The organism is Acetobacter senegalensis (assembly GCF_001499615.1).
GTDB lineage: Bacteria > Pseudomonadota > Alphaproteobacteria > Acetobacterales > Acetobacteraceae > Acetobacter > Acetobacter senegalensis.
Genome location: NZ_LN606600.1, coordinates 3,325,264 through 3,382,934, shown reverse-complemented (window position 1 = coordinate 3,382,934; position 57,671 = coordinate 3,325,264). Strand labels below are relative to the sequence as shown.

Annotated in this window: 50 protein-coding genes, 1 tRNA gene and 1 pseudogene (2 of these 52 only partly in view); 20 read left to right on the top strand and 32 right to left on the bottom strand. The window is 53.9% G+C overall.

Features of this window, described 5'->3' with window-relative positions; all coding sequences use genetic code 11:
• From tmpT to ASN_RS15700, 4 genes are all read right to left on the bottom strand, one after another.
• A protein-coding gene (tmpT, locus tag ASN_RS15715) for a thiopurine S-methyltransferase (protein WP_330937283.1) crosses the window boundary here: on the bottom strand, positions 1 to 378 show its 5' portion. 369 nt of this gene lie to the left of the window's left edge; only the first 378 of its 747 coding nucleotides appear in the window; its start codon is at positions 376 to 378; the stop codon falls past the left edge of the window.
• Between the two features lie 26 nt (positions 379 to 404).
• On the bottom strand, positions 405 to 1,421 hold the full coding sequence (locus ASN_RS15710) for an aldo/keto reductase (protein WP_058988757.1): 1,017 nt from the start codon (positions 1,419 to 1,421) through the stop codon (positions 405 to 407).
• 465 nt (positions 1,422 to 1,886) lie between these two features.
• On the bottom strand, positions 1,887 to 2,684 hold the full coding sequence (locus tag ASN_RS15705) for an RlmE family RNA methyltransferase (protein ID WP_006558665.1): 798 nt from the start codon (positions 2,682 to 2,684) through the stop codon (positions 1,887 to 1,889).
• Positions 2,681 to 3,808 (bottom strand): Ppx/GppA phosphatase family protein, encoded by a 1,128-nt coding sequence (locus ASN_RS15700; RefSeq protein ID WP_006558664.1) that lies wholly within the window; start codon positions 3,806 to 3,808, stop codon positions 2,681 to 2,683. Before ASN_RS15700 ends, ASN_RS15705 begins: the two co-directional genes overlap by 4 nt.
• A 196-nt stretch (positions 3,809 to 4,004) precedes the next feature.
• Here ASN_RS15700 and ASN_RS15695 point away from each other — a divergent pair.
• The 3 genes from ASN_RS15695 to ASN_RS15685 all read left to right on the top strand — a co-directional run bounded on the left by ASN_RS15695 (position 4,005) and on the right by ASN_RS15685 (position 6,566).
• Positions 4,005 to 4,078 (top strand) — tRNA-Gln (locus ASN_RS15695).
• A 365-nt stretch (positions 4,079 to 4,443) separates the two neighbouring features.
• Entirely contained in the window at positions 4,444 to 5,226 is a 783-nt protein-coding gene (locus tag ASN_RS15690) for a response regulator transcription factor (protein ID WP_058988756.1), read from the top strand.
• Positions 5,223 to 6,566, top strand: a complete 1,344-nt coding sequence (locus tag ASN_RS15685) for an ATP-binding protein (protein WP_058988755.1) — start codon at positions 5,223 to 5,225, stop codon at positions 6,564 to 6,566. Before ASN_RS15690 ends, ASN_RS15685 begins: the two co-directional genes overlap by 4 nt.
• Positions 6,567 to 6,628: 62 nt before the next feature.
• Here the strand turns inward: ASN_RS15685 and ASN_RS15680 are convergent, their stop codons facing one another.
• The 3 genes from ASN_RS15680 to ASN_RS15670 form a co-directional block, all read right to left on the bottom strand.
• Entirely contained in the window at positions 6,629 to 7,705 is a 1,077-nt protein-coding gene (locus ASN_RS15680; protein WP_082666732.1) for a purine-nucleoside phosphorylase, read from the bottom strand.
• Positions 7,702 to 8,802, bottom strand: coding sequence for a purine-nucleoside phosphorylase (locus ASN_RS15675; RefSeq protein WP_058988753.1), 1,101 nt, complete (start codon positions 8,800 to 8,802; stop codon positions 7,702 to 7,704). Before ASN_RS15675 ends, ASN_RS15680 begins: the two co-directional genes overlap by 4 nt.
• Positions 8,803 to 8,976: 174 nt before the next feature.
• Complete coding sequence (locus ASN_RS15670) at positions 8,977 to 11,382, bottom strand: TonB-dependent receptor (RefSeq protein ID WP_227004954.1); 2,406 nt, start codon at positions 11,380 to 11,382, stop codon at positions 8,977 to 8,979.
• A gap of 979 nt (positions 11,383 to 12,361) precedes the next feature.
• On the opposite strand from ASN_RS15670, the gene ASN_RS15665 reads away from it, so the two are divergent.
• Entirely contained in the window at positions 12,362 to 13,753 is a 1,392-nt protein-coding gene (locus ASN_RS15665) for an NAD-dependent succinate-semialdehyde dehydrogenase (protein ID WP_006558657.1), read from the top strand.
• Positions 13,754 to 13,886: 133 nt separating this feature from the next.
• Here ASN_RS15665 and ASN_RS15660 read toward each other — a convergent pair whose 3' ends face one another.
• Positions 13,887 to 14,783, bottom strand: coding sequence for an ROK family protein (locus ASN_RS15660; protein ID WP_045541415.1), 897 nt, complete (start codon positions 14,781 to 14,783; stop codon positions 13,887 to 13,889).
• 110 nt (positions 14,784 to 14,893) lie between these two features.
• Here ASN_RS15660 and ASN_RS15655 point away from each other — a divergent pair, with 110 nt between their 5' ends.
• From ASN_RS15655 to trpS, 11 genes are all read left to right on the top strand, one after another.
• Positions 14,894 to 15,136, top strand: coding sequence for a sulfurtransferase TusA family protein (locus tag ASN_RS15655; RefSeq protein ID WP_006558655.1), 243 nt, complete (start codon positions 14,894 to 14,896; stop codon positions 15,134 to 15,136).
• 78 nt (positions 15,137 to 15,214) lie between these two features.
• Complete coding sequence (locus tag ASN_RS15650) at positions 15,215 to 15,469, top strand: exodeoxyribonuclease VII small subunit (RefSeq protein WP_006558654.1); 255 nt, start codon at positions 15,215 to 15,217, stop codon at positions 15,467 to 15,469.
• A gap of 1 nt (position 15,470) precedes the next feature.
• A complete protein-coding gene (locus tag ASN_RS15645) occupies positions 15,471 to 16,415 on the top strand; it encodes a polyprenyl synthetase family protein (protein ID WP_039904381.1) in 945 nt (314 codons plus the stop codon).
• 4 nt (positions 16,416 to 16,419) lie between these two features.
• Entirely contained in the window at positions 16,420 to 18,426 is a 2,007-nt protein-coding gene (gene dxs, locus ASN_RS15640; protein ID WP_058988752.1) for a 1-deoxy-D-xylulose-5-phosphate synthase, read from the top strand.
• 4 nt (positions 18,427 to 18,430) lie between these two features.
• Positions 18,431 to 19,168 carry a TlyA family RNA methyltransferase gene (locus tag ASN_RS15635; RefSeq protein WP_058988751.1) on the top strand — a complete coding sequence of 246 codons (738 nt, stop codon included), beginning with the start codon at positions 18,431 to 18,433 and terminating at the stop codon, positions 19,166 to 19,168.
• A gap of 125 nt (positions 19,169 to 19,293) precedes the next feature.
• Positions 19,294 to 19,893 carry a hypothetical protein gene (locus tag ASN_RS15630; RefSeq protein WP_058988750.1) on the top strand — a complete coding sequence of 200 codons (600 nt, stop codon included), beginning with the start codon at positions 19,294 to 19,296 and terminating at the stop codon, positions 19,891 to 19,893.
• A gap of 137 nt (positions 19,894 to 20,030) precedes the next feature.
• Positions 20,031 to 21,245: a 23S rRNA (adenine(2503)-C(2))-methyltransferase RlmN gene (rlmN, locus tag ASN_RS15625; RefSeq protein WP_058988749.1), complete on the top strand. Its 1,215-nt coding sequence runs from the start codon at positions 20,031 to 20,033 to the stop codon at positions 21,243 to 21,245.
• Positions 21,246 to 21,358: 113 nt separating this feature from the next.
• Positions 21,359 to 22,600 carry an argininosuccinate synthase gene (locus ASN_RS15620; protein WP_006560073.1) on the top strand — a complete coding sequence of 414 codons (1,242 nt, stop codon included), beginning with the start codon at positions 21,359 to 21,361 and terminating at the stop codon, positions 22,598 to 22,600.
• 44 nt (positions 22,601 to 22,644) lie between these two features.
• On the top strand, positions 22,645 to 23,136 hold the full coding sequence (locus ASN_RS15615) for an FKBP-type peptidyl-prolyl cis-trans isomerase (RefSeq protein ID WP_035378641.1): 492 nt from the start codon (positions 22,645 to 22,647) through the stop codon (positions 23,134 to 23,136).
• 60 nt (positions 23,137 to 23,196) lie between these two features.
• Positions 23,197 to 23,667, top strand: coding sequence for a c-type cytochrome (locus ASN_RS15610; RefSeq protein WP_035378639.1), 471 nt, complete (start codon positions 23,197 to 23,199; stop codon positions 23,665 to 23,667).
• 34 nt (positions 23,668 to 23,701) lie between these two features.
• On the top strand, positions 23,702 to 24,697 hold the full coding sequence (gene trpS / locus ASN_RS15605) for a tryptophan--tRNA ligase (protein ID WP_058988748.1): 996 nt from the start codon (positions 23,702 to 23,704) through the stop codon (positions 24,695 to 24,697).
• Positions 24,698 to 25,144: 447 nt separating this feature from the next.
• Here the strand turns inward: trpS and ASN_RS15600 are convergent, their stop codons facing one another.
• Positions 25,145 to 25,897 carry a YoaK family protein gene (locus ASN_RS15600; RefSeq protein ID WP_058988747.1) on the bottom strand — a complete coding sequence of 251 codons (753 nt, stop codon included), beginning with the start codon at positions 25,895 to 25,897 and terminating at the stop codon, positions 25,145 to 25,147.
• 38 nt (positions 25,898 to 25,935) lie between these two features.
• Entirely contained in the window at positions 25,936 to 26,172 is a 237-nt protein-coding gene (locus ASN_RS20325) for an MliC family protein (RefSeq protein ID WP_231948268.1), read from the bottom strand.
• Between the two features lie 371 nt (positions 26,173 to 26,543).
• On the opposite strand from ASN_RS20325, the gene ASN_RS15590 reads away from it, so the two are divergent.
• Positions 26,544 to 27,197 carry a DUF1826 domain-containing protein gene (locus tag ASN_RS15590; RefSeq protein WP_082666731.1) on the top strand — a complete coding sequence of 218 codons (654 nt, stop codon included), beginning with the start codon at positions 26,544 to 26,546 and terminating at the stop codon, positions 27,195 to 27,197.
• Between the two features lie 23 nt (positions 27,198 to 27,220).
• Here ASN_RS15590 and ASN_RS15585 read toward each other — a convergent pair whose 3' ends face one another.
• From ASN_RS15585 to ASN_RS15565, 5 genes are all read right to left on the bottom strand, one after another.
• Positions 27,221 to 29,164 carry an FUSC family protein gene (locus ASN_RS15585; RefSeq protein WP_082666730.1) on the bottom strand — a complete coding sequence of 648 codons (1,944 nt, stop codon included), beginning with the start codon at positions 29,162 to 29,164 and terminating at the stop codon, positions 27,221 to 27,223.
• Between the two features lie 108 nt (positions 29,165 to 29,272).
• Positions 29,273 to 30,175, bottom strand: a complete 903-nt coding sequence (locus ASN_RS15580) for a LysR family transcriptional regulator (protein WP_058988744.1) — start codon at positions 30,173 to 30,175, stop codon at positions 29,273 to 29,275.
• 34 nt (positions 30,176 to 30,209) lie between these two features.
• Positions 30,210 to 31,028: a DUF4232 domain-containing protein gene (locus ASN_RS19750; RefSeq protein WP_167541322.1), complete on the bottom strand. Its 819-nt coding sequence runs from the start codon at positions 31,026 to 31,028 to the stop codon at positions 30,210 to 30,212.
• 293 nt (positions 31,029 to 31,321) lie between these two features.
• Positions 31,322 to 31,654, bottom strand: a complete 333-nt coding sequence (locus tag ASN_RS15570) for an acyl-CoA thioesterase (protein ID WP_045543692.1) — start codon at positions 31,652 to 31,654, stop codon at positions 31,322 to 31,324.
• 391 nt (positions 31,655 to 32,045) lie between these two features.
• Positions 32,046 to 32,348, bottom strand: coding sequence for a hypothetical protein (locus ASN_RS15565; protein WP_058988742.1), 303 nt, complete (start codon positions 32,346 to 32,348; stop codon positions 32,046 to 32,048).
• Positions 32,349 to 32,414: 66 nt separating this feature from the next.
• On the opposite strand from ASN_RS15565, the gene ASN_RS15560 reads away from it, so the two are divergent.
• Genes ASN_RS15560 through ASN_RS15545 form a run of 4 tightly spaced genes read left to right on the top strand, consistent with a single transcriptional unit; the run spans position 32,415 to position 38,772 of the window.
• Entirely contained in the window at positions 32,415 to 33,464 is a 1,050-nt protein-coding gene (locus tag ASN_RS15560) for an HlyD family secretion protein (protein WP_058988741.1), read from the top strand.
• The gene (rbbA, locus tag ASN_RS15555; protein WP_058988740.1) at positions 33,464 to 36,229 is read left to right on the top strand and encodes a ribosome-associated ATPase/putative transporter RbbA; all 2,766 of its coding nucleotides are present in this window, start codon (positions 33,464 to 33,466) and stop codon (positions 36,227 to 36,229) included. The genes ASN_RS15560 and rbbA overlap by 1 nt, the downstream gene beginning before the upstream one ends.
• 3 nt (positions 36,230 to 36,232) lie before the next feature.
• Entirely contained in the window at positions 36,233 to 37,360 is a 1,128-nt protein-coding gene (locus ASN_RS15550; RefSeq protein WP_058988738.1) for an ABC transporter permease, read from the top strand.
• The gene (locus tag ASN_RS15545; protein ID WP_082666729.1) at positions 37,360 to 38,772 is read left to right on the top strand and encodes a TolC family protein; all 1,413 of its coding nucleotides are present in this window, start codon (positions 37,360 to 37,362) and stop codon (positions 38,770 to 38,772) included. Before ASN_RS15550 ends, ASN_RS15545 begins: the two co-directional genes overlap by 1 nt.
• A gap of 119 nt (positions 38,773 to 38,891) precedes the next feature.
• Here the strand turns inward: ASN_RS15545 and ASN_RS15540 are convergent, their stop codons facing one another.
• The 17 genes and pseudogenes from ASN_RS15540 to ASN_RS15455 form a co-directional block, all read right to left on the bottom strand.
• A complete protein-coding gene (locus ASN_RS15540; protein WP_058988736.1) occupies positions 38,892 to 40,094 on the bottom strand; it encodes an MFS transporter in 1,203 nt (400 codons plus the stop codon).
• Positions 40,095 to 40,230: 136 nt separating this feature from the next.
• Positions 40,231 to 41,538 (bottom strand): c-type cytochrome, encoded by a 1,308-nt coding sequence (locus ASN_RS15535; RefSeq protein WP_058988734.1) that lies wholly within the window; start codon positions 41,536 to 41,538, stop codon positions 40,231 to 40,233.
• On the bottom strand, positions 41,531 to 43,168 hold the full coding sequence (locus ASN_RS15530; RefSeq protein WP_058988733.1) for a GMC family oxidoreductase: 1,638 nt from the start codon (positions 43,166 to 43,168) through the stop codon (positions 41,531 to 41,533). The genes ASN_RS15535 and ASN_RS15530 overlap by 8 nt, the downstream gene beginning before the upstream one ends.
• A gap of 18 nt (positions 43,169 to 43,186) precedes the next feature.
• Positions 43,187 to 43,750, bottom strand: coding sequence for a sorbitol dehydrogenase family protein (locus ASN_RS15525; RefSeq protein ID WP_082666728.1), 564 nt, complete (start codon positions 43,748 to 43,750; stop codon positions 43,187 to 43,189).
• A 287-nt stretch (positions 43,751 to 44,037) separates the two neighbouring features.
• Positions 44,038 to 44,724: a TetR family transcriptional regulator gene (locus ASN_RS15520; RefSeq protein ID WP_231948267.1), complete on the bottom strand. Its 687-nt coding sequence runs from the start codon at positions 44,722 to 44,724 to the stop codon at positions 44,038 to 44,040.
• A gap of 243 nt (positions 44,725 to 44,967) precedes the next feature.
• Positions 44,968 to 46,557: an acyl CoA:acetate/3-ketoacid CoA transferase gene (locus ASN_RS15515; RefSeq protein ID WP_058988730.1), complete on the bottom strand. Its 1,590-nt coding sequence runs from the start codon at positions 46,555 to 46,557 to the stop codon at positions 44,968 to 44,970.
• 124 nt (positions 46,558 to 46,681) lie between these two features.
• Complete coding sequence (locus ASN_RS15510; RefSeq protein WP_058988729.1) at positions 46,682 to 47,608, bottom strand: electron transfer flavoprotein subunit alpha/FixB family protein; 927 nt, start codon at positions 47,606 to 47,608, stop codon at positions 46,682 to 46,684.
• Positions 47,608 to 48,369 (bottom strand): electron transfer flavoprotein subunit beta/FixA family protein, encoded by a 762-nt coding sequence (locus tag ASN_RS15505; RefSeq protein ID WP_058988728.1) that lies wholly within the window; start codon positions 48,367 to 48,369, stop codon positions 47,608 to 47,610. Before ASN_RS15505 ends, ASN_RS15510 begins: the two co-directional genes overlap by 1 nt.
• Positions 48,370 to 48,523: 154 nt before the next feature.
• Entirely contained in the window at positions 48,524 to 49,240 is a 717-nt protein-coding gene (locus ASN_RS15500; protein WP_231948266.1) for a sugar phosphate isomerase/epimerase family protein, read from the bottom strand.
• 1 nt (position 49,241) lies between these two features.
• Positions 49,242 to 50,396 (bottom strand): dihydrodipicolinate synthase family protein, encoded by a 1,155-nt coding sequence (locus tag ASN_RS15495; RefSeq protein WP_197603300.1) that lies wholly within the window; start codon positions 50,394 to 50,396, stop codon positions 49,242 to 49,244.
• A gap of 2 nt (positions 50,397 to 50,398) precedes the next feature.
• Positions 50,399 to 51,166 carry a 3-ketoacyl-ACP reductase gene (locus tag ASN_RS15490; protein WP_058988726.1) on the bottom strand — a complete coding sequence of 256 codons (768 nt, stop codon included), beginning with the start codon at positions 51,164 to 51,166 and terminating at the stop codon, positions 50,399 to 50,401.
• Positions 51,163 to 52,305, bottom strand: coding sequence for an acyl-CoA dehydrogenase family protein (locus tag ASN_RS15485; RefSeq protein ID WP_058988724.1), 1,143 nt, complete (start codon positions 52,303 to 52,305; stop codon positions 51,163 to 51,165). The genes ASN_RS15490 and ASN_RS15485 overlap by 4 nt, the downstream gene beginning before the upstream one ends.
• A gap of 122 nt (positions 52,306 to 52,427) precedes the next feature.
• Complete coding sequence (locus ASN_RS15480) at positions 52,428 to 53,966, bottom strand: carbohydrate porin (protein ID WP_231948265.1); 1,539 nt, start codon at positions 53,964 to 53,966, stop codon at positions 52,428 to 52,430.
• Between the two features lie 37 nt (positions 53,967 to 54,003).
• On the bottom strand, positions 54,004 to 55,281 hold the full coding sequence (gluP, locus tag ASN_RS15475; RefSeq protein ID WP_039904410.1) for a glucose/galactose MFS transporter: 1,278 nt from the start codon (positions 55,279 to 55,281) through the stop codon (positions 54,004 to 54,006).
• Between the two features lie 91 nt (positions 55,282 to 55,372).
• Positions 55,373 to 55,966 (bottom strand): annotated as a pseudogene (locus ASN_RS15470) (GMC family oxidoreductase); the annotation flags it as partial.
• A 72-nt stretch (positions 55,967 to 56,038) separates the two neighbouring features.
• A protein-coding gene (locus ASN_RS15465) for an IS3 family transposase (RefSeq protein ID WP_099048284.1) occupies positions 56,039 to 57,390 on the bottom strand; the annotation gives its coding sequence in 2 pieces (ribosomal slippage) (positions 56,039 to 57,054 and positions 57,054 to 57,390; 1,353 coding nt in all).
• A 50-nt stretch (positions 57,391 to 57,440) separates the two neighbouring features.
• Positions 57,441 to 57,671, bottom strand: partial view of an aldehyde dehydrogenase family protein gene (locus ASN_RS15455; RefSeq protein ID WP_231948263.1) — the 3' end only. 1,200 nt of this gene lie beyond the right edge of the window; 231 of the gene's 1,431 nt are visible here — the last part of the coding sequence; its start codon lies off the right edge, out of view; its stop codon occupies positions 57,441 to 57,443.

Genomic DNA, 57,671 nt, shown 5'->3' with positions numbered 1-57,671 from the left:
TACGCCACCATCCCACTCTGTCACGCACGGCGTATAACCCAGTTCCTGAAACAGACTTTCAACGGCAATACGGCTCAGTTCCACGCCCACTACCGTCATACCCTGAATGAGCAACCAATGGATATCCAGGCTTTTCCCGCACAAAGGAACAAAAACGCACGCGCCTTTCTTCAAATGCAGAAATGAGAAATATTGAACAAGAAATGAATGCGGCGTTGGCTCATGAAATCCTATCTGGTTCTGTTCCCATTTTTTCTGCCAGAAAAGTTCGTCCACCGTTTTTTCCTTAACGCGTCCTGTTTCTTCATCATGATACCAGCCACCTTCCGATATCAGCAAGCAAACAGGCTTGCCTGGCAATCCGCGATGTGACGACATTTTCTGGCCGGATACTCTTTGCGGTTCTACACCGGCACAGGCGCATCTTCCCGCAAAAGCCGTTGTTTCTTCAAATCTGCCCAGAAAGCAGCCGGAATAGGGAAGCTGAACCATTCAAGGTTTTGCTCAAGTTGCGCCAAAGTGCTGGTCCCGGCGCAGAAAGTGGGAACAGCAGGATGCGCAACAACAAACTGCAAGGCCGCTGCGGGCAGCGGCACGCTATGATCCCGACACACCGCCTCTATTCTGGCGACACGCTCCAGAATATGTTTGGGTGCTGGGGCGTAATTATATTTAGCGCCCTCTACCGCACCTTTTGCCAGAATACCGGAATTGAAACCACCTCCAACCAGCACGGCTACATCCCGTTCCTCGCACAGAGGCAAGAATTCCTCCAGAGCATCCTGTTCCAGCAAAGTGTAACGGCCACCCAGTAGAAAGCAGTCAAAATCCCGCTGTTTAAGCGCCTCGAGGCAAACCTCCCACTCATTCACCCCAACTCCGATCGCCTTGACCACACCTTCTGACCGTAATTGTTCCAGGGCCTTCCAGCTTCCTTCCATTGCGGTCCGGAAAACCTCTGGTTGAGCCTCTCCCTGAGTAAAACGATCGATATCGTGAATAAAAACGACATCAATCCGTTCCAGCGCCAGCCGCTGCAAGGAATCTTCAATGGAACGCATGGTGCCATCGTAGGTGTAATCAAACGTCATTTTGTTGGGGGCTGCATTTTTCCACGGAAAAAACTCAATCTCCGCCCGCTTGGCGGCTGAAAGCCGTCGTCCGACTTTGGAGGACAGTATAAAATCATCCCTGTTTTTCCAACGCAGGGCTTGTCCCAGCCTCAGTTCCGCCAACCCATGCCCATACATGGGGGATGTATCGTAAAATCGCACACCTGCATTCCACGCCCGCTCTATCATGGCCTGGGCGCTTTCCTCGCCTACTTCCTGGGCGAAGTTACCGAGAGGTGCTGTCCCGAAAGCAAATGCTGTTACATCCAGCCCACTACGGCCAAACGCACGTTTTTCGTGAGGATGCATACTCTTTTCTTCCTTTTGCAGAAGTTATTATTTTTGAAAATTTTCCCGACACTGTCCTTTGATCAAAGCCTCTAAATGGCGGTCTCATCAGGAAAAGTAAAAGCGTGCATACGCCTCGGCATGGAGCCTTGACTCCGTCTGGCAAGCAGCCTGAGAGCCAAGCCTCCTTCTTCATCCAAAGAAAAATGCACTATCTGGTTAGATATATTTCCTATTAAACTAGATCAATATCCACCCGTTCCCGCTCACAGGGAAATGTTCATTATCTGCCTTGGCGCTCAAGCGCGCGAATGAGTTTTTGGAACCAAAGATCGCTCTGCCTTTTTACTTCAAATAGAAAAGACAGATAAAAATACTGTTCTTAAAAAAACTCTGCCCTCTTTTTTAATCGCAGGACATTTTCAGACAGTTCATCTGGCGCGCCTTACCTAACAAAGCACAGCCAGATGCACCATTACAGACAGGTTACCCCGAGACAGCCGCTTTCAAACGTTCTGGCCGAAAACCGGTTGCAACCACGTACAGTTCACTTGAATCCTTACGGCTTGCTGGCGGCTTGGCATGACGCACCTGCGTAAAAGCCTGCTTGAGCGTATCAAGCATCTCTTTCTCTGACCCGCCCTGAAAGACCTTGGCAACAAAGCCACCGCCCTCCGCCAGAATTTCAAAGGCGAAATACAAGGCTTCCTGCGCCAGACCAATAATCCGCATATGGTCTGTCGGTCCGTGCCCCGTTGTGTTGGGGGCCATATCAGACAGCACCAGATCAGCCTTGCCATCCAGCAGGGATGTCAAGCGTTCGGCCATTGTCGGATCGGTAAAGTCACCTTCAATAATTTCCGCCCCGGCCACAGGATCAACTGGCAGAAGATCCACCCCGACCACCCGCTCCGCTCCGCGTTTGACAATTACCTGTGTCCATCCACCGGGTGCCGCCCCCAGATCAACAACCCGCATACCGGGTTTGATGAGATGAAAGCGATCATCCAGTTCAATCAGCTTGAACGCCGCGCGTGAGCGCCATCCCTGCTTATGCGCAGCCTGCACATACGGATCATTCAACTGCCGCGCCAGCCAGCGCTGCTGCGCAGTGGTACGCCCACGCGCCGTGCGGAGGGAAACAGCCTTTGTGCGCAGCGTACGCGGCGCATCTGAATCGTCCTGGCTTATGCCAACGCCGGGAGTAGCGCTGCTTTTGCGCGCACGACCAGGTACACGCAATGGCTGGTTGGTCCGGCCACCGCCGGGTTTATGCTCGCTCATGATCCTGTCGCTTGGATAGAGTGCTGAAAAGGTATGGGGCCAAGCATGGGAGAACGCTGGTACCGCCGTGGTGGCAGCCCAGCCTTCCGGATCATACGCAGAACCATGCCGTCTCTTAACCCACGATCAGCCACAATGATATCTTCAATAGGCCACGTCTCGTGAATGGCCTCAAAAATGGCACAGCCCGGCAGCACAAACAACGCCCGGTCCGGCCCGATGCACGGATGCTTTTCAATCCCGTGCACGCCCATTTTTTGCAGCATCCGCACAGCGCGCCGCGCACTGGCGGAGGGCAGTAGCGAGCCATCAACAGCCGCACGCGCATAGCGTGGCAGATTGAGCACAAGGCTGGCCAACGTCGTCACGGTGCCACTCGTGCCGATAAAACGCGTCTGCCGCCGCCTGATTTCCGGCCCGATACGATGCACGCTTTCAAAATGCTGCAAGGACTGCCGAATATAGGCGACCATCTCCTTATAACAGCCAGCATCATGGCTGCTGCCCGGACCAAACTGCTCGGAGAGCGTAATAACGCCAATCGGCAGGCTCAGATACCCGATCAGTTCCTGCGCCTGCCGGAAAGGATCAACCCTCACCCACGCAATTTCGGTCGACCCTCCACCAATATCGAACAGCAACGCACGATTACGCGGCGGGCCAAACCGTGGATTATGAATGAGGTTGGCGCAGCTCTCCACTGCCAGGCACGCCTCCTCCCGCCCGGAAATGATTCTGATGTCAAATCCGGTTTCGGCTCGCACGCGATCCAGAAAAACCGAGCCATTTTCCGCCCGGCGGCAGGCTTCCGTTGCCACCGCCCGAATATCCTTCAGTTGCCGCCGCCCTACACGGTCCGCACAGGTGCGCAGTGCATCCATCGTTCGTTCCATGGCAGTCTCGGCCAGCCGGCCTGTATGATGCAGGCCTTCGCCAAGCTTCACCATACGGCTATAGCTGTCCACTACCCGAAAACCACCAGATGTCTGGGCCGCCACCATCAGGCGGCAGTTGTTGGTTCCCAGATCAAGGGCCGCAAAAAGATCGTCCTCATTATGCCGAGGATAAGAAGAAGCGAAGACAGGTCTGCCCGGGCGGCCGGCCCAGGGGGGGATGTGATCCATCTGTCCGGTCCTATCAGTTAAAAGGTTGTTACAATGTTAAGATCTATTTTTGGGGAGTGACGCCGAAGGAGCAAGACAAATATGCATCAAAATCAGAATTCTTTTTGCATTCCCTCTTGCACGCCCCATTTCCCGGTGGTAGGAGAGCCTCACCGACGCGGAAGCCGACGCTAACGGTTTCCAGAAATCTCCTTGCTGGGAGATAGTTTAGCGGTAGAACTACCGGCTCTGACCCGGTCAGCCCTGGTTCGAATCCAGGTCTCCCAGCCAATCACTCCCATACAATATAATCGCTGCCTCATAAGACGTTTCAGATGTTAAGATCTGACACCATCTTACATGATGAGTTCCTTATCGGTCAGGCGATGCCTCTACGTCATTTTTATACCCCATTTGCTTTCCCTGTTTTTCAGCTTTGACACAAAAGCATCCCTCCCCTTCATCATAGAACTTTTTGTCTTTATGGTTGGAGGGATCAATCAGGCTCTTGTAATATATCTGGTGTTCTGAACACCTCACGCAATACAATCAGGCAACCAACCCACGGGATCCCCTTGGAATGATGTCTTCTGCGCGTTTTCATCAGACCATTCCTGAGCCCCAGTCATCAGTGGCCAGATGATAGGGAGAGCACGTTGTCCGCACATAATCCTCCATCCTCCTCCTCGTGTGAATCCGAGAAACAGACACCTGCACTTGAGGCCGAGATCCCGCACATTCTGGTTGTGGAAGATGACCCAGAAATCTGCGGCCTGCTCCAGCGCTACCTCAAGCGTTTAGGCTATCAGGTTTCGACCGCCGTCACCTTGGCCGAGGTGATGGCTGTTCAACAGAACGCCCCCGTAGACCTGACACTTCTGGATCTCATGCTACCACAGGAAGACGGACAGACCATCTGCCGCCACCTGCGCCAGTTTTCTGACACCCGCATTGTCATGCTTAGTGCCCTGAATGACCTCCGGGACCGTATCTCCGGGCTCGACCTTGGCGCGGACGATTATATTTCCAAGCCGTTTGATCTGGAAGAACTAGGGGCACGGATACGCGCTGTTCTGCGGCGCACAACCTCCCCTGTTACACTCCCGGCCGCAGACCAGACGCTCCAGTATCGCTTTGATAACTGGCTGTTTGAACCTGCCAAGCGCGCTCTATACGCTCAAACAGGCATCCGCATTGCCCTTACCGGCTCAGAAACCGATCTCTTGCTCATTTTCTGCCAGAATGTACAACGCGTCTTCCCGCGTGAGGAGCTCCTTGCCCGTATGCATGGAGAAGAAAAAAACGTGGATTCACGCGCTATCGATCTTCTGATCAGTCGGCTACGGCGCAAATTGTCTCATCAGGGCCGTCAGCTTGAACTCATTCGCACCATCCGCGGAGATGGATATATTTTTGATCCCGACACCATCAGATCATGAAGCTACGCCTGAGGTTTTACCCTCGTTCCATCTATGGCCAGATGGTCATGCTGGTTTCGCTCAGCATGTTCATTACCCTGAGCATCACTTCATTTCTGCTTTTTCTCTTTCGGCCTGATATCCCTCCCCTTCCTCATGGTCCATGGACAAATGCCCTCGCCATAGAAACGGGAATTCAAGCCTTGCAGGCGGCCCCGCCGGAAAACCGTGCCCGCATTGCAAAAAATATCTCAAACGCCGACATTACGTTCGTTATCGGGCAACCGTTCCTGTGCCGGGAATTCCCTCCAAACCCGATCACAAACTCCATGAAACGGATCCTTGTTCTACGGCTCAACCTGTACGAACGGGATATCGAGACCAAAAACTGCGCACCTGACACAAGAGGCAACCCATTCACTTACATCTCGCTCCCTCGGGATAACATCAGCGTTCGTGTTTACGACCACCCACCGCTCCATTTCCATCACATCATGCGGCTGACCATGCCGCTCACCATTTCCCTGCTCTCTCTTCTGGCCATCATCCTGCCCCTTACGTTCTGGAGTATCTGGCATATCAGCCGCCCGTTACGGAACATTGCAGCCAGCGCAGATGCTTTTGGCTATGATATTTCGCCCGCCCCCATACCCATACAAGGCCCAACAGAGGTCAGACGCCTGACACATGCCTTCAACCGCATGCAGGCGCGCATTGCCGCGTCAGTGGACGAGCGGACACGCATGCTCATGGCCATAGGGCACGATCTTCGCACCCCCCTTACGCGCCTTTTCATGCGTCTGGAGCTGGGCGGAGAAGAAGCCTCTCCCGAAGCCATGCATCATGACCTCACACTCATGAAAAAAATGCTGAATGGAGCACTCTATTTTCTGAAGGAACAGACAGAAGCCGAGCGCGCGGAAAATGCAGATCTTAGCTCTCTCCTTGAAAGCCTTTGCCTGGAATACAGCGCCGTAGGCCAGAATGTCACTTATACCGGCCCTTCCCACCTGACATGCATTTGCCAGGCCACGGCACTTGAGCGCGCCGTCAGCAATCTTATTGAAAATGGCCTGAAATACGGCACACATGTTGATGTGCATCTGCATGAAGAAAAAAATCATGCCGTGATTGATGTCAAAGACAATGGGCCGGGTATTCCAGATACGCTACAGCCCTCTGCCCTTCTTCCGTTTTACAGGCTGGACCCTGCACGCGCCTCAGATGGTGGGCTCGGTCTTGGCCTCTCCATTGCTGACGCCATTATCGCCCGCCACCACGGCCATTTATCTCTCAGCAATATCCAGCCCAGAGGCTTTCAGGCACGCATTGTCCTGCCGCTTCGGCTGGATCGCCTTTAACAGGCATTTTTCAGCCTGCAGAGCGATCATTGCTCTGCAGGCTGAAAATCTGCAACGCAGATTCACTGCACTCCATTTTCAAAACGCGGCCAATTATCCACAATTTCGTGGAGAACCTTGGCCGCCACCCGATATCCGTTCTCCAAAGCCTGCGCTTCGCCCGAGAACGTATCATTCGCAGACTGTACGGCTGTCTGCCCCGGAGCCTGCTCCGTATAATTGGACGCACTGCGAGAGATCAGAACCCGGTTGATGTCAGCACGTCCGGCATGTGTCAGGCGTTTCATAGCCTCCATGATACCGGCATCTTCCATGTTGCTTTCAACAAACTGACTCTGGTTCTGAGTAAGCATTTTGACCCAGTCCCGCGCATATTGCGTCATGATCTTGCCATGCCAGAAGGCATCCGCTGCAAAATCACCGCCAACAACAACACTCGGCATCTGTTTGGCAGCTTTGGTAACCCGGCGTTTTCGTTCTGCCTGCAAAGCGGGAGAATCTTCCAGCGCCAGATCTTTGGTGAGATCGTAAGCCCATTTCACCAAAGCGGGGTTAAGTTTGTAGCTCATGGCATGGTCAATACTGCCATCCGGGCTATCACTACCTGAGGTGATATACTGGTTCGGTTTTTCAGCCGTAATCATGTAATACCCGTAAGGCCAACTCTTGGGTGCCTCCCGCGGGTCAATATATTTGCTGATATCACTGACAACATAGTCGGCCCAGGAAACCGAACCAACAGAGGCGACCTGCTGATCAAAACCGGAAATGGCAGACACAACCCAATAAGCTTTGCTCAGATCAAACCGCGGGTCAAACCCCAAAGCCATCACCGAGGATGCAGCTGGCGAGAGCGTTGTGCCTGTTACCACATAAAGAATGTGATGCGCAGGATCCGTGTAAATGTCATGCACACCGGCCGGGAACGCTACTTTCTCGCTCAGCTTTTCCCCTTCAACCCAAGGCTGAAACTCGCCTGCTCGGTCCCCGCTATCCTGACCTATTTCATAAGTTGTCAGCACGACGGCCCGAATATCCCACGGCTTGCCTGTCGCCTGTTGGGGCGTTGACGGCGTAGCGCATCCAGCAAGTAAGGCGGCCCCAAACAAGGCCGTAGACGAACGGAATAAAGATCTCATGGGGTATTCTCCGGAACAGAAGGAATATGGGCGCGATAGCGATCCCAATGTGCGATGAGTTCAGCGATAACAGGGGCGCCTGCTCGCTCATTGTTATCAAAGGCGGCTACCTGCCCCGGTCCTTCATCACCCATGGACTGCGTGATGGACATATGGGGCGGCGGCATACTGAAATTGCTCCCCGAGCGCAACACCATGATACGGTCGGGATCAATGTAACCAAAGCGCGCCAGCAACCGCATTTCTACCTGATTGGTCTGGCTTTCCTCATTGGTCATGACAAACTGACCCTGGTTTTTAGTCCATAAACGAACCCAGTCTTCGGCCCATTGGTTGCGCTGTGCGCCATGCCAGTAACGCAACGCCCCTAATGTCTCGCCTTCCAGAATAACCGGCGGCTTCTGGGCGTTTGGGTATCCAGCCCAGTGTGTCCGCCGCTCCGCCAGCACAGGATCATCGCGCAGCGGCACATTGCGGCTGATGGTATAGGCCCAGTGCTCCAAGCCCCGGTTGAGCGCGTATGCTTTTGTCAGTTCCGCTACATCGGTAACTGAACCATAATGGTTGGGATCATTGGGAAGCGTATTGGGTTTCTCTGCCCCGATAGCATAGAGACCATATGGCCAGCCTTTTGGGATGGCACGATCATCTATTTCCCGCAGCGCATCTCCATCAACCACCCAGCGCGCCCAAGCCACACTTCCTGCAGAGGCTACATTGGGGTTAACACCGGAAATCCCCGTAAAAATCCAGTAGGTATGATGAAGGTCAAAATGTGGATCAAGCGCCAAAGCAGCCAGATCCGTCACACCATCCTTCAGGACAATTCCATAAACCCCGTCCGAATTACGCCGCAGGATCTGCGTCGGAATTCCGGCTACAGGCACACGCTCATCCAGATGTTGGCGCTCCACCCAGAACTGATATTCACCCGGAGCGTCGCCCGTATCTGCGCCATTTTCCCATCCGGCCACCACAATCACCTTTGGCTCCAGCTTGGGCGGGGCAGCACCAGCAGATTGCGTTGCCAGTATGGTCGTTGTGGCCAACACACCCCACAACGCCAGTATTTTAAAAGAACGTTCTCTTTTATGCATTCTTCAACTTCCAATAACTCATTCATTTTAGAGTCAGAACAAGATAAAAAGAAGGATTTTCCCTCAGCTTTTCCGAAAAAACCTTCTCTTTTTGTAAGGAAGAGACCTCTAAACTTGGTCTTAAAGTATGGCGGTGCCTCACCATCCCGGAAACACCGCCATTTTTTACACGTATCAGAATGCGAGTGAGACAGTGCCTGTCATATTGAAGCGCGGATAGAGATAGTATGTCGGAGACCCACTTGCAGAGATAGCACTGCCGTAAATACCCGTTGCCGCATGGGCATTGTTGGTCAGGCCGTAGGCTCCTGTGCGGACAAAACTGCCGGTGATATTGTTGAAGTTCAGACGGAACGTTGGCGCTTTAACAAAACCAAAACTTGGGAAATGGTAACCAACGGTAATGGAATCCGTGAAATATCCCGGAATTTTCTCATCATTCATGAACGTTGTATATTGCGCGGATGTATAATGCACAGCAAAGTTGCCAAAGAACTTTCCGTCATCATACGTCAGGCCAATATTCGCCAGCACATGCGGCGCCATGACTGCCCTTTTCCCTTTAGTGGGTAGATAATCAGCAACAGTGGTGCCGTTCAGCAAGCCTGTGGTGGGCAGGTTTGAGTCCATTGTGGCATTCAGATACTCAATGGACGCATATGGGCTGAAATGATGAATGGGGTGCGCGGCAATCATGGCGTCAAATCCGCGCGCTGTCTGGTTCCCTGCATTGATGGTGGTGCTGATAGCCTGATTGTTCACATACACACTGGTTGCGACCAGACGGTTGGTAATGGAATAGTTAAACAGGCTCAGGTCCGCCATCAGGTATTTATTATCAAAACGCCAGCCGAGCTCTTCCTTGATCAGATACTGCGGCTTCGCGTTGTAGGGGTTGCCCACATAGCTACCTGTCTGCGCATCGAACACGGAAGACAGAGATCCCGGATCTGGCATACGGTAATCCCCTTCCGCATTGATATAGATCTGGTTGTGATCATCAATCTTGTAGCCGATCCCCAACTGAGGAAGCGGGACAACAGTGTTTTCTGCCGTGCGCGGCGCAGAGCTGGCATAATTCCGGCTCCAGCGATTGATCATGGAAACCTTGAACCCGGCATTCACTTCCAGCCGGTTATCCAGATAACGGGCCACATCACGCACAAAGAGCGAATGGTTATACCAGCCTGAATCTCCCTGATACGGCATGTAACGGGAACCGTTCTGATAAAACCCCGTGCCAGCCGCATAAGGGAAATTCTTGTTCCCGTTTTCTGTCGCAATCGAATACAGGTTGTTTACCTGGTTATCCTGATAGTCGAACCAATATCCGAGAGAAAACGTATTGTGACGATCAATCTTGTAGCTCAGTTCCGCAACCGCCCCGGCGTGAGGACGATACACGCTATAATTTGACGTCGCAGGCACACTTCCACTCAGTGCTGCACCATCGGGCCCGAGCGTTACAGGCGTTGTCGTCGCATTGAAGAGTGAGCCGTTGTAGGAATAACCGCCGTTATAGACATAGTACGGTTTGAAATCGAACGTGAACTTCTTGGGCAAGACAAGATGCACGGGCGCAGTAATAAAAAACTGGTCCCACATATTCCCTACCAGCCCCACGTAGCGGGATGGATTGGCAGGGTTGTATTCGGATGTGTAGGAAAAAGTGCCGCGTCCGTTTTTCTTGTCAAAAAACTGCTGTGATGTCGGATACAGCGGCATGGACGTAAACTGATGGTTCCAACTGGCGAACAGATCAATAAAGGACCCGTTATCGAAATCTTTGCGCGCCCCGAAATCCAGATGACGTCTTTCGTTCGTGCCCGGCCCAATCCAGTTACGAGCATGTTCATGCGAGAAGGACAGATACCCCCGCACGCCGCTGTTCCCAATGTCACCACTGTTCACGCGCAGAAACTCGCGTGACATGTTATTGGTGCCATAGGAAAAATCCATCATGCCGCCAAATTTGTGGTCCGGCGTAATGGTTCCGGCATCCATAACGCCCGCAGCGGCAGACGTCACAGGCAGATTGATTTCGGCTGATCCCGGGGTGATGCTCACATGATCCAGATTTTCTGAATCGACGTTCTGGTTCAAATAATACGCTGTGGCCACAGGCACGCCATTCAGAAGAATACCCATATCTGAATCGGTCAGACTGCGGATATTGATGGCTCCACCCAGAATACCGGAAGAATCATTTGTTGAAACACTTACACTCGGCAGGTTTTTCACCAGATCCAGCGCCGTATTGGTTGGGCTCTGCATGGCGATAAAACGCTTGGTAACGGTCTGAACCGCACGCGGCGCTGTTTCGCGCCGCATCATGCCGCCCCCACCGGCACGATTGACAGCCACTTCCACTTCTTCACCCGCCTGACTTCTTACCGGCCCCGCCGGACGATGAGGAGACTGCGCCGCCCGCACTGTTCGCGCTTTATGAGGAGACGCAGACGCATGCCCTTTTGAGGCTGAATGAGGAAGAGGAGCCGCGTAGCCATACTCGTAGAACAAAAAAGTACTGCTAAGGATGGCAGCGACGAACCGACCGTGACGTGTTTTTAGAGTGATCATTGTGCTGCCCTTGGTGAGAAACCGTTTGCATGGCTGCTTGAGCGAAAAGCAGCAGAAAGAAAAGCGTCTCCGTAACAATTAACAACTTTTCGTGATCATTGTTGCGCACTTGCACACCTTGCAAGTGAGAGACGTGGCTTTCTGCTTGGTTTTTCAGTTCGATTTCGCAACAGAGAGATCATCTCTTGAACCCAACAAAGAGAGCAAGAATAAAAATTGCATTTTTCCGTTCTGAAATTTAGAGCGGAACACGCTCAGTTGTTCGTTTTATTGCTTTCATGCCTTTCCAGAGCTTATTTTTGATTATTTCTAAATGTCAAATATTCCAAAATACGTATTAAATTAATATTTATAATTGAACATTTCTTCTTTTTATTATGTGTGACTAAATTTTTTATTATTTAATTTCTCAACCAATACCTCTCATGCCGCGTTCATGAGGGAATGACATTCCTCTCTTCCTAAAAAGCCGCCTGTCCTTTTGTTAACCAGAAATTCATATTAGATGGCGAAATTTTATTACCCTTCTCCCCTCTCTTGACATGCTCCCGTTGCGTTGAGACAACCCTCGGGTGACTAAAAAGATCTTTCGTTCCACATCTGCCACATCCAGTTCCGATGCCTGTCAGGGGGATGCCTGTCAGGGGATCGTGTTACACGCACGCCGTCATTCTGATCTGGATATCAGACGTTCATTTTGCTGCCTGCCAACAATGGGCTACACTATTGACTTTGCTTTCTGGCAACCATCACCATGCCAGCCAGTTTAGAAATACAAAGAGGCCAATGCAGACAGAAAGAAAGTTCTGAATTATAGTGCAATTGAATAATTGGCAGGACAATAACAACGCTGTTTTTTCAGCTCTCGCCTATTTGTCTCTTTGTGGGGCGTCTCTTGCACCTGATGGGACTTGACACTGTACTCTGCCATCCCATCCTCTTTAATAGTTAAACCTCTAACCCCGGATTTACGGAAATTATGGCTTACGCGACAACTAACCCTTATACCGGTGAAACACTCAAAACGTTTCCCGACGCAACGGACCAGGAAGTCCAGACCGCTCTGAATGACGCTTATGAAGCGTTCACGTCCTGGCGGCATGTTTCCTTTGCTGATCGCGCCAAGGTCATGACAGCCGCGGCAAACATTCTGCGTCGTGATATTGATAAATATGCCAAGCTTCTTACGCTCGAAATGGGCAAGCTGTATGAAGAAGCCAAGCTGGAAACCATTCTCTCGGCTGAGATTTTTGAATATTACGCCAAGAATGCAGAAAACCTGCTGAAGCCGGAAAAACTGCCGGTTGCCGACCCCAAGGAAGGCGAAGCAGTTCTGGTGCACCAGCCTCAGGGGATTGTCTTTGCAATCGAACCCTGGAACTTCCCTTACTATCAGATCGCCCGCATTATTGCGCCGCAGCTTTCTGCCGGTAATACGGTGCTGCTGAAACATGCATCCAACGTGCCGCAGTGCGCCGCCATCTTCGATGCACTGATGATTGAAGCGGGCCTGCCCAAGGGTGCGTTCCGCAACCTGTATGCAGCCCGCCACCATACAGAAGTGATCCTGAAAGATCCGCGCGTTTGTGGCGTAGCACTCACCGGCTCTGAAGGCGCTGGCGCCATTGTTGCCAGCATTGCAGGTAAGGCTCTGAAGAAAGCCACCATGGAACTCGGCGGTGCGGACGCCTTCATTGTTCTGGAAGATGCTGACATTGAAAAAGCAGCGAAATGGGCCGCTTTTGGTCGCCATTGGAATGCTGGACAGGTCTGCGTCTCTTCAAAGCGCCTGATTGTGGCCGATGCCGTGTATGATCAGTTCCTGGAAATCTACAAAGCGGAAGTGGCAAAACTGAAGGCGGGTGATCCGATGGATCCGTCCACCACACTTGCGCCCCTGTCTTCACAAAAAGCTGCTGACGATCTGAAAGCTCAGGTTGAAGAAGCCAAGAAGCATGGTGCCGTTGTTGAAGTGATTGGCGCGCCGGTTCCGGAAAAAGGAGCCTTCTTCCAGCCGCTGCTGATGACCAACCTGCACGAGAACAATGAAGCCCGTCACTGGGAATTCTTTGGTCCCGTCACCCAGCTTTACCGCGCCAAGGATGAAGCCGATGCCATCCGCATCGCTAACGATTCTCCGTTTGGTCTTGGTGGCTCCGTCTTCACCAAGGACACAAAACGCGGCGTGAAGGTGGCAGAACAGATCTACACCGGCATGGTGTATGTGAACCACCCGACCATGGTTAAAGCGGATCTGCCGTTCGGCGGTGTTGCCCGCTCCGGTTATGGCCGCGAACTGATCGGCCTGGGCATCAAAGAATTCGTCAACCACAAATTGATTGACGTCGTCGATATTGACGCTCCGTTCTGATACAAAAAAAGCGCCCTTTACCTCAAAGGGCGCTTTTTACTATTCCGGTATCAGGCTTCAATAAGACGCCTATATTTAGGTAGTCTGCTTAAACGACCATCCCCCTGAGAATGGTCACAGCTTCAGCAAAAAACTATTCTCCCCATAGCCACGCAGCACCGCGCACGCCGGAACTGTCGCCATGCTGATTTTTCAGCAACTGGGTGTCACAGGTCGGTGTAATGGCATATTGTTTCATCACATCAGGCACGCGGTCGTAAATTGTCTGAAGGTTTGAAACGCCCCCTCCCAGCACAATCGCATCTGGATCAATCAGGTTGATCACCAGCGCACAGGCGCGCCCCAGACGGTCCACATACAGGTCCAGCGCCCGGATGGCAGCCTCATCGCCAGCAGCGGCAGCCTCTTCAATCCCCTGAGTACTGCGTTCGCCCTTACCTTTCCACGATTCAGCCAGCGCGGAACCACAGAGAAAACGTTCCAGACACCCGCTATTACCGCAGAAACAGCGCGGCATCGGAAATTCGTCTTCCTTCACCCACGGTAGCGGAATATGCCCCCATTCGCCCGCAATATGGTGCAGGCCTGTCAGCGGGTGACCGTTAACAATGATACCACCGCCTACGCCTGACCCCAGAATAACGCCGAACACCACCTTGCGCCCTGCTGCCGCCCCATCAATGGCTTCAGAGAGAGCAAAGCAGTTGGCATCATTCTCCACACGCACAGGGCAACCAAGCGCCAGTTCCAGATCATCGCCAAAAGGACGACCATTCAGCCATGTCGCATTGGCGTTCTTGACACACCGGGTTCTGGCGTCAATCGCGCCCGGAATACCAATCCCCACCGTAGCAGCCGGACTGGTCTCCGCCTTGGCGGCTTCCACCATCTGCCGAATTTTTGCCAGAAGCTGTTCATAAGAACCGGGGTTCGCCTCCCTGCGACGGAGAAGAATTTTCCCATCGGGGTCGAGGGCAGCAATCTCGATCTTGGTTCCTCCAAGATCGATTCCAAGGCGATAATCTGACATACAGAACCTAACGTCTTTATTCCGGCAGTACTCAAACACCATGCGGCATGTGATAATTCAGGAAAATATGCAATCACACATCTCTGTCTCTCTATACAAGGCTATGTGTCATGAATGAGGCTCTTCTCGATGCGCGGGGCCTGAGTTGCCCTATTCCGGTTCTAAAAGCCAACAAACGTCTGCGTTCCATGGAAAGTGGCGAAAAATTGCGCGTTTTGACCACGGATCGCGCCTCCATTGTGGATTTTCAGGTCTTTTGCCGTGAAACAGGCCACGCTTTGGTCGCCTTCACGGATGAAAATGGCACCCTTTCCTTCACAATCAGACGTCGGACAGACATACCTCAGGCGTAAGGGCGATATGTTTTCTGGGGCGATCTGCCCAAGCAAGACTTGGCAGACCCCCACTTATCGGAGTAATGCCTGCGCCTCATGACGGATAGGAAGACCTGCGCCATGGCGGATAACATCGAGGCTTTGTCCTTTGAGGAAGCGCTCTCCGAACTGGAGAAGATCGTGCGCGGCCTTGAAGGCGGACAAATGAAGCTGGAAGAGGCCATTGCGTCCTATGAGCGCGGGGCAGCTTTACGCCAGCATTGTGAAACCAAGCTGAGCGAGGCCGAGGCCCGCGTTCAGGCGATCGTCCAGAAAGCCAACGGGGCCCTGGACATGAAACCTTTGGATTGAGATGTCGATGACTGACCCGACAACCATCTCCCCTTCCCAGACGCAGCCTTCTGCCAATGCCGATCTGCTGCGCAAGGACATGTCTGCCCGCGCCAAGCTGGTGGAAAGCGCCATTGATGCGCTTCTGCCCCCCACCACCGGGGGCGATGCCCGTCTGATTGAAGCCATGCGGTATGCAACCCTTGGCGGTGGCAAGCGCCTGCGGGGCTATCTGGCTGTTGAAACCGCCAGCCTGTTTGGCGTGCCCGAAGCGCAGTCTGCCCGCGTAGGCGCATCAGTCGAAATGCTGCATGCCTATTCTCTGGTGCATGATGACCTGCCCGCTATGGACGATGATGACCTGCGCCGCGGCCAGCCCTCCACCCATCGCAAGTTTGATGAAGCCACCGCCATTCTGGCAGGAGACGCCCTTCAAACCAAAGCCTTCGAAATTCTGGCCGATGCACAGACGCATGAAAGTGCCAACGTCCGCATCGCCCTGATTGCTGCTTTCGCGGCCGCATCAGGCGCAGCTGGCATGGTCGGTGGCCAGATGATTGACATGGAAGGTGAAGGACGCGCCCTGCCGCTGGACGAAGTACGCCATCTGCACGCCCTGAAAACCGGCTGCCTTATCCGCTATTCCGCTGAATCCGGAGCCATTCTGGGTCAGGCTGATGCGGATCTTCAGCGTCGCCTGCGGTCCTACGGCACCAACATTGGTGCTGCCTTCCAGATTGCGGATGATGTTCTGGACGCTACAGCCACGGCTGAAGAACTGGGCAAGACCGCCGGGAAAGATGAAGCCTCCGGCAAATCCACATTTGTTGCCCTTCTGGGCATTGATGGTGCCCGCGCGGAAGCCGAACGGCTGACCAAGCTGGCCATTGAAGACCTTGCTCCGTTTGGAGCAAAAGCCGACCGCCTGAAGGCGCTGGCCTATTACGTGATTGAACGCAGGAACTAAGCCGATGGCAGATCAGACACCCCCCACCACTGCCACTGGCGGTGCGACCATTCCGACGCTGGGCCGTTTTCCTGCGCTGGACCGTGTGACGTATCCGTCTGACATGCGGAACTTCTCGGTTGAGCAGCTCAAGCAGGTTGCCGATGAACTGCGCGCCGAGACGATTGATGCCGTCTCCACCACCGGCGGGCATCTGGGGGCGTCTCTGGGGGTTGTGGAACTGACCGTGGCCCTGCATGCCGTGTTCGACACGCCTGAAGACAAGGTGATCTGGGATGTGGGCCATCAGGCCTACCCGCACAAGATCCTCACCGGCCGGCGTGACCGCATCCGCACCCTGCGCCAGCCCGGTGGCCTCTCCGGCTTTACCCGCCGGTCTGAAAGCACCTACGACCCGTTTGGCGCAGCCCACTCCTCCACCTCCATCTCCGCCGGGCTGGGCATGGCCGTAGCCCATCACCTGCGCGCCGAGGAAGACCCGTCCTACCGCGAACGCAGCGTGATCGCCGTGATCGGCGATGGCTCCATTTCCGCCGGCATGGCCTACGAGGCCATGAACAACGCCGCCGTGGCCGGTCCCGGTGCGGAACGGCTGATCGTCATCCTCAACGATAACGAGATGTCCATCGCCCCGCCCGTGGGCGCGATGTCCAACTACCTCTCCCGCCTGATGTCCTCGCGCAAGTTCATGGGCCTGCGCGAACTGGCCGGAAAAGTGGTGAAGAAACTGCCCGCCCCGGTGGAACGCACAGCCCGCAAGGCCGATGAATATGCCCGCGGCATGATCACCGGCGGCACCCTGTTCGAGGAACTGGGCTTCTATTACGTCGGCCCCGTGGACGGGCATGACCTGCCGCAACTGGTGGCCATCCTGCGCAACCTGCGCGATACGGATAACGGCCCTATCCTGCTGCATGTCATCACCGAAAAAGGCCACGGCTACCGCCCGGCTGAAAAGGCAGGAGACAAGTATCACGCTGTGGCCAAGTTCAACGTGGTCACCGGCGAGCAGAAGAAAGGCCCGTCCGGCCCGCCCTCCTACACCTCCGTCTTTGCCCGTGAACTGGTGCGCCGCGCCGCCACGGATGACCGGATCACCGCTGTCACCGCCGCCATGCCGTCTGGCACGGGGCTGGATGCATTCGCCAAATCCTACCCTGACCGCTTTTTTGACGTGGGCATTGCCGAACAGCATGCCGTGACCTTTGCCGCTGGCATGGCCACGGAAGGGCTGCGGCCGTTCTGCGCCATCTACTCCACCTTCCTGCAGCGCGCCTATGATCAGGTGATGCATGACGTGGTGCTGCAGAAGCTGCCTGTGCGCTTCGCCATTGATCGTGCCGGTCTGGTGGGCGCGGATGGCGCCACCCATGCGGGCGCGTTTGACCTCGCCTATCTGGGCTGCCTGCCGGGCATGACGCTGATGGCCCCCTCGGATGAGGTGGAACTGCTACACATGACGGCCACCGCCACCGAGTTTGATGAAGGCCCGATTGGTCTGCGCTACCCGCGTGGCGGCGGCCTGGGCCTTGACCTGCCCGCCGAAGGGCAGGTTCTGGAGATCGGCAAGGGCCGGATCATCCGGGAGATGGGCCGTCAGGCCGGTGGCGAGAAAGGCGGCATTGCCATTCTCTCGCTGGGCCCGCGTCTGGCTGAAGCCCTGAAGGCTGCGGACATGCTGGCCGCTCATGGCCTGCCGCCCACGGTGGCCGATGCGCGCTTTGCCAAACCGATTGATGTGGAACTGGTGGAAAACCTGGCCCGCAACCATGCCGTGCTGATCACGCTGGAAGAAGGTTCGATTGGCGGATTCGGCACGCAGGTCGGCCACCATCTGGCCCGCACCGGGTTGCTCGATAACGTCCGTTTCCGCCCCCTCACCCTGCCTGATATCTTCATCGATCATAATTCGCAGGACGCTCAATACGAGCAGGCTGGACTTACAGCACCACACATCACAAAAACTGCTCTCAGCGCATTGGGCGTCTCTCTGACGGAGCAAACGGCCTAAACAGATGGCACGCCGTCGCGTTGACCAGATGCTTGTTGACCGAGGGCTGGTTGAAAGCAGAACAAAAGCTCAGGCCCTTATTATGGCCGGGCTTGTGTTCACAGGTGAGAAGCGGGTCGCCAAAGCCGGAGACCAGCTACAGGAAGACGCTCCCCTTGAGGTCCGCGGGCAACAACACCCCTGGGTCTCACGCGGGGGCTGCAAGCTGGCGCATGCGTTGGACCATTTCGGGCTTTCTCCGCAAGATTGCGTCTGCCTTGATGTTGGCGCGTCAACCGGCGGGTTTACAGATGTTCTGCTGACCCACGGTGCAAAATCTGTTTACGCTGTGGATGTGGGACACGGGCAGATTGCGTGGAAACTCCGCTCAGATCCGCGCGTAACTGTGCTCGAAAAATGTAACGCACGGTATCTGGACAGCACCGTTATTCCCATCGCGCCATCAGTTGTTGTGTGCGATGCCAGTTTTATCGGCCTCCGCACGGTGCTTCCCGCCGCGCTATCTCTTGCTGCAGAGGGTGCATGGGCCGTTGCGTTGATCAAACCGCAGTTTGAAGCGGGGCGAGACCAGATTGGTGCAAAAGGTGTCGTGCGCGACCCTGCTGTACATGAAAGCGTCTGTGCGACCATTCAGGAGTGGTGGAGCAATCTGCCCGGCTGGACAGTAATGGGGATAGAACCCAGTCCGATTACTGGCCCGGAAGGAAATAAAGAGTTTCTGATCGCTGCACGTAAATCTTAAATTTCATTTTACATAAAACCGATTTTATATCGCCTCATGCTCTTTCTGCATGGCTATTCTTCTCCTTTTTTGCCACAATTTTATGAGAGCTTGGCTTTCTCAGCAAAAAAGGATCTGTTTTATTTATGCGTAAATTCATCATGATGCTCGGTGTCACAACCAGCCTGTTCGGCATCACTGATGTTGTTCAGGCTGCGCCCGTTCCCTATCACGCAGCAGTTGCGCACAATGACAGCATTCTGGCCACAAGCAGCCCCCTTCTGCGCGATTATGAGCAGGATGGTTTAATCCTGCAGGATGAGCCTGAGGCAGAAACCCTCGTTATTACGGCAGACCCGGCTACCCTCCACGCGCGGGCGCTCCCATCTGATGGCACCAACCGGTATCGGATCGCTATGCGGGATGTGCTTTCGGCAGCGGCCTCCTACGCTTATCTCTTCTTCGGCCAGCATCCGGACGCCGACAGACTGTCCGTAGTTGCCAACATTCAGTCAGACAGTCCTGCGCCTGCCAGTTCGGAGGGAGACGCACCGGAGCCTGCGCTGACTTTTGATATTCCGCGCCCGACTTTCCCAATTTCTCCGGATAGCAAGCCGGATGCGTACTCCGCGCAGACCATCAGCCTGATCATGGATGAAATCGATCCTGCTAAAACGCACGTAGCTTCCTGGCTGCGCGCTGATCTGCAGGACCAACCTCACGCAGCAAACAGCGCTCAGAACTGACCGGCCTTTGCCATAAGAAAGCAGCAAGCCTTTGCTGTTTCCGTTAAAAACAGTGTATAATATGGAGAAGGTCCGGTGCCCGCCGGGCCTTTTTTCTGTTATAAGTTCATCATCCCCCTCCCATTACGGCGTTATGTATGTCTCTCGTTTCTTCAGGTTCTCACCCCAAAACTCATGATGCCGAAGCCGCGGCTTCTCTGAATGCGGAGGAACGGGCACGCATTCTGGCCAAGGCTGCGTTATTCAGCCCCCCAGTAGCCAGACTGGCAGACGGACGCCGAGACCTCGTTGGCCTCTCCCGCGACGAAATTACAGAAATTCTTCTGGAAATTGGGGAAAAACCGTTCCGGACCAAGCAGCTCTGGCACTGGATCTATCATCAGGGAGTGACAGATTTTTCCCGGATGAGCAGCATCGCCAAGCCTTTACAGCAAAAGCTGGCGGAGCAGTTTATTATTGGTCGGCCAGACGCGGCCATGGTCCAGACATCCACCGATGAAACACGAAAATTCCTCTTCCGCTTTCGGGATGGGCAGGAAGCGGAAACTGTTTACATTCCTGACCGTAGGGAAGATCGTGGTGCTGTCTGCATCTCCTCACAGGTAGGGTGTACCCTCTCCTGCACGTTCTGCCATACCGGCACCCAGAAACTGGTGCGTAACCTGGGCGCTGCGGAAATTGTGGGGCAGTTCATGGCTGCGCGGGATTCCTACAGTGAATGGCCAAGCCCCAAAGGCGAGACGCCGCGCCTGCTTTCCACCATTGTTCTTATGGGCATGGGAGAGCCGCTCTATAATTACGAGAACATCGCCAAAGCCATGAAAATCATCATGGATGGAGAGGGCATTGGCCTGTCACGCCGCCGCATTACCCTTTCCACATCCGGCGTTGTGCCTCTGATGGATCGCTGCGGGGACGAACTGGGAATCAATCTGGCCGTCTCCCTGCATGCCGTCAGGAATGACCTGCGAGACCAGATTGTACCGCTCAACCGTAAATATCCGATTGAAGAAGTTCTCGCCGCCTGCCGCCGCTATCCGGCAGCCAGCAATGCGCGCCGCATCACATTTGAATACATCATGCTGCGTGGCGTGAATGACAGTGAAGCCGATGCACGTGAACTGGTACGGCTGATTTCAGGTATTCCCGCCAAAGTGAACCTGATCCCGTTCAATCCCTGGCCGGGCAGTGACTACCGCCCCTCCACGCGGGAACAGCAGAACAAGTTTGCGGATATCATCATGGATGCCGGATTTGCGTCTCCTATTCGTACACCTCGGGGGCGCGATATTCTGGCGGCCTGTGGGCAGTTGAAAACTGAAAGCGAACGCGTGCGCGCAGCGCAGGGCTGATTTTTCTGCTTCTTCTTACCCAGATACGAGCTTGGCCTCTGGTTCCCCTGCCCTGCTGGTGCTAGGAAGCAGGGCGAAACATTCTTGTCTTACTTACTCAGGAGATCACTCCCATGGGCGCACCTGCCGCCAGAAAAGATGTCAAAAAAGTTGTGCTGGCCTATTCAGGCGGGCTGGACACATCTGTCATCCTGCGCTGGCTGCAGAAGACCTATGGTTGTGAAGTTGTCACGTTCACCGCTGATCTGGGTCAGGGAGAAGAACTGGAACCGGCGCGCAAAAAGGCCGAAATGTTTGGTGTGAAGGAAATCTTTGTCGAAGATCTGCGTGAGACCTTCGTGAAGGATTTCGTCTTCCCGATGTTCCGGGCCAACACCCTGTATGAAGGCCAGTATCTGCTGGGCACCTCCATTGCCCGCCCTCTGATCGCCCAGCGCCAGATTGAAATCGCCCGTCAGGTCGGTGCAGATGCTGTCGCCCACGGTGCCACTGGCAAAGGGAACGATCAGGTTCGTTTTGAACTGGCCTATTACGCCCTGCAGCCCGACATCACGGTGATCGCTCCGTGGCGTGAATGGGATCTGACCTCCCGCACCCGGCTGCTGTCTTTTGCCGAAGAAAACCAGATCCCCATAGCTAAGGACAAGCGTGGAGAAGCGCCGTTCTCGGTGGATGCCAATCTGCTGCACTCTTCTTCTGAAGGAAAACTACTGGAAGATCCGGCAGTTGGACCGGAAGAAATTGTGTTCCAGCGCACCATCTCTCCAGAAGCAGCGCCCGACAAAGCTACGGAAATCACAATCGATTTCGTCAGCGGTGATCCGGTTGCCATCAATGGTGAAGCCATGTCTCCAGCCACGCTGCTGACAAAGCTGAACGAGCTGGGCAAAGCCAATGGCATTGGCCGCCTTGATCTGGTGGAAAACCGCTTTGTGGGCATGAAGTCCCGCGGGATTTATGAAACCCCCGGCGGCACCATCCTGCTGACGGCCCACCGCAGCATTGAATCCATCACACTGGACCGCGAGGCCATGCACCTCAAGGACAGCCTGATGCCGCGTTATGCTGCCATTCTTTACAATGGGCTGTGGTTCTCCCCGGAACGCCGCATGCTGCAGGCTCTGATTGATGCCTCCCAGCATTCCGTATCGGGCCGTGTCCGCCTGAAACTGTATAAGGGCAATGTTATCTGCGTAGGGCGTGAAAGCCCGAACAGCCTGTATGATACCCGCGTTGTCACGTTTGAAGATGACGAAGGTGCCTACAACCAGGCAGACGCACAGGGCTTCATCAAACTGAATGCACTGCGTCTGCGGTTGGGTGCTCAGATCGGACGTAAGGGCGGCGCGCTTTAAGGGCGCGACGTCACCGCCATTCTTTTCAGATTGTCGAGAGGGTCATGACCAGTCGTTTCAAACTTACTCCTTACCTGCTTGCGGCCGGCATGGCCGTCTCTCTTGCTGCGTGCGGTTCACATAAGGAAGCGGAACCTGAACTGACCCCAGCCCAGCAGATGGACAAGCTCCGCTCTCAGCCCGGCGTAACCGTGCTGAAAGACGGTCTGGCCTACAAGGTGTTGAAATCCGGCCCCAAGGACGGCGAACAGCCGCGCCCGGGAGACGTGATGATGCTGATCTATGAAGGCCGCCTGCCAGACGGGTCCATTTTTGACAGTTCCGAACAGCATGGCGATGGCGCTTACATGCAAATGCCCTTGCAGGGGCTGGTGAAAGGCTGGATGGAAGCCCTTCCCATGATGCATGTGGGTGATACGTGGATGCTCTACGTACCGCCCGAACTCGGGTATGGCCACAAGGCCATGGGGATTATCCCGGCAGACAGCCCGCTTATTTTCCGTATCCAGTTGCTGGGCGTTGATCACGCTCATTAATCCGGAAACGGCCTGAACCGGTTCTGTCGTGCGCAGAACCGGTAGGACAGGTTTCAGACCATGATGTCTTTTCATAGCACGCGGTCCGCCTTTCTGGCGATTGGTGCTCTTTCCCTTCTTCTTGGCGGCTGTTCGCCCAAAAGCCCGAAAAATCTTTACGGCAGCAACTGCGGTATTTGCCATCATAGCGGTGACGGCATGCCCGGCTCCGTTCCGCCGCTGGTCGGGCGCTTAGACCGCATTGCCAGCACGGCAGAAGGCCGTAAATATCTTGCTGATGTGCTCATGAATGGTGTTAGCGGACCAATCATGGCCAATGGCATGCCTTATGAAGCAGAAATGCCCCCCTTCCGTTACCTTAAAGATGACGAGGTCGCGCAAATTCTCTCCTGGCTTTCTGCCCGCGGCTCAACGCAACCTGCCCCTGTTATGACCAAAGAGGATATCGCGGCGGCGCGCGCGGTCCGAAAATCTGCGGGAATGGTGGCGGAAGAACGGGAAAATCTGAACAAGCTCTCTCCTATCCCCTAATTTCTCCTGGCTCACGATCACAGTGGTAAAGCATATGCAACGCATCTTTTCTGGCATTCAGCCGTCCGGCATTCCGCAGCTTGGTAACTATCTGGGCGCTATCCGGAACTGGGTTAACCTACAGGCCGACCATGAGTGCGTGTTCTGTCTGGTAGATATGCACGCTATTACTGTGTGGCAGGAACCGGAAAAACTGCGGCACCAAACCCTTACGCAGGCTGCCATTCTCCTAGCGTCCGGCATTGATGCGGAAAAACACATCCTGTTCAATCAATCCGCTGTGTCCGCTCATGCGCGGCTGGCGTGGATTTTCAACTGTGTCACCCGCCTGGGCTGGCTCAACCGCATGACACAGTTCAAGGATAAAGCAGGCAAGGACCGGGAAAACCATTCGGCCGGTCTATACGTTTATCCCAGTCTAATGGCTGCCGACATCCTGGCTTACAAGGCAACCCGCGTGCCTGTTGGAGAAGATCAGAAACAACATCTGGAACTGACCAACGATATCGCTCAGAAATTCAACCATGATTACGGAGTTTCCTTCTTCCCGGAAGTAGAAGCCCTTATTCCTCCTGCTGCGGCACGCGTCATGAGCCTGCGGGATGGAACCAAGAAAATGTCCAAATCAGATCCTTCCGCCCAGAGCCGGATTGAGATGACGGACGACGCGGATACCATCGCGCTCAAGATCCGCCGCGCAAAAACTGATGCAGACGTTCTGCCTGAAGATCCCGCACAGCTTGAAAACCGGCCGGAAGCTAAAAATCTGGTCACAATCTATGCTGCCCTTTCGGACATCAGCATTACGGACGTTCTGGCAAAACATGCAGGCGAAGGTTTTGGCCCCTTCAAGCAGGCTTTGACTGAGGTTGTGGTTAACGCCATTGCTCCCATTGCACAGGAAACAACCCGACTGATGCAGAATGAAGATCATCTGCTCGCCGTTCTCCGCTCAGGTGCTACGCGCGCTCAGGCCATTGCCGAGCCGATTGTTGCCGAAGCTGAAAAAATTGTTGGCTTTGTAAAATAAGAAAAGACAGGCCAGAACGTCTCCTCCGGCGTTTTGGCCGCGTTTGAAAAACGAGCCACCCTATACGCCAGCCCGAAGACATCTTGCTTACTGCGCCTAAAGTCCTGCATCTGGTCTTTTTTGCACTCACTCAGAACTATCCCTGAGATTCCATATGCAATTTTTAAAACATGACGCAATGTAAATATTGTTTTGAAAATCGAAAAAATAATCTCTACAGTTTGGCAGATGAAAAGTTCTAAAACCCCTATTTTGATTTTCCAATAGTAGTAATATCAACAGGTTACGATTTTTACACAGGCGGAAAAAGAGGGTTTTTAGAACCCTCCAGATGAGAAAAGCATAAAAACAACAGTTTCAAGATCCGCAAAAGCACCCAATTATCTCAGGCCCTTTTTAATATCTTTGCCATTATCCCTTTTTAAATGACACGAAGAAAACAGACTTTTACTGGTCGCTGCTTTCTCCGTCGGCCTCTCTCCGCTTTTCAGAACCCGTATTCACCAGAATACCCGGCACAGCCAAGCATCCCAATATACCCGCTATGCCGAGCAGAAAACCTTTTTGCCAGTGCAGATATCCCCATGCGCCAACAGCACTTCCTGCAATGAAACAAAGAATAATCTGGCTATGTAACCACAAACGCTGACGCATTTTGATATGCTGTTCGGCCTGGGTTCTCTTTCGCCCGGTTTCCAGCCAGTTTGCCACCTCTATCCCCAGATCGGTTAGCATACCGGTTACATGCGTTGTTCTTACAACGGCTCCAGAGACACGGGTCACGGTTGCATTCTGCATTCCCATCAGAAAGCTCAACACCAAGGGAAAGAAAACATTCTGGACGGATGGGAGCACGTAAAACATCTGGATAAGAGCCAAGGCTCCCAGAATCACGGCTTCAATCAGAATACTATAGGCATAAATGCCTGCTTCACCCCGCCTGCGCCCCACGTTCACCATAATGGCGGAAAGCATGGCTCCCGCTAAGAAACATACCACCAGCCCCGCTGAAACAAGGGCCACCTTCATGTCTTCGTTTAGAAAATTTGTCGCCAAAGCAGACACGTTGCCTGTCATGTTGGCGCAATAATATCCTACACTCAGAAAACTAAACGCGTTTATGGCCCCTGCAATGGCAGACAAAGAGCTTCCAAGCTGACGGTCCTGCAAAAATGTGCGACCGCCTTTTTCAAGCAGCATCCCTGCGCCCCCTCATTTTTCGCTCGAGAAATCCCTATTTACCGGGTCTGTTTTTCTGTTCCGGTGTGAGAAAGTTTCACTTCTTCACAAACACTTGGTGATCCTGCATCTGCTTGGTCTTCAGAAAAGAAAGCCTGCTGCCCTTTGGTCCACCATACAAATCGGTCTGCAACATATTTGGCTCCGGAAGCAGACATAACGTTAGTGAAAACCAAGGTCTGCCCTTCAACTGGTAACACAGCCAGACTGACGGCTCCCGCATTCAGATATGTCACCGGAAAATCCCCTGCCGGCAATTTTTGCAAAAGGGAGTGAGACCCAGTGCAGTGATAAACCGGCGTTTCTTTCTGTACCGCTACAGCCGGTGCCAAAGGAATAGAGAGGGATGACTGAGGCTCCCTCGTTTCTTCCTGCGCTTTGGCATTTCCTACCATGAGCGTGGAACACAGAATGCTCCCCGCTATCACCGCATGCCGCCAGGATAGGCCTTTTTGCATCAGGTTTTCCTTTCTTACCGGAACGTTCCTCTCTTTCTATCCCTTTTTCTGCCTACTCTCAAAAAAACGCCTTACACGTCCGATATGCAGCCCTCTTGTAATCGTCCGCGGGGAACGTAATATTATAACGTTACGTTTTGAGGTTTTTCATGTTGTCTTCTCCCTGCCCCACCAGATTGTCTCTTTTCCAAAACGCACAGGCCGATATCCATTCAGGCAAGGGGCCCATGACCATTCATGCGCGACCTCTTTCCGCAACACTTCAGGCGGCGATCGAAGCCATGATCAAGGAAGGGCCTCGCCTCATATTGGCCAAAGGCACGCCTGAAGATCTGCGTGCCCTGTGTTCCCCCCATATGCCGCCTACGGCCTTCCCCTTGCTGGAGGACGCCTTGCACCTCGCCCAACTGTATCGGGAAGCAAGCGGGCTTGATGCTGTCCGTTTCAGATTGGAGCAGATCACCACGGATTCCTGCCGAAAATTCCATACGGACCATGTCGCACTGCGGTTGCTCTGCACGTATTACGGGCCAGGCACCGAATGGGTCTCCACAACGCAAGGGCAGACTGCCGCTTCATCATCACCGGAAGACGACCCTGCCCTGATCCATCGTATTCCTGCCGGGCACATTGCTCTTCTTGAAGGAAACAAAGGCCCGCACGCAAATGGTCAAGGCGTGGTGCATCGCTCTCCCCCGCTCTCCCATCTCCCGATGTCAGAACGTTTACGCGTCCTTTTGACCATTGATGAACCAACGGCCTGCGGTATGGCGGATGAGCATAATCCTACCGTTCGCCCCTGAGGGCTTCCCGGAACAAAGTTTGTTCAGGTGTCAGCGCCTTCCACTGCGATTACCTTGAGCATGAGTTCGACTTTTTCCAATTCTTCCTGAACTGGGCGCTCGTCGGTGTTCCGGCGCTGCCGCGCCACCCAGCTTTGCATCTTCTGGGCCCAAATGGTGGCCTGTGATCCGCCTTCGGCCCATTTCCGCAGAAAAAGGAGCAAGGTCCGCCTGACATGCACTGGCAGGCCCTTGTCATGGGCAGCATCCCTAACCGTAATCAGGCACATGCCCATACTGGTCAGGCGCAACTGGTCCTGCATGTAAGCCAGCCGTAGCGGGGCGGGAACATTCTGAGCATTTCTGAGAATACGAACGAGACTGTCTGAACTTTCCGCCAACCATTGCTGAATGGTCGTTCGGCTTCCCTGCACCGCCAATGCCCTAAGCCGCCTTCGCCGCCACCGTGCAGTGCGCCGCATATGAGAATCAACCCGAAACGGCAGAACAACCCGATATGTCCAGCCAACAAACAGAACCGCCAGCAGAAAGCACAGCGCGCCGTTAAAAAAGGACTGCTCATCATAACGGCCATCGTTAATTGGGCCGAGCAGCACCGGGAAAAACATGTTGAAAGAAAACGCATACCCCGCGGTGGAAGCGTGCCGTGCTGCCAGCCCCCCAATGGTCATGGGCACCATAAGGGCCATCAACAGAATTTCCGGCGTCGTTATTTTTGGCAGAACCCACAAAGCATAAAGTCCCGCGGCAGCGGCACACCAACAGGCTCCCTTAAAAAAGGAACCAGATGCCACTATCGGGTTCTCACGTGTTGCCAGCAGACCATACACAAGCGCCACAAAGGACACGAACCCGGCACCAGACGGCCAAGCCGTAACTTCCCAGACCAGCCAACTGCCCAGAATGCCCGCGCAGGCCCTTACGCCGTTCTCCACTGATTCCAGCGCGTGTCTGCGGGAGGCTATGTGAAAGCGGAAATGATCCCCCCGTACCGGATGCTCAGCGGCCTGAATATGCCTCTGTGCTGCCTCGTAATCCGCCATAAGCGCCACTGGCACAGACTTGCCTGCATCATCATAACGCGCGTCCCGGTCCATCCCCCTCAATAAAGAGAGCGCCCGCGCGCGGGCAAGCATGACCATCATGCAGGACAATGCAGCGCGAGCGTGATCCGCAATATGCGTACGGCCGCCTATTTCCAGTGCATCAAACTCGATACGGCTGTTGGCGGAAACGAGCGTTGTCAGAACCTGAGCGTGGGCTCCGGCATCCGCCTTCCCGGTGATCAGATCCTTCACCAGAGCCGTTACCGCCCTTAAAGCGCCCTCAAGCCGATTATCCAGATTCTTTCGGGCCTGTTCCCTCATATAAGGCGAGAACAGCATGGCCAGCACAGCCTCGCACACCACCCCGAGAACAATATATGTTCCGCGCGCAATGGCGACGTTAAACACATCATCCGGTTGAGCAATGGCCCCTGTGGCAACAATGGCGGATGTAAAGCCTGTCAGAACCAGACCATAAGCCCGATAGCTTTCCAGAAAGGTCGCCAACCCGCAACAGAAGCCAATCCAGAGCGCCAGTGCACAAAAAAACAGAGCCGACGCCTGCGGAAAAGCAGAAATCAGGGCAATGGCCACCACACACCCCAGCACCGTGCCTGCAATACGCCACCGGGCTTTGGAAAGACTTTCTCCGCGGGAAGACTGTGCAACCACCCAGACAGTCAGTGGTGCCCATTGCGGACTATCCAGTTCCATCCACATGGCAATCAGCAAGGACAACCCTGCCGCCAATGCGGACCGAACAGCAAATGTGACATCAGCCAGAGAAGGCGCGAGTAGCCAGCGCAATTTTTGCCGCCAACGGTCTTCCAGTTCACCTGCAAACCGCAAACTTCGCGCGCCAAATGCAGAGGCAGAGAAAAATGCTCCGCCGTTGCTTTCCTGCTCTTTGGCGCTACGCATGGTATTTCCTCACGTAAAAGGTGGACCATGCAAAAGGCCCGGATAAACGTCCAAGCGTTTGTTGTAATCAGTTCATAAGCAGAAATTATGATGCGCTATCCTGAGCGCTCAGGGCATATAAATATCATCCAGCTTCAGCGCACGCACAACACTCCATACGCGCTCCAACAGCGCCGTACCGTTTGACTGATCCAACCGCACCAGCCCGACATCCGGGGAAGCAGAAGGACCAATCCGGCGCGTCTGCAAACCTTCCGGCCCAACCCGTTCCGGCAGTGCCGCAACTGGCAAGATGCTGGCCAGACGCCCGGAAAGCAACTCGGCATGGAGTAATTCCAACGCATTGGTTTCCAGAAGGATTGTCGGCTTTACACCCGCATTCCTGAAACCGGCATCCACCAACTGGCGGCTCCGCATCTCCGTGGTGAACAGACACAGCGGCACGGCGGCTATGTCCTTCCATTCAATGGTCTTGGCTGCGGGTAGAGGCATGGATTTGGCAGCCGCCAACACAGGCACCTCAGCATACAACGCGGACGTTTCAAACGGGCTATCCACCGGAACCTGATCCAGATACATCAGGCCAAGTTGCAGTGTATGTTCCCGCAGTAAATGGACCATATCTCTGCTGGAACAGATTTTCACTTCCACATGCAAGGCTGGCACCACGGCCCGAAAGCGCTCCAGCAACAACGGCACAACCTGAATAGCCGCCGGAATGACCCCAATGGCAAGCGATCCCCCAGCAACATCCTGCGCAAGGGCGGCCTCCTGCCGCAGACCATCCAGCGCGGCCAAGGTTTGCCGTGCCCAAGCCAGAACCCGCTCTCCCTCCGCCGTCAGACCGTAAAACCGGCGGTTCCGCTGGATAATGGTAATGCCCAGCTCCGCTTCCAACTGCCGGATACCTGCCGAGAGCGCGGGCTGAGAAACGCCACAAGCCTCCGCCGCGCGGGAAAAGTGGTGGAAGCGATCAAGCGCCAGCAGATAGGTCAGTTGCCGAAGAAACACGATAAAACCTCACCAGAGAACTCTGTGCCCGCTTCTACGGCATAGCGGAATGGGCGCTCAATGGTGTTTGTTCAAATTGGGCACTCTGCTGGGCTGGTGCGCACACATGCGCCTGCATAGGAACACGCGCGCTCTGCCTACCGTAGTCCCATATCAACTGAAGAGCAGCAGCGGTCACGCAATTATGGCTGTCATCATAGACATCGCCAGACACCCAGCGCAGCGCGGTATGTAACGTTCCATCTGCCGGCAGGGTCACTGAAGCCTTATCTTGTTGGGAAAGGCTGTCCGTTTGGCCCGATGCCGTAGCGCTCTCTGTCTGACGGTGCGCAGACACATCCCTGCCAGCGTTGTCCTGCAACTCAACTGCCGGATACGCCGGAACCGAACAGGCATGGGCAGTTGTATTCTTCAGGATAACCATGGTTCCTGAATGAGACATCCCATTGAAAGCCCCGTTCTGAGCATCAAGCGTCAGGTGCAGATCCTTTGCCTGACAGACCGGGGGCTTTCCCTCTGCCTTATCCGCTTCCCTTGTCTCAGCTACGTCAAACCGAATCACTTTGGCCGTTTTGGGATCAAGATGGCAGGCCCATGTGAATGGGACCCACTGCATGGCGTCCTTTTTCAGACTGAACTGCCCGCGGCCAGTCAACAATTCCGGCCCCACAAAAACCTGGCTCTCCGGCTTGTCATCCTGCAAGAAAAACCGCCGCCCTGCCCCTTTTTCTTCCAACACAGGACGCGCTGCATCCTGACACAGAAAGGTTGTCATCTTCCATACCGGGCTCTGGCTTTCAATGGCCGCACGATCCTGAGCATTCTTCACAGCACCAATACGTTCAGTGATCACCCGTTTCTCAGCGGACGAGGGAGCAGCACTCCCCTCTATCCTGGCAGATGCCGCACTTGCGCACTCCAAGCCTACAAAACTGACAAAACACGCCGTGAAGACAAGAGGGATGTTTTTTTTCATCCGCTCATGCTGCCCCTCGCCTGAGCGTATTTCAAGGCAAAACGCTTTCCGTTCTGCCCTTACTTATAGCGCATATGAGTCCATAAACCGGCTTGAACGATATGGGCGTTCCCTCTTTATGAACCGAAGGAAGCCGCGACCGTCAGGAGAAACCTAAGGCGGCAGGTTCCCTATTTATCAACCGCGCACGGCTTTCCGTCGTCATCCAACGCCACAAAAATGAATTTTCCCTGCGTCACTTTCTGCCGGATGGCGGTACGCCGTATTCTGCGTATTGCTTCCACCTCAATCGTCATAGAGGTGCGGCCAACCTTCAGGATACGGGTATAAACATTCAGTTCATCCCCAACCGCCATCGGGCGATGAAACACCAATCCATCTATGGCGACCGTAGCGCATTTGCGGCCAGCCCTGTCTTCAGCCGTTGTGCTGGCGGCCAGATCCATATGTGCGGCAACCCAGCCGCCAAAGACATCTCCCGCGGCGTTGGTATCCCGCCGCATCGCCACAACACGGACAGCAAGATTATCATCGTGCACCCAGTAACTCTGCTCGCCACCATCCACTGAAAACAATCCTTCTTTATCTGTTCGTCCTGAACACCGCCTATCCCTTTGTGCTACTGGGATAACGCAACTCTTGCGACAGCATTTTATAAAATTGTGGCGCTTTCACGCAGGAGTGACAGGCTCCGCCACATATCACGGTTCCTTCCCTGAACACCGACATGTTTTTTCTTTCAATGGGGCAGTTTACCGGACGCTAAATAACGGCTCCCCTCCTCATCCCACCTGACAACGGTCTGTTCATTCCGGCCCGTTCCGTCCTCGTCCCTCAGGCCCCAGAATAATCGTTTTAATCAATCGTTATAGGAAGGCAGTCCCGTTACATGAATTAAAACGCCACCACCAAAAAGACCATAAACGGTGGAGAAATAACCACATACCAATGATTTTTTTGCCTAATAGCTTTCTCGAAAAAGAAAATAATTTCCCACCCCAGAAAACACAATAAGTAATTGTTAATAATAATTTTTATAGAATGAATCTTGTTATAACGCATCACCCCAAAAGCCGTCAATTTTACTTTGAAGTGTGTTTTCCCCCGCTCACGGCTGTATCTTGGCTGACACATATCATTGCCAGCATCCTTTAGAAGCATTATGGCGTAAAAAGACACAAATGACCGATCGTTCATTTCGATGAAAATCAGATAAAAACACCGTTCTTGAACTCTACGCCCCAGACACAAAAGCAGCGGACCATGAGCACTCAGCCAACCACTCCCAACCAGCCCGCCCCTTCTTCCCCTGCGGCATCTGCCCCCCGGCCACCCAGGCGGCTTGGCATGGTGTTTGGCTGCGCTGCTCTTGTCGGCGGACTATGCGGTGCGGGTGCATGGTATTACTTTGCGCACAAGAACGATCTGCCCCCCAATATTGCTGTCAGCAATGGCCGTCTGGAAATGACGCGTCTGGATATTGCCGTAAAATATCCGGGCAGGATCACAGACATCACCTTTCATGAAGGAGACCATGTTCAAGCCGGCCAACCTCTTGCCTATGAGGACAATGCGGAAATAACCGCCCAGTTGGCAGGTGCACGGGCAAACTTCTTACAGGCGCAGGAAACCGTAAGCCGTGCCAAGGCGGAACAGGCCGCCGCCCAAGCCGCGGCAACGTTAGCGAGCCAGGAATTACGGCACGCACGGCAAATGGCAGCCCAACATCTTGTATCAGATATGGAAGTACAGGAACGCCAGACCGCTTATACAACACGCACCCTTTCCGCACAGGCCGCGGAACATGCCGCAGCCTCGGCCCAGGCGGCCACAACTGCGGCGGCGTCACAGATTGATCGGCTTCAAACCGTTCTGAACGATATGACAGTCAAGGCACCTGTCAGCGGTCAGATTGAATACAAAGTTGCTGAACGGGGCGCGGTATTGGCTGGCGGAGGACGTGTCGCCTCTTTGCTTGACCCCTCTGATACTTATCTCACCGTCTTTTTCCCATCGGAAACAGCAGGCAAACTCCATGTGGGGGATGAGGCCCGCATCCAGTTGGATGCCCTTGGCACGTCCCTGCTTCCTGCCCGTATCTCCTTTGTTTCTCCGGAAGCGCAGTTCACGCCTAAATACGTGGAAACCGCCACAGAACGCGAAAAGCTGGTCTATCGTATCAAATTGCAGATCATGCCTGACACGGTCGCTAAACTGGGTGGTGCCCTCAAAGCAGGCATGACCGGAGAAGGCTACGTACGCACCACTCCCTCCGCCCAGTGGCCAGCCCCCAAACAACAGGAACAGGACTGATGTCTCAGCCCGTCCTGCATCCGAAGACAGATCAGGCTGATATACTGCTGCGCTCTCTCACGCATTGCTACGGTCATACGGTCGCGCTGCGAGATGTTTCCCTCTCGCTCCCTGCGGGCACGACCATCGGGCTGGTTGGCCCTGATGGTGTTGGGAAATCTACCCTTCTGGGCCTGATTGCGGGCGTTCGCCGTATTCAAAGCGGCACGGTGATGACCCTCGGCGCAGATATGAGCAATACTCGACAGCGCGAGGCTATTCTCCCGCGGGTTGCGTTCATGCCGCAGGGGCTGGGGCACAATCTTTACCCGACGCTTTCCGTGCGTGAGAACATCGATTTCTTCGCCCGCCTGTTCGGGCTGGACGCAACCTACCGCGAAGCGCGGATCAAGCAACTGCTGGAGGCCACAGGGCTGGCCCCGTTCCCGGACCGTCCAGCAGGTAAGCTGTCTGGCGGCATGAAGCAGAAAGTCAGCCTGTGTTGCGCCCTGGTGCATGACCCTGATCTGCTGATTCTGGACGAACCCACTACCGGCGTTGATCCCCTGTCACGCCAGCAGTTCTGGACACTTGTGGATACACTCCGCGCGGCTCGTCCTTCCATGACTGTTCTTGTTTCCACCGCATACATGGAAGAAGCCGCCCGCTTTTCCTGGCTGGTGGCAATGGACGATGGAAAAGTTCTGGTCAGCGCCCCTACAGCCGATATTCTCAAGCAGACCGGACAGCCTACGGTTGAAAAGGCCTATATTTCCCTTCTACCCGAAGAAAAACGTTCACGCGCCAGCGGGTTTTCCATTCCCCCGTATCAGGCCCCTGGCGGAGAACCCGCGATTGAGGCTACCGGACTCACACGGCAGTTTGGGTCCTTTGTCGCGGTGGATCATGTCAGCTTCAGAATAGGCCGGGGAGAAATTTTCGGTTTTCTGGGCTCCAATGGCTGTGGCAAATCCACAACCATGAAAATGCTGACCGGCCTGCTGGATGCTACCAGCGGCACAGCCAAACTGTTTGGCAAACCGGTCTCCGCCAATGATATCAATGCCCGCATGCGCATTGGCTATATGTCGCAATCATTCTCTCTTTATGAAGAATTGACTGTCCGGCAAAATCTGGTTCTACAAGCCAGACTCTACCGTGTTCCCGCAGCAGAGGCAGAAACACGGGTCGAACAGGCGCTGGATGACTTTGAACTCCGCCCCTTCGCTAGTGCCAGCCCTGCTGATCTCCCGCTTGGCATCCGCCAACGCCTGCAACTGGCCGCCGCGTGCATCAACACGCCTGATATCCTTATTCTGGATGAACCAACCTCAGGCGTGGACCCTGCCGCGCGGGACATGTTCTGGCGGCATCTGATTGACCTTTCCCGCAACAAGCATGTCACCATCTTCGTTTCTACACACTTCATGAACGAAGCCGCCTGTTGTGACCGTATTTCCCTTATGCATCGGGGTCGCGTTCTGGCCGTTGGCACGCCGGCAGATCTGACACGCAAACGCGGAGAAACATCTCTGGAAGCGGCCTTCATTGACTATCTACGTGATGAAGAAGCCCGCACAGACCCACAGCCGCCCACCGCTGCGTCCACTTCTCAGGCAGCAAGTGTGACACAGCACGCTGCATCGTCTCCAAAACTGGTGACATGGCTCGCGCGCACGTGGGCATTTGCGCGCCGCGAAACCATAGAACTCCTGCGCGACCGCCTGCGGCTGGCCTTCGCCATTATGGGGCCGGTCGTTCTGCTGCTGGTGTCAGCTTACAGCATTTCCTTCGATGTCAACAAAATCAGTTACACCGTCCGCGATCATGACCACACCCATCACAGTCGGGAATTGATCGAGGTTTTCCAGGGTTCAAGTTATTTTACTGAAACCGCGCCCGCTGCCAGCGATGCCGACATGACACAACGGCTCCAGAAGGGAACAGTGCAGATGACACTGGATATCCCGCCTGATTTTGGACGCGACCTTGATGCCGGGCGCCATCCCTCCGTTGGTATTGGCATCAGCGGCGCCATGCCCTTTCTGGGGGCCAATATACGGGCCTACGCAACGGGCGCCCTGCTTCAATATGCGTCTTCTGCGGGAAAATCCCTGCCACGCGGAATGGTGCCCGCATCCCCCATCAGCATAGAACCCCGATTTGTCTATAATCAGGAATTCCGCAGTATTTACGCCATGACACCGGGCACCATCATGCTGGCGCTCATTCTTATACCCACCATGCTGACAGCCTTGGGCGTCGTGCGGGAGAAGGAAATCGGCTCCATTGTCAATCTATACGCCTCCCCTGCCTCGGTTGGAGAATATCTGATTGGCAAACAGACCCCTTACGTTGCCCTCGCCACACTTTCCTATCTGGCGCTGGTTGTGCTCTCGGTTGTTGTCATGGGTGTGCCACTCAAAGGGTCGTTTCTGGCGCTGTCTCTCGGGGCCATCCTGTATATTTTCGCCTCAACCGGTTTCGGGCTGCTGATCTCGGTTTTTGTGCAGTCTCAGGTTGCGGCCATATTTGGCACAGCCATCCTTTGCCTGATCCCCGCCGTCAATTTCTCGGGGCTTCTTTACCCGGTTTCCACCCTTACCGGTATTTCCTACCAGGTGGGCAAGTTGTTCCCCGCCTCATGGTTTCAGCTTATCAGTCTGGGCAGCTTTACCAAGGGTGTGGGCTTTTCCGGGTTTCTCCCCATGTATGCGGCGTTGGCGGCTTTTGCCGCGAGCTACATGGTTCTGGCCCGTCTGCTGCTCCGTAAACAGGAGCGCTGAGGCATGAAAAACTGGCTTACAAATATTGGCCTTCTCTGCGGCAAGGAAATACGCAGCCTGTTGCAGGACCGTGTGCTGATAGCCCTGATTGTGTTTGCATTCACCGCAGGTGTTCTGGCTGTGGCCAATGGGGTCAAGGTCGAAGTGTCAAATGCAACGGTTGCTTTCATTGATCATGACCATTCCACGCTTTCCCTTAAACTGCGTGATGCCGTCTTACCGCCCTACTTCAAACCACCGGTTCTCACCACGCCAGAGGCCGCAGAAACCGGTATGGACAAAGGGGACTTCATTTTTGTTGTTGATATCCCGCCATCCTTTGAACGGGACGTTCTGGCCGGTCGCTCCCCTGCGCTGCAAATCCGGGTAGATGCCACAGCCATGACACAGGCCGGACTTGGCACGTCCTACCTGACACAGATTTTCATGAACGAGGTGCAGGCCGCAACACATGCCCCCGCTTTGACTGACTTCATGCCCTTTCAGATCAAAAGCAGGGTTTATTACAACCCGAACAGTGAATCCTTCCCGTTCATGTCGGTCATGCAGATTGTCACCAACATCACCATTCTCTCCATCATTCTCGTGGGGGCTGCCATTATCCGTGAGCGGGAACATGGCACGATCGAACATCTGCTCGTCCTCCCTGTTACCGCCAGTGAAATTGCACTCGCCAAGATCATCACCAACGGGTTGGCCATTTTCATCGCGGCCATGCTGTCTCTCTGGTTGGTTGTGCATGTCTGGTTAGGCGTGCATCTGGCCGGCTCCATTCCATTGTTTGCCTGCTGCACCCTGCTTTATCTGTTCTCCGCCACGGCGCTGGGGGTCATGCTGGCCACGGTCGCGCCCACCATGCCGCAGTTCGGGCTGCTGGCTGTTCCGGTTTATGCCGTGGCCTACCTGCTCTCCGGCGCGGCCACTCCCGTTGAAAACATGCCGACCGTCATTCAGAACGTTGTCCGATTTTTCCCGACAACCCAGTTTGTCACACTTTCTCAGGCCATTCTTTATCGCGGTGCCGGGCTCAATGCGATCATGATCCCTCTGCTCGCCATTACAGCGGCAGGCATCGTCTTTCTTGCCCTCGCCCTCGCGCGCTTCCGTTCCATGCTGACGAGCCAGTCCTGATGCCTATGCCCCTTCCCACTCCCAACACACTCTCTCGCCGCTCTTCCCTGCTGGCCACCTGCCTGCTTGCGGCATGTTCTCCCTTTTCCACCCACGCTCCTCCCTCGGGCGTTGTGGTTCCGAGCCATTTTTCTCAAGCACCTGCCGGAGAAGCATCTGGTCTGTCAGCCTGGTGGCGTGCCTGGAACGATCCGGCCCTGACACTGGCCATTGAAAACGCCCTCAAGGCCAATCCGGATCTCCGCATCGCACGCGATCACATTCTGCAAGCCGAGGCCACTCAGGCCGTCGCTCGCTCCACATTGGGACCAACTCTCGGAATTACGGGAAATATTGCCGGGGGCGGCATGGACTGGCGCAATCCCTACAATCTGCCCGCCCGCGATGCCGGAACAGACGGTCATCTTGCAGGACTTGCCGCCACCTGGGAACCTGATCTGTTTGGCGGCCGCCATGCCGAGACCAAGGCCGCCCATGCTCTTGTTCTGGCCGAGCAGGCACGCCTGCACGGTGTCCAGATGGCCATAGCGGCGGATGTCGCTACCAACTATGTGCAGGTTCAGTCCCTTCGCAAACAACTTGCTCTTCTGGAAGACAGCCTCGTCACCCTCGGCCGCCTGAAAACATATGCTCAGGCCCGTTTTGACGCAGGACAAGCCGTTTTATCCGATATTCAGAGTGTGGACGAGAAGATCAACACCCTTCGGGCACGCCGCCCACTACTTGAAACCGCAGTGAATACCTCCCTGCGTCGCATGGCTATTCTTGCAGGACAAGCGCCTGAAAACGCTACGGTCGCAGTCTCCGTCACGCCGCTCGCTACGCCACCCGCCCCCACAGGAGACATGCCCGATACCGTGTTGCGGCGTCGCCCCGATGTTGCCGCAGCGGAGGATCTCGTCTCAGCCCGTCTCTATCATCTGAAAAGCACCAAAACCGATTTGCTTCCCCGCTTTGGTCTGCAGTTTTTTGGAGGAGACGGACGGCTGCGCTTTGATGGTATTCCCGGTCTTTCCGGCACAGGCGGCCTTGTCGCACTGACCAGCTACCTGCCCATTTTCACATCCGGCCGTATTCACGCCCGCATTGCCGCAGCCGATGCGCAGCTTGATGAAGCCGTTGCCACGTATGACAAAACCCTTCTTTCTGCCTTGGCTGATGTGGAAAATGCCTATGAGGCACGCACCAGCGAAGACCAGAGAATTCAGGAGCTTTCAGCCGCGCTCAAGCAATCACAGGCTAATGGCGCGGCAGCTCGCGGTCTGTATGAAGGCGGCCAGCGTACCTTGCATGATATTCTGGAAGCCAGACTGGATACTCTTTCGGTAGAAAACACGCTCACCCAGGCAGTCGCACAGCAGCAGATTGCAACAATTACACTGTCTTATGCTCTTGGGGGTGGGTGGCACTGACTGCCGCCTCCATAAAAAAGGGGACGCACACGGCATCCCCTTCCTTACAGATCGGTATCAGAGTGTGAGCACACAGGGCGATGGCACCATACCCATCACCCATATGGCTTTTCATGTCGTCAGGTGTCGGACGCCGCATCAAGGTGATCAAGCCGGCGCGGAAAAGCTCCCGGATTGAAGACCGCCAACAGAATTCCCGCCAGTGTAATTGCAACGGCTGCTGGGCATAGGACCGCAAAGCCAAGCGTGCTGAGCAGATGTCCCCCTACGGCAGACCCAAGCAGGATACCAAAATTGCTCGCACTGTTAATAGCAGCGCCAGCCACATCAGCGCTGGTTGCACGGGCGCGAATAGCTCCTGACATCACAAACGGAATGACGGCAGCGTAACCGGCGCACCAAACCCCAACAGCCCCCACTGCTGCCCAAGCCGAAAGCAGGTGTCCATACACAAGGCCCATCCCCAACAGCATGGCAAGGCCACCACCAAACAGACCAGCCGCAGGCCAACGGTCCACCATCTGACCAGCACCCCAGAGACCAAAAATACTGACCCCACCCGTTACAAGCAACGCCACACTCAGCATGCTTTCCGGCAGACCATGTTGAAGCAGCAAGGGAGAGACATACGTGTAAAGAAGATTATGCGCGAAGAAGAACACCACGTTCACAGCCACAACCACCAGAAAGATACGCATGGCCGAACGTGATCTTACTGTTGGAAGATGCGGGCTGCCTCCGGCAGGTGCCCTGACGCGCGGCAGATAAAACGCAATAAAAACCGTCAGCAGCACAGAAAGGCCTGTCATGAGATAAAGAGCCGTGCGCCAGCTAGAAAAATGCGCGATGGCAGCCGCCCCCGGAACACCCAGAACAGACCCAAGGGACGTGCCACCATAAACAAAGGAAATCGCCCGGCCTGTCATTCTCTCCGGCACCAGATACGCTGCATAGGCTGAGACTATGGACATAAGCAGCGCATGAGATGCCCCGCCCAAGGCGCGGCCAAGGCACAGAACCAGAAATGATGGAGCCACGGCGGCAATAAGGTTGGAGACAGCATAGCCCACCAGGCAGACAAGCATCAGAAGCTTGCGGTCCATCCGGGCTGTTGCAATGGTCAGCGGTACCGCACCAAAAGCCACCATAAGCGCATAAGCGCTCACGGCCAGCCCGGCATGCCCTTCAGTAATCTGAAACGCCTGCGACATATCAATCAGAAGCCCCACAGGCGCGACTTCTGTTGTTACGGCAATGAAGGTTGAGGCAAAAAGCGCGCACAACCCCGCAATGGCTTGCCCAGAAAGCGTTTTGAACAGCATGAATTTCCTGACAGAAACAATGGCCTGACCCGGCCAGATGAGCAGGGGCTTTTGGCATGTTTAAAAGCCGACGGGAAGCCAGAAAAAATCACGTTTCCGGTTCCCGTCAAAATCACGTCAGAAAGCTGTTACACTTTTATTTTTTATGGAATGTCTTGACCTGATCCGCCGTCACATGCGGGTTGCCATTGCCATACTGCGCCATCACGTAATTGACCACATCGGCAACCTCGGCATCGCTCAGTCGCTGCACGTCCGAATGACCATCAAAGCCAGGCATAAAGGCATGGGTCTTTCCTGCTGTGCGATTGACGCCATACAGCACTGTCATGATCAGGTTATCCGGACGGGAAGCCCCGACCACGGAATTTGAAAACAGGGACGGCACATAGCGGTTGCTGGCCCCTGCGCCATCATACCCATGACAGGCCGCACAGTTTGCATCGTAAACCGCACCGCCCTTAAGCTCCGTGACATCATCAATCCGTGTCAGATCACCACTCCGGATATCCGGCTGGGCCGTTGCCTGCCCGAAGCTATCCCGAGGCTTTTGCCCCGGCTCTTCCTCCTGCGGGGCGACCTGCAAAATATAGGCAGCCAACGCGTGCAAGTCTGCATCCGTCAGGTGGCTGGTGCTGTGTTCCACAGCTTCCCCCATGGGGCCAGCCGCCTGGCTACGGCCAGGAACAGCACCTGTCTGCAGATACTGAACCAGATCGTCCTCGCTCCAGTCTCCAATCCCGCTTGTTTTGCTGGATGTGATGTTGGGAGCATACCAGCCGTCAAGCGGTCCACCCGCAAGATACTGATCCTGTTTTTCGCTCAGAATAAAGTTGCGCGGGGTATGGCAGGTGCCGCAATGCTCCAACGCATTTGCCAGATAACGCCCACGCCGCATTTTTTCAAATGTGGCGGAATCTCCGGTTTCTGGCGGATTATGGTTGGCCAGCATATTCCAGCCCGCCATGGCAGTTCTTACATTTGCCGGAAAGGAGAGAGAGGTCTCAGTCGGCGTTTCCGCCACAGGTTTCACCGCATGCATGAACCACGCATACAGCGCCTTCACATCTCCATCTGTCAGGCCGGAGTAAGACACATACGGCATGGCGGGATAAAGATAGGAACCATCTTTACGCACACCGTGCCGCACGCTTTTTTCAAAGTCTTCTTCCGTATAGGCACCAATGCCATGGTCCGGATCTGGCGTGATATTGGTGGAAACAATATCCCCCATTGGGGTGGCAATTTTCAAACCACCAGCAAAAGGCTTACCTCCGGGCCTAGTATGACACGCCACGCAATCTCCTGCGGTAGCCAGATACTCTCCGCGCTGTATCAGTGCGGCATCAGGCTCATCTGCGGCTGCACAGTAGTGAGATGTACCTGCCAGAATACTTCCCGCAACCAGAAGAGAGACAAAAGTTTTACGGACAGTTTCAGGCATGGTTCAGTTCTTTTTTAAGCGTATCCGCAACGCGGAGGGCGAGCGCTGCAACCGTCAAGGTAATATTGCCCGTGCCGACCGATGAAAAAACAGATGAGCTGGCAATAAACAGGTTCTCGTGATCATGCGTGCGGCAATGCCCGTCCACAACGGAATCCTTGGGGTCCACGCCCATTATGGTGCTGCCTGCGGGATGATCCTGCGGGAAATAACCCGGTGTCCATTGTTCATCCCGGCCGTGCATCAGGCCGATCAGTTCCTTGAAAAGCCCCCGCGTATGATCACAGCTTTTCACCGTATATTCGGGCAGTTTGTAATATACTTCCGGATGCGGAATACCCAGAATGTCCTTGTTGGTTTTGCTTAATGTCAGCCGATTGTCAGGGTCGGCCAGCCCTTCATTATGGCTGAACAACCTTACAGTATGTGATGCAAGATACCGGATCTGTTCTTCCAGTTCCTTGCCAACATACCCTTTGGAAATAGCCAGAGACGTTGCCAGATCAACCTGATTGTCATCCACCATGTGGACCAGATAGGCACCGCGTTCAGAACGCCAGTCTCCATCACGGAAATTGTCAATCACGTTGGTTTCCAGTGGCCCGCGTCCCGGCCACAGCGCCTTATCTCCACTGATAAAGGTTACCTGCACGCCTGTATGGTCCATCATGTTCCGGCCAACATGGCCTGAACTGTTCGCCACACCATCCGGGCTTTTGTCATCCGCAGAAACAAGAAGCAGCTTTGCTGTTTCAATACAGTGCGCTGCAATCACAAAGTATTTGCCCGTGACACGATGCGATCCTTTATCGGGATCAAAGTAATGCACAGCCGTTACGCGCTTGTTAGCGTCATCACGTTCTATCTTGTACACAACGGCATTTGGCACAAACCGCGCACCTGCGGCCTCTGCATGATAAACGGAATAGCTACCGTTATACATGGCCCCGATAGGGCAGATGGGCATGCAGTTGTTATGGCCCTCGCATGTAGGCCGGTTATCATACGGGCGTGTATTCCGGGCCTGCGGTTCATGCACAACCCGCCACGGTGTTTTCTCGGCAATCAGTTTACGGAACTGCTGGGCAGCGTAAGAAATCGGCAGCGCATCCATCGGGTAAGGCTGCTTGCGTGGAGACCCCAGATCTTCCTTTGTAGGATCAGGACCGCACACGCCCATCATCACTTCAGCCTGATAATAGAATGGCTCCAGATCCTCATATTGCAGGGCCCAATCGCGCCCCTGCCCATAACGGGACCGAAGCTCAAAGTCTGATGGCAGATACCGCCAGGCGCACCCGGCCCAGTGCCAGGTGGTCCCCCCCATCATCCGCAGATACACCTGCTGATAGGCTTCCGCATCCGGGCCTGTCGTATGCAGATATTCATTCGGCGTCATCTGGTTGGGAGGATGTCTGGCCCACGGCACAGCCGGAAACGGCCCCTGGTAGGACGGCTTATTTTCCAGATTGCGAAAATTTTCCACAAAATGCTGGCGGTCAACCCGCGGACCTGCTTCCAGTACAATAACGGAGATACCCGCCCGCGCCAGTTCATTCGCTATGGAACTTCCTGCCACACCGGAGCCGACAATCACCACATCGGCGCTAAGAGGCTGTTCAGAAGACATATTTTCAGATTCCGCTTATCAGGTGGGTTCCACAACAAATTTGGACGGAGAAAGTCCGGGCGCACCTGTCGGGAGAGGCACTTCAGGCGGCTTTGATGTCCAGTAGAACGGACCACCTGTTGCGTAAGTCTTTGGATAGACAGCATCTTTTGTGATGTCGAACATCAGGGCAGAGCGATACACAACCACTTTCTGGTCTGCTACCCCCCGATACCAGCCTGTCATAATATCGTGGATGACGTCCTTGAAAGCCGGGGCCGCTTTCTCGGCAGCTATCGCCAGTTCCTGAGCACTCTCAAAATGGCTTTGCCGCATGAGAGTGTAGAGCTGACTGATCTGCGCCTTTCTTTCAGGCACAGCCTGCACAATGCGGGCGTATAACGCGCTGCCAATGGCCGGGGAAAGTGTTTCCCGATCAGTCAACCGCAGGGAAAGCGTAAGAAACTGCGCTGCTTCCGTCACGTCTGAAGAGACCGCTGGTTGCGGCTCTGCAGCCTGTGCCGTTACCGATGCGACAGCAGCCCCCATGCCCGCCAGCAGAACATCCCGCCGGGACATCCGCAGCATACGGTTTATCCGCATACTGTTGGGGGAACTGTGATGAACATCTACCGGAACACAATATCGCTCAGCCGCCACGTAGCACGCCCTCTCCAAGTGATGTGCCCACCCACAGCGTTTGTAACTGCCGGACACAATTCAAACCCCTCGTATCCCCGTTCAGGGACATGAGACAAGAAGGGTTTGGAGATTGTTGCTATACGGATAAGTCATATATACCTAAAAAACGCACTCTACTGCGCCATTTTAGGTATAAAAAACAAACCTAAAGAATTACAAAATTGTTTCAACTATATGAATAAACAGATTCAAGCACTTACAATCCGAATAATACTGTCCACATTGAATTCAATTCGTTTTTTCAACATTTCCGGAGCCATAAGATCACACCGGAACACAATGGAACCTGTATATCTGTTTGTCAGATAATAATAACCAAGCGCTGCAATGGAAATATGAAGCTGCATGGCATCAATGCCGGACCGGAAAACACCACTCTTCTGCCCACGGACCAGTAAATTTTCCAGCTTATGGAGCCGATTTTTACTTACACTTTTGAGCACATCAGAACTTTCAAGGTGCGCGCCCTTGTGCAGGTTCTCACTATTTACAAGTGTAATAAAATCAGGGTTCTCAAGGTAATAATTCCACGTAAACCTGACAAATCGCTCCAAGGCTACTTTGGGTTCAAGGTGATCAAGCTTCAATTTACGCTCGGCTTCATACAGATCACTATAAGCTTCTTCCAGAACCTTGGTAAAAAGAGCTTCCTTGCTCCCAAAGTAGTGGTAGATCATCCGTTTGTTGGCTTCCGCTTTTTCAGCGATCACATCAACCCGCGCGCCGCCCAGCCCACTCATGGCAAATTCATGCTTGGCTGAAGACAGAATACGTTTCTGAGTTGCTTCCGCGTCCCGCTTACGGGGAATACGCGTTGCCTCCGGGCTCATGCCAGGCAGACTGTCTGTGCCTTCCCTGCTTTCTGCCTGTGTCATCTCATTCCCTCATTAAATGCGTACTAACGGACCATCACTCAGATAAACATCCTAGAGCAACGTGTTATAATAACGTTATTTCCTATAAGTAACAAGATATTTACATATGAACCAAATTCTAACGCTTGAGGCAAATCCCACCTAACCGCACGTTTCTACACTCCCCCAGAAACAGGTCACGGGGCAGCCACTCTCTGCCTGCCCCGTGCCGTAATCCCAGTTGCTGTTATTCCGCGCGTCCTATCAGGCAGCTTCTTTATTCTGAGCTGGCACATCCGTCATGGAAGGCTGAAAGAGGGCAGCATCCATCTCCTTCAGGGTGGAAGACACAAGCAGCGGCACTTCAGCCTGATCAAGCACCTGGGTTTTCAGATCAATACCGGGAGCAATTTCTGTCACCATCAGCCCCTGAGGCGTCAGTTTCATGACGCACCGCTCCGTAACGTAAAGAATTTCCTTTCCTTCCGCGATGGCCCTTGGTCCGGAAAAGGATGTCTGATCCAGTTTTTCAACGATCTTCGGCACCTTGCCTTCCCGATCAATCCGCACCTTTCCGTCAGCAACGCCCAGCTTGGCCCCGGCATTGAAGTACCCGGAAAAGATGATGCGCTTTGCGTGAGAAGTAATGTCCACAAAGCCGCCCGCGCCCGCCGTAACATGAGGGCGTGCTGCCAGATTGGAGACATTGACTGACCCCATACGATCAATCTGAAGGAAAGACATCAAGGAGACATCAAACCCACCAGCCTGAAAATAGGTAAACAGTTGAGGAGAAGCCACAAAACATTCTGCATTGGAAGAACAGCCGAATTTGAAATCAAGCAGAGGAATACCACCAACAGCCCCCTGCTCAATCACCCACGTCACCTCACCATGCCGCCCTTCTTCAAGTAGAATTCTGGGCACGTTGGCTGAAATACCAAACCCGATATTAACAGCCCATCCGGGCTTCAGTTCCTGTGCTACGCGGCGCGCCATCACTTTGGCGGCGTCAAACTCCGGCAGGCTGAAACTATCCAGCGGCCGGAACACCTCCCCTGAAATGGCAGGATCATAAGGGGTCGCGGTTGTCTGCAACTGTTCCGGCGCTTCGACCACATAGTCCACCAGAATACCTGGCACCCGCACATCATGCGGCCTCAATGTGCCAGACTGCGCAATGCGCTTCACCTGCGCAATAACAATGCCCCCACTATTCCGGCCTGCCAGCGCAATCTCCATCGCGCCAATATAGGCCCCTTCGTTCTCAAATGTCAGATTGCCACGCTCATCTGCCGTGCTGGCGCGAATAATGGCAACATCTGGCCGCAGGGCATTGAAATAAAGCCATTCCTGGCCCTTAAATGTGGTCCGCTCCACAATAGGCTTCTGCCGCGCCACATCATTCATGGCACAGCCTTCCTTCTGCGGGTCCACAAATGTATCCATGCCAACTTGTGTCAACACGCCGGGCCGAAGAGCAGCCCCTTCCCGCAACATGTCAAAAATAACGCCACTGGGCACGTTATAGGCCGCCACCTGATTGTCCCGGATCATCTGCCGAATAAGGGGCGGCTCCATTGACGACGGCCCCGAAGGGAACGAGCCGCCAATAATGGTGGCAAGAAGCCCAGGCTGAGCAACGTGATCCACCCCTTTTGTGCCGAACATATCTCCCGCAGCAATAGGATGAATGGTTGTTATGCCTCTGGGTGCACCCTTCTCCCGAAATCTGGCACCAATTGCGGCCAGAATCTCATCGGGACAGCATAGGCCACTGGAAGAATTGACGGCGATAACGGCTCCGTCCTTGATAAACTCAGCAACTTCTGCGGCGCTTTTGATCTTGGACATCTGTTTTCAGCTTTCCAGCTATTTTAACTATCTGGTTATTTATATTTTGGCGTATTTCGGCCCGCAAGGACAATCTGACCCGGACTTGCCGTTAAAGCCCGCTTCCCGTCTTTGTGATGGACGCTTACAGCTTTTCAGTCAGCTCTGGGAGAACCGTAAAAAGATCCCCTACAATCGCGTAATCCGCAATTCTGAAGATTGGTGCCTCTTCGTCCTTGTTGATCGCAACAATCACCTTGGAATCTTTCATTCCCGCCAGATGCTGAATAGCACCGGAAATGCCCGCAGCTATATAGAGGTCCGGCGCAACAACTTTCCCGGTCTGCCCTACCTGCCAGTCATTCGGCGCATATCCCAGATCCACCGCAGCCCGGCTTGCGCCAACGGCACCGCCCATCTTGTCCGCAAGATTGATAACGCACTCAAAATTTTCTCTGGACCCCAGGCCCCGGCCACCAGACACAACCACACGGGCAGACGTCAATTCCGGCCGTTCAGAAACAACAGATTGATCTTCCACCCATAGGGAGAGAGAGGGTAGATCCGCCACATCCACCGTCTCGATCTCGGCTGCACCATTCTGGCCCACGGCAGAAAAGACGGACGTTCGTATTGTAAAAACTTTTATTTTATCAGTTGATTTAACTGTCTGAATGGCATTCCCCGCAAATACCGGGCGCTCAAATGTGTCCGCGTCCTGCACGGCTGTCACATCCGTCAGAACCATCACGTCCAACAATGCAGCCACCCGCGGCAGAATGTTTTTGGAAAATGCCGTAGCGCCTGCTGCAATATGACTATACTGCCCAGCCTGCTTTACAACCAAAGCTGCTACAGGTTCCGCAAGTCCATGCTCAAGCACGGCGTCGCGCGCAACCAGAACCTTGGTCACACCATCCAGATGCGCAGCCGTGCTGGCAGCGTTTTCTGTCACGTCTCCAGTCAACAGAAGATGCACTTCTCCCAGTGGCTTGAGGGCATCAAGCGCTCTGGCAACTGTATCTGTTGCAAGCTGGCCATTCACACTTTCACCCAGCAATAAAACAGTCATCAGATCACTCCTGCCTGATTTTTCAGTTTTTCGATAAGCTCATCAACAGAGTTAACTCTCACACCGGCGCTCCGCTGGACCGGCTCAACCGTACGTACCACCTGCAGACGGGGTGTAATATCCACACCCATGTCTGATATCTTTTTTTCTTCCAAAGGTTTTTTCTTGGCTTTCATGATATTGGGCAAAGAAACATACCGTGGCTCATTCAAGCGCAGATCGGCCGTTACAATCGCAGGCAGCCCAACTCTCAGGGTCTGCAAGCCGCCATCCACTTCACGCGTAACAGTTACACTTCCATCCGCAATTTCCACCTGAGATGCAAAGGTTGCCTGCCCCCACCCCAGCAAGGCTGCAAGCATCTGGCCGGTTGCGTTCATATCATTATCAATGGCCTGCTTGCCCATGATCACCAGACCCGGCTTTTCTGTTTCCACCAGTTTGGCAAGAATTTTTGCAACAGCCAGGGGTTCAAGGTCTTCATTCACGTCAGTTGATGTCTCAACCAATATCGCCCGGTCCGCCCCGATCGCCAGCGCTGTACGCAATGTATCACGCACCTGACCTACGCCCGCGGAAACAGCCACAACCTCGGTTGCAAGACCTTTTTCTTTAAGGCGAACCGCTTCTTCCAGAGCAATTTCATCAAACGGGTTCATGGACATTTTCACACCGGACAGATCAACACCGCTTCCGTCCGTCTTCACCCGCACCTTGACATTATAGTCAACAACCCTTTTTACGGGGACAAGTATTTTCATAACATCCTCGCGTTTCAGCAAACAGTCCGGAAGCGATCAATCATGATGTCCAGAACATCGTCCGGATTCCGCTTCCACCAGTTATTTACAGAGAAAATTTCAACCTCACAGAAACCGCTATAGCCCGCGGCCTCCACAGCGGCCCGGATAGGTTTCAGATCAGCACGCCGTCCCCCATCATCCCGCGATCAAGAAGAATGTCAGTCGTCTGGGCCAGCCAGTCACACAAATGATAGCCCAGAATGCGATGCCCAGCGCGTTGAAGCTGATAGCGTAAATCCGTATCCCACCAGACATGGTAAACATCTATGGCCACACCAAGGCCCGGCGCATTGACCAAATCACAGACATCCAGCGCGTCTCTGGTGGTTGTCAGGCAGGAGCGATCCCCCCCATAAGCCGGGTTCAATGGTTCCAGAGCCAATTTGACACCGCACGCATCAGCATACGGAACCACTTCTTCCAGATACCCTGCCACCAGCTTAAGACTTTCTTCCACGCCTTTCGTCTCAGGCTGCACGCCGCCGGTAACAATAGTCAAAACTGGCGCTCCCAGCTCGGCAGCAAGATCCAGAGCAGACCGAAAATCGTCAATAACAGCCTGCCTTCCTACCGGGGCCATCGGTCCGACCAGAAACGGAGACCGGCATAAACCGGCGACACTCACGCCTGCCTCCCGTGCCCGGCGCGCAATTTCAGCGCCTCGGCCTGTAACCTCCCGCCGCCAGAAAACAATCCCCCCAATGCCGCGCCGGGCGCATGCATCCAGTGTCCGCTCAGGAGACCACCCGGCACCTGCCCCCGGCACATTATGGCCAAGTGTGGCGGTGTTCAGCGCCAATGCAGAGAGATCATGCGTGAAATCCCGCATTTCAGGCTCCGTAAACAGCCAGAAGAGACGTCATACGGTGTACCGCCTTTTCCGGATCTCGGAGAAGACCGCACTGGTCCGCCTGCCTGAAAATTTCCGTAAAATATGGCAAAGGCCGGAGAGCCTGCGCGCCATTCACCATAATGAAGTGATCCTGAAAACCATTCAGCCAAGCGAGGAACACGACGCCTGTTTTATAATACTGCGTGGGAGCCCGAAAAATGGTGCGGGCAAGGGGTACCGTCGGGTCCAGCGTGGACCGGAAAGCAGCAGTATCCCCTTCTCCCAGTTTTGATACAGCATACGCGGCAGCCGGTGCCAGGGGATCAAAAATACCAAGAAGAGCATGGCTGAATCCGTGGTCATCACCTTCAATCAGTTCCGGATAATTGAAGTCATCCCCGGTATACATTTTCACACCAGAAGGCAGACGCCTCCGCAGAACGATTTCCTTCTGTTTATCCAGAAGAGAAATTTTTATGCCGTCAACTTTGCTTTTATTGACTTCAATAATCTCAAGAACGGTTTCTATGGCGTCCTCAAAGGAGGCGCTTCCCCAATATCCGGCAAGTGCCGGGTCGAACATCTCTCCCAACCAGTGCAGAATAACGGGCTGGTCACAGGCGGAGAGAACGTCTGAATAAACACGCAGGTAGTCCGCTGCGCTCCGGGCTACTTTTACCAACGCTCGGCTTGCCATCAGGATCAACCGGCCGCCCACGGCCTGAATCGCCTCAACCTGCTCCAGATAAGCGCGAATAACATCATCTACCGATCGCGCATCCTGAGGCAGCAGATGATCCGTGCCACACCCGTTAGCAACCAATGCGTCCGGCAGTTCTTTACGAGTATGGGTAATCAGTTCCAGCGCCTTGGGCCAGTCCAGCCCCATACCGCGCTGGGCTGTATCCATGGATTCCGCAATGCCAATTCCTAAACCGGCAAGATAGCGGCGAAACTCAAGGGTTTTTTCCCAATCAATCGCAGGAGAGCCAGATGGGTCATTATTCGTGAAAGGATCAGCAACCACGTGCGCCGCTGAATAGACAATACGTGCCGACTGGCCAGAAAGAACTGCCGAAGGCAACGGAACACCGGTCAGAGAATACTCAGTCTTCTGACCATTCTGGTCGGGAAGTGCTATTTTCATGGCCACTCTCAAAAACGCGGAACCAGCATTCCGGCATCTGCCGAAATTGCCTGTCCTGTCACATATGGAAGTTTTCCAGCGGCAAGACTTGTAATGATGGCACCAATTTCTGCGGGAGTGCCAACACGGGGAAACAAGGTCAAACCGTCTTCAGCGCGCTTTCTGTAACTTTCAATAACAGGCGCTGTCATTTCTGTGGCAATAAGCCCGGGCTGCACATCATAAACAGCTATGTTTTCAGCCCCGAGCCTGACAGCGAGGGTACGTGAAATCATGGCTGCAGCAGCTTTTGAGGCACAATATTCCGAACGCTGGACAGCAACAGCAACGGCGTTTGAAGATGTCACATTCACAATGGCGTAAAACTGCTCATCATCCCGTTTGCGTGAAAGCAAACGCCGCGCAAAAGCCTGCGAGAGAAAGAAAACAGCCTTGGCATTCACGTTTACACACCGGTCCCAACTGGCTTCCGTCACATCCAGCAGGTCCCCGCGTTGCAGAACCCCTACCCCGGCATTATTCACCAACGTTGTTAACGGGCCCAATGTGTCTTCAATGCGGGAGAGTTGCAGTTCATAAGCAGCACTATCGGTTACATCAAATGGAGCAGCCATCACGGGCACCCCATAGTCAGAAACTTTTTTAACTGCCGCGTGAAGTTCTGCATCGTCCGCAGGGCCGTTGAGCGCAATGGCAAAGCCGGCCTGAGCCAAAGCCTCGGCAGTAGCCAGCCCGATACCGCGAGAAGACCCAGTAACCAGAGCTACCTGCATCATGAACGTGCGCCTTTGCGCAGCAATTCACGTGCAATAATCATCCGCTGAATCTGGTTTGTTCCTTCGTAAATCTGGGTAATTTTGGCATCACGATAAAGGCGCTCAACCTCAAAACCACGGATATAGCCTGAACCACCAAAAACCTGTACCGCGTCTGCTGTGCGGGCTACTGCCATGTCCCCTGCAAAACATTTGGCCATGGAGCAGGACCGTGTTGCATCCAGCCCTCGGTCAATTTTGGTCGCAGCGGAGTAAACAAGAAGCCGTGCGGCCTCAATATCCTTTGCCATGTCAGCAAGGAGCCACTGGACGCCCTGAAATTCTGAAATATGTATTCCAAACTGCTTCCGGGTGCCTGCGTAATCCACTGCGGCTTCCAATCCCGCCTGCGCAATGCCCACAGCCAGAGAGGCAATGCCCACCCGCCCTTTATCCAGAACGCTCATCATCATATGAAAGCCGCGTCCTTCTTCACCCAGAAGCGCGTCTGGCCCCAATCTTACATCCTGAAAATCAAGCCCGCCGACCTGGCTGGCGCGCTGCCCCATCTTATGTTCCTTCGGGCCGCGCTCTACCCCCTTGGCATGCAGATCCACAATAAAGATGGACATGCCACGATTACCGGCTTCCTTGTTGGTTCGTGCCAGCACAAAACCCGTATCTGCCACGGGAGCATTATGAATCCAGATCTTGCCCCCGTTCAGCACCCAGCCATCGGCATCTCGCTCAGCCGTGGTGCGAATACCAGAGACATCCGTCCCGGCCTCCGGCTCGGTAATGCAGTAAGCCACCTTGCGCCGCATGGAGAGAACTTCTGGCAGCATCTTGCGCTGATGTTCCGTGCCATGCCTTACCAGCAGGGTGGAAATCAATTCCACCAATCCACATTGGTCTGCGATGCTGGCGTAACCACGGGAGAGTTCTTCCATGACCACAGCATACGTCAGTGTATCAAATCCCGGGCCACCCAGCTCTTCCGGCACCCCAATACCAAACAGGCCTAACTCGGCCATCTGATCATAAATTTCGGTAGGAAAGCGTTCTTCTCGATCCAGCGCTTCTGCTGCCGGGCGGATCACCTCATCTACAAAAGACCGGGTTGTTTCCAGAACCTGTTCCTGCACTTCGTTAAGAAACATCTTTAAAATCCTACTTAATGAACTATCTGGTTACATACATTGTATTGCGTTGGAAGATCAAGGAAAGAGAACAGAACCCTGCTCAAAAAACGCTGAACATTTCGTGTAGTGTGTCTATCTACCTAGAAGATGATAGCGGTCTCAAAATCGAGTACCGTCGCATTGGGGTAACGCCGCGTTCCGCCGGGTCTCCAGACATACTGCAACCCGGGCCGCACCAGCAGCCACGGTGCAGGTCGCCAGCCATAATTGACCTCAAAGCTATGCTCAAAGGTCGGCGTGGAAACATCTTGCCCGGTTGATTTAAGATATCGGGCGTAGCGGGCAATTTTTGAATTAACAACCATCAGCTTTCCGCCAATACTGATCGTATCATCTGGCCTGCTGGCAAACGTGCCTTTGCGAATAAAGCCCCAGGTGGCAAAATATGGAAACGGAGAAGTCTGGGTGTCCCCCCACACAAAACTGCCAAACGCAACCACTCCCCGTTTCGGGTTGTTCCGATCGCGCTCGATCATCTGATCTCCTTCAAACCACGCGCCATACCGCCCTTTTATGCTGTCATTGGGCCAGTTTTGATAAACTGTACCCGCAGGTGCAAACATCGTGATTTTCTGGGTAACCGTTTTAACGCGGGTTGTTTCCCAATACCCACCTATTCTTATATTACCCGGGTACGCTCCTTTTATATCCGTACCACCATGCTTCCACCCCAGTTGCACAGGAAAATACGTACCCACAGTATTATGAAGCCACATTTTCCAGCCATTATGACTGTTGGCAATTGTATTATCCACGTTATAGACGCCAAACGAGGCAAGAAAATCATCTTTGCCGGTAGGGTATAACTTTACATAAGCACCCGGATGCGCACTGGGATAATAGCCATAGCCAGAATTGAATGCGAGCGACTGTGGCATACCGCAAATGGCATTGCTTTGAAACTGACAGTAAATAGACATACCCCAGTGCGTTGTAGACTGGGCAAAATCATTTTCCGTATTAACCCATCCCAGTTCCGTGTTCACATAATTTGTAAATTTGTGTTCAAGAGAAAGCCGGGTCAAACGCACGGTCTGCCCTGTTCCATAAATTTCCTGCACGGAACTGAGCGCAGGCATCACCATATGCAGCCCCAGCCCTGAACGTTGTGTAACCAGAAAATGAAGAATCCCGATATCGTACCCAAGCCATTTGTTGAAATCGATATCCAGTCCTCCTGCAAATTCATGCGCATAACGCACGGCCTGCGCTTTCCCGCCCGCAGGGTTTCCGGCTGTATCCTGCACATAATGCCCCTGAAACAGGATGCCGCGTTGTGCCAACCGTGTACGCAGTCCACCCCAATCTCCCGTCATCACATCCTGATGTAACCAGTTGGACGATAACGGGCGAGGTGCCGAACGCCACACACGGGACACACGGCTTGGCCGCCTGATGATGTTATGATGATCATCGTAAAAGAAGAAATTATCCTGATTGTTTGACAACTCTTCTTCCACCAGATCAGGATTATTCACACAGAGCACATCCGGGTCCCACGGTGTCATCGCAACACCAAAACATTCCGACAGTTCAGGCCGGCGCGCACGCGCTTCACTGGCCGCCGGTATCAATGCAAGACACGCAACAGCCCCTACAGTACGAGACATTTCCCACATGACAGCTTCCTTTTTATTTTTATACTGCCGTTTATGATCAGGAAAACACTTTATGGCGGGAAGAACGTGAGTAAAACCCAAATAAAATAACAACAAGATAGCAAAGAGCCGGTATAATGAAGGCTATATTCAGGTTGGTAATATCCGCAAACCGTCCTGTTATAACCGGAACAAACGCCCCACCCACAATCGCCATGCAAATTAGGCCAGACCCTTCAGAGGCACGATGCCCAAGGTCCATCGAAGTCAGTGAAAAAATAAGCGGAAACATGACTGAGTTACACAACCCAACGGCTAACATTGCCCAACCAGCCATTCCTCCTGTGGAAACAATGGAAAGAATAACCAGCAGAAAGGCGCAGGTTCCATACACAGTCAGAAGAACAGAAGGTGCGATAGCGCGCAGCAAAACAATACCCAGCAGGCGCCCGCACAAAAGCCCGCCCCAGTAAAATGCAAGATGTTTCCCGGCTTCTTCCGCAGTCAAATGCAAGGTATCAGGCAAAATAAGATAATTAACCAGAAGGCTTCCAATCGTAACTTCTGCGCCGATATAGAAAAACATCGCGGCAACGCCAAAACTGAAATGCCTGTCCTTAAACAACTCAACGGCCTTCAGCACACTTCCTTCATGAAAATATTCGCCCTTGAGTTTGCTACGATTTATCCAGGTCATCACTGACCAACAAAAAATAATGACAGAAACAATCAGATAACAGACACTAATATCTATTGCCCCTTCAGACATTCCCTGATCAGAAAAATACGCTGCTATTTTTCCAAGGAGACTTTCTTCGGAGTGGTGACGCAAAATAATCATGGCACCCAGATAGGGAGCAACCACTGTACCAAGAGAATTACAGGCGTGGGCAAATGTCAGGCGTGACGATACATTCTGTTTATTACTTAAAGAGATAACAAGTGGATTGGCTGTTACCTGAATAATCGTAATACCGGCCGCCACCACAAACAGGGCCAGCAGAAAAACCAGAAAACGGGCAGACCACGTTGCTGGAATAAAACACAGGCACCCTAACGCTATCAGATTGAGGCCAATAACGAGTGTTCTCATATAGCCATTTTTCTTGATCATATGAGAAGCTGGAATAGAAATAAGGAAATAACTTGCAAAAAAGCAGAACTGAACTGTTGTCATCTGAGTGTAATTCAGATCAAACACTTCTTTAAGTTTTGGCATTACGACGTCATTCAGACTGGTAATGCCTCCGAAAAGGAAAAACATGGAGAAAGAAAGAAAATCGAGAATACCTGCTTTCTCGTGCGTCTTATCCTTTACCGCAACAGAACACTCCATAGCAGCACTCCTTTGGCGGACGTACATTGCCCAATGGTAGTGCAGAAATGACCCGGGAGTATCATTTCTGCTTTAATATTTAAGGATGGTTTTAGTAAGAAGAAGAAATGATATCACTTGCTTTTTCTGATATCATAACAGTAACAGCATTTGTATTGGAGCCAATAAGACTAGGGAGCACCGAGGAATCACAAATCCTCAAGCCCTCAACACCACGCACTTTCAATGTCGGGTCAACCACGGCCATCTCATCACGACCCATTTTACAGGTGCCGTTGGGATGATATGACGTCCGCCCATATTGACGTGCGTACCGCACCAGATCCTCTCTGGTTTTTACACTCTCATCCGGAAAATGCGCGCGTTTAACATGCTTTTGCATATTCGGCTGGTTCATGATCTCGCGGCTGATATGCAGACCTTCCACAGAACTTTGCACGTCTTCCGGTTCTGCAAGAAAGTTCGGATCAACAAGAACCCCAGCTGCCGGGTCGGCGCTCTTAAGCCTCACTGTCCCGCGGCTTTTAGGGCGCAGAACATAGGAATTCAATGTGCAACCAGACCCTGAGGGAATATTCGGCACGCCTGCTTCCACACCAGCTCCCGCCAGAAAATGGAATTGCAGATCAGGCACACTCTCCTGATCATTGGAAGACCAGAACGCCCCGCCTTCCACCACATTGTGTCCGTCGTCGAAAGATTTGGGACTATGGATGGTGTGAAATAACGGAGGGTCTGGCCCATCTGATTATGATGTTTAGGCGGCACGCTGCTGATGAAGCAAGCGTCGTTTCTGGATGGTAGCTCTTTTGATGCGCTCACGTTCGAGCAGGATTGTCTGCCCCCGTCCGAACCAGACATCTGCCGGCGTGAGATTGTTGAGGCTCTCGTGATAGCGGCGCTGATTATAGTTTTCGACGAATGCCTCGATCTGGCTTTCGAGATCTCCAGGCAGATAATAATGCTCAAGAAGCACGCGGTTCTTGAGCGTCTGGTGCCAACGTTCGATCTTCCCCTGTGTCTGGGGATGGTTGGGAGCGCCACGCACATGATCGATGCTGTTCTGATTTAGCCATTTCGCGAGTTCGTCAGCAACATAACAGGGGCCGTTATCGGAGAGCAGTCGCGGCCGGTGTCTGACCGTGGCTTGATGAAGCCCTGATGCCTGCAAGGCGAGTTCCAGCGTTTGCGTCACATCGGATGCGGCCATGGTCGTGCACAACTTCCAGGCGATGATGTAGCGTGAGAAATCATCAAGGATGGTCGACAGATAGAACCATCCCCATCCGATAACCTTGAGATAGGTGAAATCCGTCTGCCAGAGCTGGTTCGGCGCTGTTGTTTTTGTATGGAAGCTCTCCGCCGCCTTGATGACGATGAATTTCGGACTGGTGATCAGGTCATGGGCCTTGAGCAGGCGATAGACCGAGGCTTCCGAGACGAAATAGCCCTGCTCGTCGGTGAACCGCACGGCAATTTCACGAGGCGACAGTTCCGGCGTCTCCAGCGCCAGATCAATGATCTGTGCACGGATATCGTCCGCGATGCGGTTCCATATCCGATTGGGTCCAGAGGGTTTGTCCGCCAGGGCTTCCGGGCCGCCCGTCCGATAGAGATCGCACCAGCGGTGAAAGGTTGAACGCGGGATACCAATCTTGCCGAGAACCTGCCGAACCGGCAGGGCTGATTGCTCGACAAGGCGGATGATCTCGAGCTTTTCCGAAGCCATATATCTCATGCGGGGTCTCCCCCAGCCCCGATCATGCTTTTTTTAAGCAGGCGCAGTTCCAGTGTCTGCTCGGCCACGACCTCTTTCAGGGCCCGCGCCTCGTCACGCAGATGACGGACTTCACTGGTTGTGGCGTTACGCGCCGTATCGCCCGCAAGTCGTTTCTTCCCGGCTTCAAGAAACTCCTTCGACCAGGAATAATACAGGCTTTCGGCAATACCTTCACGGCGGCACAGCTCAGCTATGCTGCTCTCGCCCCGCAGGCCATCAAGCACAATGCGGATCTTCTCTTCCGCCGAATACTGCCGACGCGTCGCCCGGCGGATATCGCGGATCAACCGTTCCCCCGATGTCGTCTCCGGCAAGGATTTCTGGCTCATACTTCACTCCTTCGTCGTTACGATGAGCCAGAAATCCTCCATTATTCAATTCACCAATTTCGTCCCATAGATCCTGACGGCGGACACTTGAATCCGCCTGCAGGGAGTTCCGGTCCACCCGCAATGGTGGTGTTAACCCAAACGCGCCCCGCACGAATGCCGCGCACTGCGTCCATGGCGTGCGAGAGATTCTGCGTCCAGATTGTGGCGGAAAGGCCGTAAATAGTATTGTTTGCTATGGTAATGGCATCATCCGTTGTTTCAAACGGCAGTATACTCAG

Coding starts and splice junctions, on each gene's coding strand:
- ASN_RS15660 (WP_045541415.1), bottom strand. CDS start 14,783: ATGTCAGATTATCGCCTTGGAATCGATCTTGGAGGAACCAAGATCGAG.
- ASN_RS15710 (WP_058988757.1), bottom strand. CDS start 1,421: ATGCATCCTCACGAAAAACGTGCGTTTGGCCGTAGTGGGCTGGATGTA.
- ASN_RS15645 (WP_039904381.1), top strand. CDS start 15,471: ATGTCGATGACTGACCCGACAACCATCTCCCCTTCCCAGACGCAGCCT.
- gluP (WP_039904410.1), bottom strand. CDS start 55,281: ATGGAGTGTTCTGTTGCGGTAAAGGATAAGACGCACGAGAAAGCAGGT.
- ASN_RS15560 (WP_058988741.1), top strand. CDS start 32,415: ATGAGCACTCAGCCAACCACTCCCAACCAGCCCGCCCCTTCTTCCCCT.
- ASN_RS15620 (WP_006560073.1), top strand. CDS start 21,359: ATGGGCGCACCTGCCGCCAGAAAAGATGTCAAAAAAGTTGTGCTGGCC.
- ASN_RS15655 (WP_006558655.1), top strand. CDS start 14,894: ATGAATGAGGCTCTTCTCGATGCGCGGGGCCTGAGTTGCCCTATTCCG.
- ASN_RS15515 (WP_058988730.1), bottom strand. CDS start 46,557: ATGTCCAAGATCAAAAGCGCCGCAGAAGTTGCTGAGTTTATCAAGGAC.
- ASN_RS15590 (WP_082666731.1), top strand. CDS start 26,544: ATGTTGTCTTCTCCCTGCCCCACCAGATTGTCTCTTTTCCAAAACGCA.
- ASN_RS15565 (WP_058988742.1), bottom strand. CDS start 32,348: ATGAACGATCGGTCATTTGTGTCTTTTTACGCCATAATGCTTCTAAAG.
- ASN_RS15505 (WP_058988728.1), bottom strand. CDS start 48,369: ATGAAAATACTTGTCCCCGTAAAAAGGGTTGTTGACTATAATGTCAAG.
- ASN_RS15490 (WP_058988726.1), bottom strand. CDS start 51,166: ATGATGCAGGTAGCTCTGGTTACTGGGTCTTCTCGCGGTATCGGGCTG.
- ASN_RS15700 (WP_006558664.1), bottom strand. CDS start 3,808: ATGGATCACATCCCCCCCTGGGCCGGCCGCCCGGGCAGACCTGTCTTC.
- ASN_RS15635 (WP_058988751.1), top strand. CDS start 18,431: ATGGCACGCCGTCGCGTTGACCAGATGCTTGTTGACCGAGGGCTGGTT.
- ASN_RS15665 (WP_006558657.1), top strand. CDS start 12,362: ATGGCTTACGCGACAACTAACCCTTATACCGGTGAAACACTCAAAACG.
- ASN_RS15545 (WP_082666729.1), top strand. CDS start 37,360: ATGCCTATGCCCCTTCCCACTCCCAACACACTCTCTCGCCGCTCTTCC.
- ASN_RS15705 (WP_006558665.1), bottom strand. CDS start 2,684: ATGAGCGAGCATAAACCCGGCGGTGGCCGGACCAACCAGCCATTGCGT.
- ASN_RS15675 (WP_058988753.1), bottom strand. CDS start 8,802: ATGCATAAAAGAGAACGTTCTTTTAAAATACTGGCGTTGTGGGGTGTG.
- ASN_RS15670 (WP_227004954.1), bottom strand. CDS start 11,382: ATGATCACTCTAAAAACACGTCACGGTCGGTTCGTCGCTGCCATCCTT.
- ASN_RS15520 (WP_231948267.1), bottom strand. CDS start 44,724: ATGACACAGGCAGAAAGCAGGGAAGGCACAGACAGTCTGCCTGGCATG.
- ASN_RS15570 (WP_045543692.1), bottom strand. CDS start 31,654: ATGCGGCGGGATACCAACGCCGCGGGAGATGTCTTTGGCGGCTGGGTT.
- ASN_RS15535 (WP_058988734.1), bottom strand. CDS start 41,538: ATGCCTGAAACTGTCCGTAAAACTTTTGTCTCTCTTCTGGTTGCGGGA.
- ASN_RS15610 (WP_035378639.1), top strand. CDS start 23,197: ATGATGTCTTTTCATAGCACGCGGTCCGCCTTTCTGGCGATTGGTGCT.
- dxs (WP_058988752.1), top strand. CDS start 16,420: ATGGCAGATCAGACACCCCCCACCACTGCCACTGGCGGTGCGACCATT.
- ASN_RS15525 (WP_082666728.1), bottom strand. CDS start 43,750: ATGCGGATAAACCGTATGCTGCGGATGTCCCGGCGGGATGTTCTGCTG.
- trpS (WP_058988748.1), top strand. CDS start 23,702: ATGCAACGCATCTTTTCTGGCATTCAGCCGTCCGGCATTCCGCAGCTT.
- ASN_RS15485 (WP_058988724.1), bottom strand. CDS start 52,305: ATGTTTCTTAACGAAGTGCAGGAACAGGTTCTGGAAACAACCCGGTCT.
- ASN_RS15600 (WP_058988747.1), bottom strand. CDS start 25,897: ATGCTGCTTGAAAAAGGCGGTCGCACATTTTTGCAGGACCGTCAGCTT.
- rbbA (WP_058988740.1), top strand. CDS start 33,464: ATGTCTCAGCCCGTCCTGCATCCGAAGACAGATCAGGCTGATATACTG.
- ASN_RS15615 (WP_035378641.1), top strand. CDS start 22,645: ATGACCAGTCGTTTCAAACTTACTCCTTACCTGCTTGCGGCCGGCATG.
- ASN_RS15480 (WP_231948265.1), bottom strand. CDS start 53,966: ATGTGGGAAATGTCTCGTACTGTAGGGGCTGTTGCGTGTCTTGCATTG.
- ASN_RS15630 (WP_058988750.1), top strand. CDS start 19,294: ATGCGTAAATTCATCATGATGCTCGGTGTCACAACCAGCCTGTTCGGC.
- ASN_RS15550 (WP_058988738.1), top strand. CDS start 36,233: ATGAAAAACTGGCTTACAAATATTGGCCTTCTCTGCGGCAAGGAAATA.
- ASN_RS15585 (WP_082666730.1), bottom strand. CDS start 29,164: ATGCGTAGCGCCAAAGAGCAGGAAAGCAACGGCGGAGCATTTTTCTCT.
- ASN_RS15650 (WP_006558654.1), top strand. CDS start 15,215: ATGACGGATAGGAAGACCTGCGCCATGGCGGATAACATCGAGGCTTTG.
- ASN_RS15680 (WP_082666732.1), bottom strand. CDS start 7,705: ATGAGATCTTTATTCCGTTCGTCTACGGCCTTGTTTGGGGCCGCCTTA.
- ASN_RS15510 (WP_058988729.1), bottom strand. CDS start 47,608: ATGACTGTTTTATTGCTGGGTGAAAGTGTGAATGGCCAGCTTGCAACA.
- ASN_RS15530 (WP_058988733.1), bottom strand. CDS start 43,168: ATGTCTTCTGAACAGCCTCTTAGCGCCGATGTGGTGATTGTCGGCTCC.
- ASN_RS15685 (WP_058988755.1), top strand. CDS start 5,223: ATGAAGCTACGCCTGAGGTTTTACCCTCGTTCCATCTATGGCCAGATG.
- ASN_RS15500 (WP_231948266.1), bottom strand. CDS start 49,240: ATGCGGGATTTCACGCATGATCTCTCTGCATTGGCGCTGAACACCGCC.
- ASN_RS15540 (WP_058988736.1), bottom strand. CDS start 40,094: ATGCTGTTCAAAACGCTTTCTGGGCAAGCCATTGCGGGGTTGTGCGCG.
- rlmN (WP_058988749.1), top strand. CDS start 20,031: ATGTCTCTCGTTTCTTCAGGTTCTCACCCCAAAACTCATGATGCCGAA.